Here is a 42,087-nt window from a genome sequence, read left to right on the forward strand (position 1 = left end):
CAACGGTGCAAAGAAAGTGCAAACGAGCGCAGAGTCAAGCTTGCTTGAACTATGCCGAGTGCAGCCTTTCTTCTAATGACAATGCAAAGATACGAAGATTTTCTGTATCTACCAAATTTTTGCATGTGATAAGGAGCGATTTTCAGCAACTTACGATTTGAAACTTAGTTAAAGAAATCAAACTCTATGTTTTGTGGGGCGCATCTCTATGTTTTGTGGCACAGAAAACTATGTTTTACCATATAAATCAGCATATTACAAAGTAATACCCGTTTTCGGGAAACGTATTCAGTATTCAGTTATTCAGTTTTTTCGCTGTTGTTACAATTCTCTGTATAGATAGTATATTATATATATATATAAATATATATATATAATATAAAATAATTACTTACAATTTATAACTACAAAAAGGGTTACTATCGCGAAAAAAACTGAATAACTGAATACTGAATAACCTTTTAGGTACCATACGCCCTGGGTATCATGGCAGCATAAGGGGAAAGTATAATAGAGGAATGGAGCAGAAGATGACGAGAAAATTCCTGGATGAAATATCCCCTTTACTGAAGGTAGTACTAGTACGCGTACGTAGTACGTACTAGGTAAATATAAAAATATATTCGTATCTTTGCACCCGTAGTCAGACAACTAAAGTCTGGTTGCGGGCGTTTTTTGTTTATAGGAATCCGGTGCCGTTCCTGAAAACAGAAATTTGGCGAATATCTCGCAGTCCAACCCTTTAACATTAAGAAAAATCGTGAGCGTAAGTTGTTTTGCAAGTGGGTCAAGGATTTTATCCAGCCTGTGATGGAGGACAAGGACAGCTCACCTATACCCAGGCTGAGATGGTGCGTCTGCAGGACGAAAATGTCGACGGAGCTGACGGAAAGCAAGGTGGAAAGGTGTTCAGTATTCAGTTATTCAGTTTTAAGAAGCTGTTATTTCGTTCCGACGGACTCGACCTGAGAGTTTTTAGCGTTTAATGGTTTGGAAACACTTAACATTCAGACTAATGGAAATAGTATTAAAGCGTATAGCTAAAAAAGAACTTATACATAGGCAGACTCTATCTGTTGGGCGTGCCGAATTTCGAGGGCATGGTGGTGGACTCCCGCATCTGACAGCATCAACTCATCAACGTCATGGAAGCGGCTCGCGACAGAGGCGAAAGTATCTGGATCACGATAATCTAGAAAAGATTATCTGGTTATAGCAAACAAAAGGAAGGTGTGCCATTCAGAATGACACACCCTCAACATTTATACTTATCTGTTTGTTATCTCAAAGAAAATTACTTCTTGTTGATAGCGAGGTCGATAGCTACAGCGATAGCTACTGTAGCACCTACCATAGGGTTGTTACCCATACCGAGGAAGCCCATCATCTCTACGTGAGCAGGAACTGAAGAAGAACCTGCGAACTGAGCGTCTGAGTGCATACGACCCATTGTATCAGTCATACCGTAAGAAGCAGGACCAGCAGCCATGTTATCTGGGTGCAATGTACGACCTGTACCACCACCAGAAGCTACTGAGAAGTATGGCTTACCAGCAGCCACACGCTCCTTCTTGTATGTACCAGCTACTGGGTGCTGGAAACGTGTAGGATTGGTAGAGTTACCAGTGATAGATACGTCTACATCCTCGCTCCAGTTGATAGCAACACCCTCGCGAACGTCGTCAGCGCCGTAGCAGTTAACCTTAGCACGTGGACCGTCGCTGTAAGCGATGCGGTTAACAACCTTCAACTCACCTGTGTAGTAATCAAACTTTGTCTGAACGTATGTGAAACCGTTGATGCGGCTGATGATCTGAGCAGCATCCTTACCAAGACCGTTCAAGATAACGCGCAATGGGTTCTTGCGAACCTTGTTAGCCATCTCAGCAATCTTGATGGCACCCTCAGCAGCAGCGAAAGACTCGTGACCAGCCAAGAAAGCGAAGCACTGAGTCTCCTCACGGAGCAAACGAGCAGCCAAGTTACCGTGACCGAGACCAACCTTGCGGTCGTCAGCTACAGAACCAGGGATGCAGAAAGCCTGCAAACCGATACCGATAGCCTCTGCTGCATCAGCAGCAGTCTTAACACCTTTCTTGATAGCGATAGCAGCACCAGCTACATACGCCCACTTAGCGTTCTCGAAGCAGATACGCTGAGTATCTTCACACATCTGATAAGGGTCAACACCTGCGTCCTCGCAGATTTGATTAGCCTCTTCCAAGCTCTGAATACCGTTAGCATTAAGAGCAGCAAGAACCTGCTTCTCGCGACGTTCCTGACTTTCGTAACTTACTTTTCTAATCATATCTGTATCTCCTTATTATTCTTTACGTGGATCAATAGCTTTAACAACACCCTGCTCAGCAGTCGTACGACCGTAGCTACCTGTGAACTTCTTGACAGCCTCGTTAGCGTCCATACCGTTCTTGATAGCTTCCATCATCTTGCCGAGGTGAACATACTCGTAACCACAAACCTGGCTGTCCTTGTCGAGGAACTGCTTTGTGATGTAACCCTCTGTCAACTCGAGGTAACGTGTACCCTTAGCTACAGTACCATAGAGAGTACCTGTCTGTGAACGAAGACCCTTACCCAAGTCCTCAAGACCTGCACCGATAACGAGACCGCCCTCAGAGAAAGCGCTCTGGCTACGACCGTAAACAATCTGGAGGAAGAGCTCGCGCATAGCTGTATTGATAGCATCGCAAACGAGGTCAGTGTTCAAAGCCTCAAGAATAGTCTTGCCTGGGAGAATCTCAGAAGCCATAGCAGCTGAGTGAGTCATACCAGTACAACCGATGGTCTCAACAAGAGCTTCCTGGATAACGCCTTCCTTGATGTTCAAAGAGAGCTTGCAAGCACCCTGCTGAGGAGCACACCAACCCACACCGTGAGTATAACCAGAGATGTCTTTGATCTCTTTTGCCTGAATCCATTTTCCCTCTTCAGGAATTGGAGCTGGTCCGTGGTTAGGACCCTTAGCGACAACGCACATGTTGTCTACTTCTTTAGAATAGATCATATTCGCTAAATTTTATATTAATGAATATATATAAGTATAAATCCTTATAGTAATTTCACTTTGTTTGCTGAAACATCTGTCTTACGACATGATTTCCGACCACAAAAGTACAAAAAAAATCCGGAAAATACCTAAAAATGAGTATTCTTTTTAACTCTTTAACCTAATATTTAGATTTTTTCTTGGGTTTATGCACAATTTCATGTATCTTTGCAAACTAAAAATAGCAATTTTTGTAGATTATGATCGAAGTTAAGATAAAGGATGCCGTGCTTCAGCAGGCTGCCGAAGCGGGCATGGACGATTTTGTGAAGGCGTTTGTAGATGCCATCCGGGAGGCGATAGGCGGGGAGCTTACTGCCCAGAACATGGCTGAGCTGAACAGCGACCAGATTACGCTCCTGGCGTGGGACACCCTGCACGAGGAGATGATGGATGGGGGCATGATACAGCTCATCCACAACGGCTATGGCGCCTTCCTATGGAAGAATCCTACGGACAAGGCGTTCCGCAACTGGGGGCTGGTGGAGCTGTCGAAGCTCATCAAGAAGAGCCATTTCCTATATAAGAGCCATCATGAGGACATCGAGGGCGAGATGAGCGATGAGGAATTCATGGCGCTCTACGAGAAGTTTCCGGAATTTGATGATTTCGACGATGAATTCGTTGAAAATGAGGAGGAATGGACCAGCAGGGTGGCGTTCTACATCGATGAGCATATCGAGAACTTCGGAACGATAGTTTGATTGTTTAGTGTTTAATGATTACTTTTTAATTATTCATTATTCATTATAAATTATACATTATTATATATATATGAACAAGCAAGAACAGGAACTCCGAAAGAAGAGTCCGATACAGATACGCAACAAGAAGGCTTCGTTCGAATACTTCTTCGTTGACACCTATACCGCGGGCATCGTGCTCACGGGTACTGAGATTAAGTCTATCCGCGGTGGTAAGGCATCGCTGGTAGACTGTTACTGCGATTTCTATCAGGGCGAGCTCTGGGTGAAGGGAATGAACATCTCTCCCTACTTCTACGGCTCGTTCGGCAACCACGAGGCGCGCAGAGACCGCAAGCTGCTCCTTACCAAGCGCGAACTGCGCCGACTGGAAGAGGACAGCAAGCAGCCGGGCTTCACCATCGTCCCTACGCTCATCTTCATCGATGACAAGGGCCGTGCCAAGGTGGATATCGCCCTCTGTAAGGGTAAGAAGGAGTATGACAAGCGTCAGACTCTGAAGGAGAAAGAGGACAGAAGAGAAATGGATAGAGCCATTAAGCACTTTTAAGACTTTGAACGTTGAGATTTGAACGTTGAACTTTATGAAATGCATCTTTTAATGATGTTAGTCATTTCGGGCGGTTCTTTTCTCGATGTTTAAATACTCTTCATTATTTAAGTTTTTAGGATAATATGACAAATCATAAAGTTCAAAGTTCAAAGTTCAAAGCTCAATGTGAAAAGAAGATTCTGATTCTTGACGGTGCCATGGGTACGGAGATTCAGAAATATAATCTGACCGAGGATGACTTCCGAGGTGAGCGGTTCCGTGATGTACCGGGAATGATGAAGGGCAACAACGACATGCTCAACATCACCCGACCTGATGTCATCTCGGACATCTACCGACGCTACCTGGAGGCTGGCGCCGATATCATCACAGCCAATACCTTCTCGTGCCAGCGCATCTCGCAGGCGGATTATCACCTGGAAGACTGCGCCCGCGAGATGGCGTTCGAGGGCGCACGACTGGCGCGCATCGAATGTGATAAGTTTTCTACACCCGACAAGCCACGCTTCGTTGCCGGAGACGTGGGACCAACCAACAAGACTTGCTCCATGAGTCCGGACGTCAGCAACCCTGCCGCCCGCGAGATTACATACGATGAACTCTTCACCGATGTCTGCGAACAGGTGGATGGTCTCATAGAGGGTGGCGCGGACGTGATTCTCATCGAAACCATCTTTGATACGCTCAACTGCAAGGCGATGATTGATGCTGCCATCACCATGATGAAGAAGCATGGGGTGGAGCTGCCTATCATGATCAGTCTGACGGTGAGCGACCTGGCAGGAAGAACCCTGAGCGGTCAGACGGTGGATGCTTTCCTAGCCTCGCTCTCGCCTTATCCTATCTTCTCCGTGGGCATGAACTGCGCCTTCGGTGCGCCTCAGATGAAGCCGTTTATCGAGCATCTTGCCAAGGTGGCACCTTATTATATCAGTGCCCATCCTAATGCCGGCCTGCCTAACGAAATGGGCGAATATGACGAGACGGCTGAGTCGATGGCTCCGAAAATCGCCGAATTCATCGATGAAGGCATCGTGAACATCATCGGCGGCTGCTGTGGCACAAGTCCCGAATTCATCGCTCATTATGCCCGATTGGCTGAAGGAAAGAAGCCGCATCAGGTGGTGGAGAAGCCTAAGTATATGTGGCTCTCGGGACTGGACCTCCTGCAGGTGGATGACTCCGTTCATCTGCCGGTGGACGCCAGCAGGTTCGTGAACGTGGGTGAGCGCTGTAACGTGGCTGGTAGCAGGAAGTTCCTGCGTCTGATTAATGAAAAAGGTTATGAGGAAGCCATCGGTATCGCACGCAAGCAGGTGGCTGACGGAGCTGCCGTGGTAGACGTCAATATGGACGACGGACTGCTGGATGCGAAGGCTGAGATGGTGAACTTCCTCAATATGATAGCGGCTGAGCCGGAGATAGCCAAGGTTCCGGTGATGATAGACTCCTCTAAATGGGAGGTGATCCTGGCTGGACTGAAATGCTGCCAGGGCAAGTGCATCGTCAATTCCATCTCGCTGAAGGAGGGTGAGGAGGTATTTCTCTCGCATGCCAGGGACGTGATGCGATATGGCGCTGCCGTGGTGGTGATGTGCTTCGATGAAGTGGGTCAGGCTACTACCTTTGAGCGCCGCATCGAGATAGCCGAGCGTGCTTACCGACTGCTGGTGGACAAGCTGGGCATGAATCCGCTCGACATCATCTTTGACCCTAACGTACTCGCCATCGCTACGGGTATGGAGGAACACGACAACTATGCCGTGGAATTCATCCGTGCCACCGAGTGGATTCATCAGAATCTGCCTGGGGCCCACGTGAGCGGTGGAGTCAGCAACCTCTCGTTCTCGTTCCGTGGCAATACCTATATCCGTGAAGCCATCCATTGCGTCTTCCTGCATCACGCCCAGAAAGTGGGCATGGATTTCGGTATCGTAAATACAAAAGCCAGAATGGATTATGACAAGATACCTAAAGAACAGCTTGAACTCATCGAGGACGTGGTGCTGAACCGCAGAAAGGGTGCTGCCGATGACCTTATCGAGCTGGCTGCCGAAATCAAGGCGAAGGCAGATGCAGCCAAGGCAGCTGCCAAGGCTGGCGGTGCTCCGGTGAAGAAACCGGCGGCTCCGGAATGGAGAAAACAGCCTGTAGAAGAGCGGTTGAAGTATGCGCTGCAGAAGGGCATCACCGAGTTCCTGCAGCCGGATATCGACGAGGCTCTGCAGAAATATCCCCATGCCGTGAACGTTATCGAGGGTCCGCTGATGGACGGTATGAACCTTGTTGGCGAACTCTTCGGCAGGGGCGAAATGTTCCTGCCTCAGGTTGTGAAGACCGCACGTACGATGAAATCGGCGGTTTCTATCCTCCAGCCTCATATCGAGGCAGAGAAACAGGGTGGCAGTACCTCGGCTGGCAAGATACTGATGGCTACGGTGAAGGGCGACGTCCACGACATCGGCAAGAACATCGTATGCGTGGTGATGTCGTGCAACAACTTCGAAATCATCGACCTGGGCGTCATGGTTCCTGCAGAACAGATCGTGAAGAAGGCGATAGAGGAAAAGGTGGATGCCATAGGACTGAGCGGCCTGATTACGCCATCGCTCGAGGAGATGGTTCATGTGGCGAAGGAAATGCAGAAGGCGGGGCTCCGTATCCCTATCATGGTGGGTGGAGCCACGACGAGCGAGCTTCATGTGGCGCTGAAGATAGCCCCGGTTTACGACGGTCCGGTTATCTGGGTGAAGGATGCTTCGCTCAATGCCGGCATCTGCACCCGTTTCCTCAACGAGACCGAATGCCCTAAGTTCGTGGCAGAGCTGGATGAGCGCTATGAGCGCCTCCGCAACGAATATCACGAGCAGCAGGCCAAGATAGCATCGCTTGAAGAAGCAAGAAAGAACAAGCTGGAGCTGTTCTAAAAGATAAGAATACAAATGTTTTTAGGATAATTATGATCAAGACAGTTATTTTTGATATGGGTGGCGTTATCATCACCCTCGACGAGAATAAGGCAGGCAAACGTTTTGTTGAGTTGGGAATGAAGGAGTTTGCCGAGAAGATGGACCCCTACAAGCAGGTGGGCTTGAACGGCCAGCTGGAAGAGGGAAAAATCTCTGAAGAAGAATATCGCCGGATGGTGAGCGAAAAGCTGGGCAGAGAGGTGAGCTTCGAAGAGCTGCAGCACTGCTGGCTGGGCTATATGAAAGAGGTGCCAGCCCGCAATCTCATGGCGCTCAGAAAACTGAAGGAGCAGGGCTATCGCGTGGTGCTCCTCAGCAATACTAATCCCTACGTATCGGCTTGGGTAGACAGTGAGGCGTTCTCCGGCGACGGTCATCCTATCGGTGACTATTTTGATGCGATGTATCGCAGCTATGAGGTGAAATACATGAAGCCGGACGAGAACTTCTTCCGCTATGTGCTGGGGCAGGAGAAGACGATGCCCGAGGAATGTCTCTTCATCGATGACGGTCCACGCAACTGCTGCGCTGCCTCGGAACTGGGCTTGTTCACCTATTGTCCGCAGAACGGGGAAGACTGGTGCGACAAGATCTACGATTATCTGAAGTAACGTTTTGGGTATCGAATTGATGTAACAGTTTATGGTGATTATTTGCAGTCCGATTGCAAATAATTACCATTTTATTTTGCATTCTGCAATAAATGATGTACTTTTGCATTCGCAAATATTAAAATAACAAGACAATGGTTAAGAAAAAGAGATGGCATTGCTTGCCTGGACAGCCTCTTACTGAGCTCGACAAGCAGGTGATGTTTTGGGAAAATAAGGGTAAGCTGGTTCCTACCCGCGACTTGATTAAGACTCCTGAGCAGATTGAGGGCATCCGCAAGAGCGGCGTCGTCAATACCGGTTGTCTCGACGCTGTAGCCGAGATAATCCGTCCAGGTATCAATACACAGGAAATCGATGACCTTTGCATGCAGTACTGCAAGGATCATGATGCGATTCCTGCCTGCCTCAACTATGAAGGCTATCCTAAGAGCGTATGTACTTCTATCAACGAGGTGGTTTGCCATGGTATTCCTAAGGAAGAGGATGTGCTCGAAGAGGGCGACATCATCAATGTGGACATGACTACCATCGTGGACGGTTACTATGCTGATGCCAGCCGTATGTTTATCGTAGGCGGCAAGACTACTCCTGAGAAGGAGCAGCTGGTACGCGTGGCTAAGGAGTGTCTGGAGATTGGTATGGAGGCTGCCAAGCCTTACAGCTTCGTAGGCGACATCGGCCATGCCATCGAGAAGCATTGCAGGAAGTATGGTTATGGCGTGGTTCGTGATCTTTGCGGTCACGGTGTAGGTTGCAAGTTCCATGAGGAACCTGAAGTGCTCCACTATGGTCATCGCGGTACCGGCATGCTGCTTGTTCCAGGTATGGTATTCACTATTGAGCCAATGATCAATATGGGAACCTGGCAGGTGTTCATCGATGCTGACGATCCATACGGATGGGAGGTTATCACCGGTGACGAGAAACCATCTGCACAGTGGGAGCATACCCTCGTGATGACAGAGACCGGTGTGGAGATTCTTACACATTAAAACAAGGGGCATGAGCCCGATAGAATTATGGAAGAAAAAAAGGATATATATATATTAGGTATAGAGAGCAGCTGCGACGATACCTCTGCCGCAGTGCTCAAGAACGGAGTATTGCTGAGCAATGTGACCGCTTCCCAGGAAGTTCACAGAGCTTACGGCGGTGTGGTACCTGAGCTGGCTTCACGCGCTCATCAGCAGAATGTGGTTCCTGTCGTAGACCAGGCCATCGCCCGTGCCGGCATCACGAAGGAAGATCTTTCTGCCGTAGCCTTCACCCGTGGTCCGGGATTGATGGGTTCGCTCCTCGTGGGTGTGAGCTTTGCCAAGGGTTTCGCCCGTTCGCTCAATATTCCAATGATTGACGTGAACCACCTGCAGGGTCATGTGATGGCGCATTTCATCAAGGAGAGCGATGACGACCAGAGTGCTCCTCCATTCCCATTCATCTGCCTCCTAGTGAGCGGTGGAAATTCGCAGATTGTGAAGGTGAACGCCTACAACGACATGGAAGTGCTCGGACAGACCATCGATGATGCGGCTGGCGAGGCTATCGACAAGTGTGCCAAGGTGCTGGAGTGGGGCTATCCGGGTGGTCCTATCGTAGACAAGTATGCCCGCCAGGGTAATCCGAAGGCTTTCTGCTTCTCTGAACCTCACATCCCTGGCTTGAACTACAGTTTCTCCGGCTTCAAGACCAGTTTCCTCTACAGTCTGCGCAAGTGGGTGGCTGCGGATCCTGACTTCGTAGAGAAGAACAAGTTCGACCTGGCTGCAAGCATCGAGTTTACCATCGTGGATATCCTGATGAAGAAGCTCCGCATGGCTGTGAAGCAGACGGGCATCAAGCATGTGGCTGTGGCTGGTGGCGTAAGTGCCAACAACGGTCTCCGCAATGCCTTCCGCGATCATGCCAAGCGCTTTGGCTGGACCATCTATATCCCTAAGTTCAGCTATACCACCGATAATGCGGCGATGATTGGCTGCGTGGGCACTTTCAAGTATCGTGACGGAGAGTTCGCTACCATCGATTTGCCGGCTTATTCAAAAGTAACGTTTAAGTAAGTTATACATTATATATTTGTATTTAGAATGGAATTTGAAACAAAGATATTGAGTAAGGGCATTCAGGAGATGCTCTACAACAGTGACAAGACAGTGGGTACAGCAGAGAGCTGCACAGGTGGTCGTATCGCCGAGGCAATCATCTCAGTACCAGGTGCCAGCAATTACTTCAAGGGTGGCGTAGTAAGCTATACCAACGAGGTGAAGGAGAATCTCCTGGGCGTGAGCCATGAGGTGCTGGAGGAGCAGACTGCCGTTTGCGAGGAAGTGGCTAGAGAGATGGTGCTGGGTACCATCAAGACCCTGAATGTAGACTTCGCCATTTCAGCCACAGGTTGCGCTGGTCCTACAGGTGGCACTCCAGCCATTCCAGTGGGAACTATCTATGTAGGTTATGGCAACAAGGATGACGTTCGCGTGGTAAAACTCACCGAAGATTTCGGACGAGACATCAACCTTGCAATTGCCACAAATACAGCGCTTAAGGGCATGCTGGATTTCCTCAAGGAACATGCAGAAGAACCGGAAAAAGAGGCATAAATTGCTAATTTTGGCAGGTAAAGTATTAATAATCCTTAAAAGACACCGTTCTTTTAGGGATTATTTTGTTATTACCGAATTATTTTGTAATTTTGCACTCTGTTTGGAATAGGTAATAATTAACGAATTAGAAAATTAAAGATAGAAATGTCTAAGATTTGTCAAATTACAGGTAAGAAGGCACAGTTAGGTTGTAATGTGTCTCACTCAAAGCACCGTACAAAGAGAAGCTTTGACGTTAACCTCTTCAGCAAGAAATTCTACTATGTAGAGGAGGGTTGCTGGATTAGCCTCAAGATCAGTGCTGCTGGTCTTCGTCTTATTAACAAAGTAGGTCTTGACGCTGCACTTAATCAGGCAGTGAAGAAGGGCTATGTAGATTGGAAGGACATTAAAGTTATAGGAGAATAAATATCATGGCAAAGAAAGCAAAAGGTAATAGAGTACAGGTTATCCTCGAGTGCACTGAACATAAGAACAGTGGTATGCCAGGTACAAGTCGTTACGTGACTACTAAGAATCGTAAGAACACTCCTGAGCGTCTTGAGTTGATGAAGTACAACCCAATCCTTAAGAAGATGACTCTTCACAAGGAGATTAAGTAAGCTAGCTTACAAGTTTATAAACAATTTTATCAATTTTAATAGACTATGGCAAAGAAAGCGGTCGCTACCCTCCACGAAGGTAACATGGATGGTCGCGCATATACAAAGGTTATCAAGATGGTTAAGAGCCCTAAGACTGGTGCTTATGTTTTCGATGAGAAGATGGTACCTAACGAGGCTGTTAAGGATTTCTTCAAGGACTAATCTCAAGCTATTGAGTATTCAGTTCATCTGAAGAAGATATAAAATTTAAAAAGGATTGCATTCTTCATCATGAAGTTTGCAATCCTTTTTTTGTTTCCTATATTCTTGTTTCTATTTCTTCTTTACTCCTCTTACAGCTTCGCTTTCCAGCGGGTTCTCAGGCCAGAAATGCTTCGGATATCGGCGCTTGAGCTCCTTGCGCACTTCGAAGTAGGTTCCTTCCCAGAAACTGTGGAGATCCTGAGTCAACTGCACCGGCTTGAATCCAGGTGAAAGCAACTCCATCAGCAGCGGCTGCTTGCCATCATTCACCGTCGGCGTCTCTGTCATTCCGAAGCATTCCTGCAGACGCACACTCAGAACAGGGGCTTCTGCGCCCTGGCGGTAGTCGATGCGGATGTTGCTGCCCGAAGGAACACGGAGGTGGGTAGGGGCGAGGCGCTCTATCTCCTGCTGAACATCGTATGGGATGAGTGCCCACAAGGCTTCCTCAAGATTGATTTTCTTCATCTCGCTGATGCTGGTCCTCACGCGCCCTGCATCCTCCAGATAGAAAGGGAGCCAGTCGGCAGCGGTCGATAGGACCTTTTCTGTTGAAAGGTCGGGTATCTCCAATTCGGGATGCCATTCGCTCACCTTCGCTACACGTCGCTGCAGGCGCTGTACGCTTTCGTTCCAGTCGAACATGCTGAGTCCGTCTTTTCTGGCTGCGGTACAGATGATATCGATGATCTGCTGCTTATCCGCATTCTGAATCGGCTTGCTATCAATCACCAGCTTGCCTATGCGTTGTTCCATCTGCATCTTCACCATTCCTGCTTTACTGTCCCAGGAGATGTTTTCAACCTCCGTAAATGGCAGGTCTCTGACAGCGACGGGAGCGCAGAGGAAAACTTTTCCTTTGCCACCGGCATCGTTACCGGAAGAAGATTTAGCGGAAACAGATTTGCCGGATGCAGATTCGTTGCAGCTGGCAGAATTGAGCGAAGCGATGGCTATCCATTCCTGTGCAGACATCTCATCAGACTTGTCGATGAAGACCGTATTGCCGTTTGCCATGCGAAAATTGCCAATATTATCCACCGCCCTGGCGATGCGCTCCGGATAAGCCTGGGCTATCAGACTGCCCACTTCCTCAGCATCTATCTCTCCATTATCTTCCTTGATTCTGAGCATTCTGCGGTATTCCTGCGCAATCTGTACGATGCGGTTCCATCTTCCCAGATTCGATTTCCTGCGCTGCGAACGAAGGATGGAGATTCTTAAGGCGATATCCGTATCAGAAGATTCGCTCATCGGGTCTTTCTCTTCCAATAGCGCTGCAATATCGCAGGCCAAAGCTGCAGAATTTCTGTTCAGCATCATGCGGGCAATGCGTGGATGACAGGGTAGGGATACCATTTCCTTGCCCAGAGCTGTGATGCTTCCATCTTCCCGAATGGCTCTGAGAGAAACGAGTAAACTCTTTGCTGACAGCAGATTAGCGGTAGGTGGCTGAGTGAACCAGGGTAGGGATTCAGGGTTGTTTTCTCCAAAGGCAGCAATATCCAGAACCATTGAAGCGAGATCTGCATCTTCTATTTCCGGACGGCGCTGATCTTCCATCAGATGTTCTGAGGTCTGCGTCCAGAGACGGTAGCAGATACCTTCAGCTACTCGTCCGGCACGACCTCTTCGCTGGGTAGCCATATCCTTGCTGATTCGTACAGTCTTCAGCTGGCAGAGTCCGGTTCGGTTATCATAGACCAGCTTTCTGCAGAGTCCGGAATCAACCACGATTCTCACGCCCTCAATAGTAAGCGAAGTTTCGGCGATAGGGGTTGCAAGAACGATTTTTCGGCTTCCTTCCTGTGAGGGAGCAATGGCGCTTCGCTGCTTCTCCGGCGAGAGATTGCCGTAAAGCGGATAGACGGTTGTGGCTGCCCACATATTATCAGCAGAAGAATCATCAGCCTTGGCTATTATCCCGTTTAACATTTCTTCGCATTTCAGGATTTCTCCCTGGCCAGGAAAAAACGCCAGAATATCGCCTTGATGATCGTGATGGGCCCTGACAATCGTGGCAACCATCTCCTGAACCATATCGTATGTGTTGACATCATCGGCTGCATAGACGGTTTCTACCGGAAACATCTTACCTTGGCTTTCTATGAGTGGTGCCCGGAGCGTTTGGCAAATGGCGGTTGTATCAATCGTTGCAGACATGATAACCATCTTTAAATCCGGTCGGATAATCTCCTGAGCTTGTCGGGTCAAGGCAAGCGTCAGATCTGAATTGATACTTCGCTCATGAAATTCGTCAAAGATGACGATGCTGACGCCATCCAACGTGGGATCATTCACCAGCATACGCGTGAGGATTCCTTCAGTGAGAACTTCGATGCGAGTATCTTTAGACGTCTTATTTTCGAAGCGTACGCGATAGCCAACCGTCTTGCCAACAGATTCGCCCAAAATACTGGCCATTCGTTCAGCTATCTGACGAGCAGCCAGCCGGCGCGGTTCCAACATGAGAATCTTGCCATTGCATGCGTTGAGAATGGTAAGTGGCAGCAAGGTTGATTTGCCGGCACCAGGTGGTGCAGTAATGACGAGATTGGATGATTCCGCCAATTTCTGATTGACTGCATCGGCAATCTGGTATGCAGGCAAATTTCCTGCCTGACTGAAAAGTCTATCAGTGTTCATATCGTTTATACTAATCTAAAATTACATTCTGCAAAGGTACAAAGAAATCCGTAAATAACATATTGGTTTTGTTTTTTTTATTACTTTATATTATCTCTATCTTAAAATATTAACGTGTATTATGATAAATAGACGTTTTCGGAAAGTATAATTTGCATAAAATAATTTGGTCAATACAAAATAATATTGTACTTTTGCGTTCGTAATAAACATATAAGCGTTGACAATAAAAATAAAGAGAATAAGATTATGAAATTCATAGGAATTATACCAGCAAGATACGCCTCTACGCGTTTCCCTGGCAAGCCGCTCGCCATGTTGGGTGGCAAGCCAGTTATACAGCATGTTTATGAAAAAGTGGCTGCAGTACTGGAAGAAGCATACGTTGCCACTGACGACGAACGCATCTTCAAGGCTGTTGAAGCATTTGGCGGCAAGGCTGTCATGACCCGCACCGACCATAAGAGCGGTACCGACCGCATCGAAGAAGCTATCGAGAAGATTGGCGGCGACTGGGACGTTATCGTAAACGTTCAAGGAGATGAACCTTTTGTTGCTAAGAGTCAGCTGGATACCATCTGTCATTGCTTCGACGACCCAACCACTCAGATTGCTACATTGGGCAAGGCTTTCACCTCGATGGAAGCTGTTGAGAATCCAAATAGTCCAAAGATTGCTGTCAGCAATCAGGGCTTTGCTCTCTACTTCTCGCGCAGTGTAATTCCTTACGTTCGTGGCAAGGAACGCAAGGATTGGCTTAGCCATTTCCCTTATCTCAAGCACCTGGGCATCTATGCCTATCGCAAGGAAGTGCTCAGAGAAGTGACCCAGTTGCCACAGAGTTCGCTGGAGATTGCGGAGAGTCTGGAGCAGCTCAGATGGTTGCAGAACGGCTATAAGATTAAGGTGGGAACTACAGACGTAGAGACCGTAGGTATCGATACCCCGGAAGACTTGCAGAGAGCTGAGGAATTTCTCAAGGAGCAGGCGGAATAAAACAATATTACCTATTATATAATAGGTTAAGTATCAAGTATATAAATAATCAGGTAAAGTATCAAGACAATGAACAAGATAGAGTCTATCGTCAGGAAATTCATCATCCACCACAATCTTTTTAAAAGTCGTGGCAGATATATAGTTGCCCTATCAGGTGGAGCCGACAGCGTGGCGTTGCTCTTTATCTTGCAACAACTGGGAGTGAGCGTAAGCGCTGCCCATTGCAATTTTCATCTGCGTGGTGAAGAGAGCGAGCGCGATGAACAATTCTGCGTCAATCTTTGCGAAAGGCTCGGAATAACGTTGCATCGCATTCATTTTGATACTCAGTTTTACGCCTGTCAGCACAAAGTGAGCATCGAGATGGCTGCCCGCGACCTGCGTTATCGATATTTTGCCCAACTGGCTAAGGATATTGAAGCCGATGGCATCTGTGTGGCTCATCACCGGGATGACAACGTAGAAACAGTTATTCTTAACCTGCTCAGAGGCAGTGGCGTGGACGGACTGGCTGGCATTGCTCCCAAGAATGGAAACATCCTGCGCCCCCTACTCTGCATCAGCCGTCAGGATATTCTAGACTATCTCCAGTTGCAAGGGCAGGATTATGTAACCGATTCTACCAATCTGGAGGATGATGCTCTGCGCAACAGAATCCGCCATCACGTGATTCCATTACTCGAAACAATCAATCCGGCTGCCAAGGAGAACATCGACCAGACTGCAAAATATCTGAGGCAGGCGAAAACGATGCTGGAGGGATTGATGAATCATGATAGAGCTGATGCTGGTGTTGTCAAGGACTCTTGCAATGAAGGATCGGCAGATGAGCATGTGATTTGCCTGCAGAAGCAACCTATTATGAAAGCTCCTTCCCCTGAATTCATGCTTCATAGCGAACTGGGAAAATATGGTTTTCATGGTGATGTGATTGATGATATTTATGAGAGTCTGGTTGCCAAGGACGGTGGCGTGGGAAAGCTCTGGAAGAATGGCAGTTATATGGTTGCCATCGATAGAAATCAATTGTTGGTTACGGCTTTGGCTGATTTGGATACCATTCAGAGTGAACGCCCGTTCCGCTTGCCGGAAGAAGGTAATTACAACTTAGGAAAAAGCTTGAAGATAAAACTTCATTGCTATCCACGGACTGCTGACTTCACTCCAAGCAAGAGCAGTCATCTGATAACGCTTGATGCAGATAAAGTAAGCTTTCCACTTACCTATCGCCTATGCGAAAAGGGTGACCGGTTCTACCCTTTCGGTATGAAAGGAAGTAAATTGGTAAGCGATTATCTTACCGACCGCAAACGGAATGTGGTACAGAAGATGGGGCAACATGTCATTACCAACAGCCAGGGCGAAATCATATGGCTGGTAGGTGAAAGAACTTCTGACAGGAGCAAGATAACAGATCAAACCCAAATAATTTTGGAAATAGAACTTGTGCAGAATAATGAAAAACAATAGAATCAAGGGCTTCAGCATTGCTGGAGTCCTGTTGGTAGTCATATTAGCAGCGCTGGGATATTGGATATATTATTGTCTCAATCCCAGCAGAGAGAGAGTAATGGCGGCAAGAGCCACTATCAAGGCTTATTCGCATTACGAACTGAGACAAGACGGCAAGCTGGTCTTATGCTTTGATGAGGATACGGTAAGCCTGGCAGCCAACTTTATGAACCGATGGACTCTCATACCTTCGTGTGGGGGCAGACTGGCTGCTGCATACAATAGCAGCATCAGTAAAAGCTGCTATCAGAAGGTGGATGCAGATACTCTCCTGAAAGAAAAAGTTGATTCGCTTGATAGCGTATATATTGACTCAAAATGGAAGGTTGGAGAGTTGAATTATTATTTACATTCTCACTCCGTTCAAGACCTCGGATATAACCCAATAAGCGGCTATACTCAGCGGGAAATCATCTTACGAGATTCTGCAAGAAAAATGCTTGATTCACTGAAACAAATCCGAAAGAAAGGACATGTGAAACTGGTGCGCTGCATAAGTTACAAGGCGTTTTTCAGGCAGGCTGACGGCAAGTGGGCAAGCGAATCTTGTGAACTTTTGAAAGCCATGGACGGCAGGAATACGGCTGGTCTTCATCTCTTCCGGTTAACTTCAGAAACGACTCCGGATGGTGTTGCCGCACTCTCTCCTCGCCTTGCCTCATCGCTTGCCAAGACACATGGAACAACCCTTCTCCGTTCTATCAACTATAAGCTGAAACCGGATTCGCTCGGCTACTATGAAGGGGCGTTTGACAGTCTTTATCAAGCAAACGGATATGGCAGATGGCAGGCGTATGACGGAACTTATTATGAAGGTGAATGGCAGAATGGAGTCCGACAAGGCTGGGGATTCAGCATCGCTCCAAGAAAGCCACTTCGTGTAGGTGAATGGAAAAATGACAGATATAAAGGAGAGCGACTGGTCTATACTTCCGAGCGTATCTATGGTATCGACATCTCCAAATATCAACATGGAAAAGGAAGAAAGAAATATCCAATCAACTGGGACCGTCTGCGCATCACGCATCTGGGCAGACTGAGTAAGAAAACGGTATCAGGAGCAGTCAACTTCCCTATCCGTTACATCTATATCAAGAGTACGGAAGGTGCCTCGCTATTGAATCCCTATTACAGGAAGGACTACCTGGCAGCCAAGGCTCATGGATTCAAGGTTGGCAGTTATCACTTCTTCAGTACAATTTCGCCAGCAGCCCAGCAGGCGCATTATTTTCTGAAGCACAGCTATATACGCAAAGGCGACTTTCCACCAGTGCTGGATGTGGAGCCTCTGCCCAGCCAGATCAGAAAAATGGGTGGTGCAGGTGTGCTCTTCAGCCGGGTAAGAACATGGCTAAGAATCGTGGAGAGAGCTACGGGTACCAAGCCGATACTCTACATCAGTCAGATATTCGTAAACCGCTATCTATCAATGGCTCCGGACCTTAAACATAACTATCTGGTATGGATAGCAAGGTATGGAGAATATAAGCCAGACATTCATCTTGTTTACTGGCAACTCTGTCCAGATGGACGTGTGGCTGGCATCAGAGGCGAGGTAGATATCAATGTTTTTAATGGCTATAAAGACGCCTTTATGAAATTCTCTCAGAATGAGACAGTTAAATAATTATGTTAAAGTAAGTTATCAAAAGTAACAACGTATCGATTTTTTTGCTATATTCGCACATAAATGGGTGTAACTAAAAGAAAATATAGCAGATATGAGACAACTTAAGATACAGAAAAGTATAACAAATCGTAATAGTGAGGCGCTCGACAAGTATCTTGTTGAGATAGGTCGTGCGCCCATGATTTCTATCGATGAGGAAATAGAACTGGCTCAGATTATCCGTAAGGGAGGTAGAGCTGGCGAAAGAGCTAAGAATAGATTGGTAGAAGCCAACCTGCGCTTTGTGGTGTCTGTAGCTAAACAATACCAGCATCAGGGATTGACACTTACCGACCTGATTGATGAAGGAAACATCGGACTTATCAAGGCGGCTGAACGATTTGATGAAACGAGAGGTTTTAAGTTTATATCCTATGCGGTATGGTGGGTTCGTCAGAGTATTTTGCAGGCTATAGCTGAACAGAGTCGTATCGTCAGACTGCCTCTCAACCAGGTAGGTTCACTGAATAAGGTAAATCAGGAAATCAACAAGTTCGAACAGGAGAATCTGCGTAAGCCAAGCGTGCAGGAAATTTCAGATAGAACGGGTGTTGACGAAGACAAGATAGCCCAGAGCATGATGGCGAGTGGTCATCATGTAAGTATTGATGCCCCATTCGGATCTGATGATGACGATAATGCCATGGTTGACGTGATGTCGAGTGGTGATGATAGCCGTACAGACAAAGGCGTTGATCATGAAAGTATGGCTCAGGAATTGAGAGCTGTTCTTGATAAGGTCTTGAAGGAAAGAGAACGCAAAATCCTGTGTGCATGCTATGGCATCGGAGAAACCGAAAAGGGTTTGGAAGAGATTGGCGACAAGATGGGATTAACGCGTGAACGTGTTCGCCAAATACGCGAAAAAAGCATTACAAAGTTGCGTGAATCCGGAAATATAAAAATTCTTGCAAAATATCTAGGTTAAAATTTGGATATTTGCGCAGATATAGTTAACTTTGCAATCGGGTACAGACTGTTCTGTTCCCGATTTTTTATTTGTATGAAGAAATATCTATTATGCCTCTTGTTCTTCACGCTGCTGCCTTGTTGGGCTTGTGCCAGAAGATCGTCACCGAAAGACGCCTATGCTGATTCGGTGATGCATTTGATATTTCGATATGCCCAGACGGTGGATACTACAGGTAGAGCAGCTCATACCTCTTGCGCATATACAAAATTCCAACTTCGTACAAATCGGCGTAATGCCCTGCTCATGCTCGTTCCAACCATGTATGCTGTGGCTCACGGAGGTGGAAGAAAGTTCATCAGCGAGTATTACAACCGGATGAGTCATGATGCTAATGGTCAGTTGATAAACAAGCGCATTCTTGGCATCAGTACCATTCCGCACAGGAGTCGAACGATGGAACAGGCGTTGAGATACATGACTCCAAATGTGTATGAAGAAAATCTCTTTCAGGAGAACATCCTCTCCCCTTTCCATCGGTCCAATCGGATATATTACAAGTATTCGGTCACTCCTCTCCCCTTTGGCATGGCTCAGGTTTACGCTTATCCAAGAATCAGGAATACGCAGACGGTACTTACCAGGGCGATTGTTGACAGCAAGAACGGAAAAATCAGTATGGTTGATTTTGAAGGTGAATATGATATGACCCGCTTCTTCATCTCTGTGAAGATGGGAGCGGAAGGCTTTAAGTCGCTGGTTCCAAAAAGATGTGATATGAGAGCAAATTTCCGGTTCCTTGGCAATAAGATTGTTGGAAGGTATGTTACGGTATATGATTTGCCCGATTTACAGGCTGATTCGCTCAAGCAATTATCTGATACGGCTATCATGGCAAGAGTGAGACCGGAGGAATTAAACCTGGACGAAGAGAGTCTTTATCAATCTTACTACAAGAATAAGAACATCAAGAATACTTTAGCTCATAAGGAAAATGATTTTGTAAAAAATGTGCTTTGGGATATGGTAGGCGATAATATGCTGAACCGTATTTCTCAAGATTTCGGTAAGGAAAATCAGGGCTATTTCAAGCTGAGTCCTATCTTTAATCCGCTCTATATGGGTTACTCTGAACGCAAGGGATTGGTATATAAGTTTGACCTGAGAACGCAATATGCTTTCGACCACAACTTTCTGCTCAGTTTGCAATTCAAGGGCGGATATAGTATGCGACAGCATCGTTTCTATTTCCGTTTGCCTTTTATCTTTAGATATAACAACCTTCATGAAGGTTATCTCAAGGCAGAAATGGGTAATGGTAACCATATCACAACCAATCTGGTGGCACGGAAGTTTGTTGATATGGATACACCGACAGATACCATCAGCAATTATGAGTTCAAGAACGATTATCTGAAGATAACCAACCATTGGCGTTTCAACCAGCATCTGGCATTTGAGGTGGGTCTGGTTAACCATAAGCGTCTGGCTGTAAATCCGACGTTTTATACATCCCACGGCTATCCTTCATGCTATAAGTCGTCCGCCCCAGCCATTGGCATACAATGGTCGCCTAAAGGGAAGCGTGGCCCCGTTCTCACTCTGGACTATGAACGTGGAATCAAGGGTCTGTTTGGCTCCAATATCGAATATGAACGGGTAGAAATGGATGCTCAGAGTATTTTCTATTCCTCCCGTCGCCGCTCCTACTCGCTTAGAGTGGGTACGGGCTTCTATACCAAAAAAGGCGATCATTGGGATTTTGTAGACTACACAAATTTCCATGACAATAACATACCAGGAGGCTGGAATGATGACTGGAGCGGAGAGTTCGAACTGCTCAGTTCTCAATGGTATAATGCCAGCGATTATTACGCCCGCACCAATTTTACATACGAAGCGCCGATGCTGGCAGTGGCATGGGTTCCGCTGATAGGAAGATTCATAGAGAAGGAAAGGCTATACATCAGTTCCCTTGTTGTCCGTCATCTGCATCCTTATTCGGAATTAGGATATGGAGTTACTACCCGACTGATGACTTTGGGTGTCTTTGCAGCATTCCATAATACTTCATTTGATGGTATCGGTTGCCGATTCGGCTTCGAACTGTTCAGAAATTGGTAAACTGTTTAAAACTTAAAATAAGATAAAATTCAAAGTTATATATGAATTCACAATTAACTGTATATAAGGCAAGTGCAGGATCGGGCAAGACCTTCACTCTCGCCAAAGAATACATGACTCTCGTGATAGAGAATCCGATGGCTTATCGCACCATTCTCGCTGTGACCTTTACCAACAAGGCAACAGAAGAGATGAAGATGCGTATATTGAGTCAGCTCTATGGTATTGCGCAGGGACTGGAAGAATCGAATGGCTATCTTGAGCAAATCAAGATTGCCTTGCCCCATCTTTCAGAAGGAATAATAAGAAAGAATGCAGCAGAAGCCCTGAGACTCCTCTTGCATAACTACAATTACTTCCGCGTACAGACCATTGATACTTTTTTTCAGGGGGTATTGCGTAATCTGGCTCGAGAACTGGATCTCACAGCTAATCTGCGTATTGGTTTGAACGATTATCAGGTAGAACAGCAGGCTGTGGATGAACTGATAGAAAGTTTAACCAGTACTGACCGTCTACTCTTCTGGATCTTGGATTACATTCAGGAAAGTATTGACGATGATAGAAGTTGGAATGTAATAGGTCCCATCAAGAAATTTGGTGAGAATATCTTCAAGGATTACTATAAGGAAAATTCTGATGCTCTGAATCAGTGCATGTCAAAGGAAGGATTCTTCAAGGAATTTACTGCCAAGATGAAAGAAATCAGAAGCCAGACAAGAGAGAAGCTGCAGGAGATTGCCGCAACTTTCTTTGATAGTCTTGAAGAAGGTGGATATACTGCTGATGATCTGGCTGGAAAAACCAGGGGAATCTGGAGCTATTTCAATAAGTTGAAGAATGGCAAATATGATGAAGATGACTTGATAAACGCCACCTTCCATAAATGTTATGAAAGTCCGGAGGCTTGGGTCAAGAAAAGCGATGTAAAGGAACAGTCACCTCTGTTTATGTTTGTATCTGATAAGCTTTATCCTATCTTGAAATTCTCGGAAGAGAAAAGACCGGAATGGGTGAAGGACTACAAGAGCGCTACCCTTACGATGAAGCATCTCAACCAGTTGCGCCTGCTGGGTAGCATCGACCAGAAAGTGAGAGAACTGAACCAGATAGCCAACCGTTTCCTGTTGAGTGATACTCAGACTCTGCTTCATGCTTTGGTTGAAGACAGTGACTCGCCTTTTATCTTTGAAAAGATAGGAACTCAACTTGATCATGTGATGATAGATGAGTTCCAGGACACCAGTACCATACAATGGCAGAATTTCAAGGTTCTGCTGGAGGAAACCATGAGCAGGGAAAATGCGGGAAATCTCATCGTGGGAGACGTAAAGCAGAGTATCTATAGATGGAGATCGGGTGATTGGCGATTACTCAATAATATCGAGAATGAGTTTGGTGGAACCAAGTCGCTCGAAATGAAAACTCTTGATACCAATTATCGCTCAGACCGCAACATCATCGCCTTCAATAATGCTTTCTTTGTAGAAGCAGCCAAGCAGGAGTGTGAGTTGCTGAAAGGCTCTGACCAGGAACAGGTAAAACAATTGGTAAATGCTTATGCTGATGTTTGTCAGAAAGTACCAGAGAAGAAGGGCAAAAAGGGATATGTAGAAGTGCAGTTGCTTGGAGGAGAAGACATCACGGAAAGCATGATGAAGCAGTCGCTGGAAATAGCAACTGAGCTCACGGCTATGGGTGTTCCAGCTAATAAGATTGCCATTCTGGTGCGCAGCAATAAAGCCATTCAGGATATTGCTGCCTATTTTATGGAGAATTCAGATTTTCTGATGGTCTCAGATGAGGCTTTCCGACTGGATGCTTCCCAAGCTGTTTCTACCCTCATTGTGGCATTGCGCCTCATGGCTTGTCCGGATGATGCCATTGCAAAGGCTACCCTCGCCAAATATGCAATCAAGTATCTGAGGAATCCTCATTTGGTTGAAACATTATTGGAACAGAATTCTACCTTGCTGGAAAAACCGCTCTTTGAGCTTACGGAGATTCTTTATGCTACCTTGGGGATGAATAAGGTAAAGGATATGAAGAAACAAAGCGCTTATGTCTGTGCTTTCTATGACAAGATGAACGAATATCTGGTAGACAATAGCAGCGATATAGATGCCTTTCTCAAGGAATGGGACAATACCATTCATGAGAAAAGTATTCATTGTGATGGAATTAACGGAATCAGACTTATCACTATCCATAAGAGTAAAGGATTGGAATTTGATTATGTAATAATGCCTTTCTGCGACTGGAAACTGGAAAAAATGAATACTATCTGGTGTGAGCCACAGGAGGAACCATTCAATGAACTGCCCCTCGTACCGGTAGACTTCAATGCAAAAGCCATGATGCAATCCATCTATGAGGGGGATTATCATCATGAGCATCTCCAGAATGTTGTTGACAATCTAAATCTGCTTTATGTTGCCTTTACCCGTGCCAGCCATAGTCTGTTTGTATTGGGTAAGCGAGGCAATCAGAACAGTCGCGCATACTTGATAGAATCGGTTCTTCAGAATGTAGCCAGGAATTTGGAGAGTACTGGGGTTCCTGTAGAATTATCGGGAATAGGATCTGAGTCTTCTGAAGATATCAACTTCTCTTACGGTGAACTCATCGTAGAAGAAGAAAATCACGAAGAGAAGAAAGAATCGGAGAACGTCTTCATGAAAGATGAGAAACCGACAGATATCGTACTTTGTGCTAATCCGGATTTGCCGGAATTCAAGCAGAGTAATAAGAGTCGCGACTTTGTAGAGGGTGATGAAGCTGAAGAACAGCAGAAGTTCTACATCAAAATGGGTACGGTATTGCATAGCATTTTTTCTACTATCAAGACTTCAGCCGATGTAGAAAGTGCCCTCAAACAATTGGAAATAGATGGTATTCTCTACGATGACAACGTATCCAATGAAAGATTGGAAAAGATGATTAAGCAGCGCCTTGCCTCTCCTCAGGTAAAAGACTGGTTCTCTGACCGCTGGAGAGTATTGAACGAATGCTCTATCGTGAAATATGTGGATGGAAAAGCTGTTAAGTTCCGACCAGACCGAGTGATGAGAGACGAGAATGAAACGATAGTTGTTGACTTCAAGTTTGGTAAACCAAAGGAAGAACATCAGGAACAGGTTCGTGGATATATGAACTTGTTGCGTGAAATGGGATACCAGAATATCACCGGTTATCTTTGGTATGTTTATCCCAACAAGGTCGTTGAAGTAAGATAATAATTTTGACAAAATAAGTTTTTGATACTCAAAACTAGAAATAAAAGTAAAGCTATGGTACCATTTCTTAAATCAGTAGCAAGAGATTTGAGAGAGAAATATGGCAGGGACATGAGCGACATCGTTGTCGTCTTCCCTAACAAACGTGCCTCTCTCTTTCTGGATACCTATCTTGCAGAAATTGAACATGAGGCTATATGGTCTCCTTCATATATAACTGTCAGTGAATTGTTCCGACAGAACAGTCCACTGAAGGTTGCTGACCCTATCAAGCTGGTATGCGATTTGCATAAATCATTTGTGAAATGTACTGAGATTGATGAAACTCTTGACCATTTTTACGGTTGGGGTCAGATGCTCATTACCGATTTTGACGATATTGATAAAAACATGGCAGATGCGCAACTGGTGTTCTCCAACTTAAAAGATATTCATGAGCTTGATGATATCTCCTATCTGACTGATGATCAGAAAAAGATGATTCAGAGGTTCTTCAGTAATTTTTCGGAAGACCATAATTCGGAATTGAAAAAGCGATTCCTCCAATTATGGAGTCATTTCCTCGATATCTACAACGATTTCAACAGTCGTCTCGCTCAGCAGGGGCTTGCCTATGAAGGTGCGCTTTATCGCCAGGTAGTGACTGATGAAAATCTCAAATTTGAACACAAGAAGTATGTTTTCGTCGGCTTTAATATGTTGCAGAAGGTAGAGATGCAATTATGCGACAGGTTGATGAAAGAAGAAAAGGCTGTCTTCTATTGGGATTATGACAAGGCTTATATGGATAACAACCATGAAGCGGGTCATTATATTCGCCAGAATCTGAAGTATTTTCCGAACGAACTTGACGCCGATTCTTACAAAAGCAAGCTGGAAGCAAATGAAAACGGAAACGAGTCTGGTCAATCTGCGGAGAACATATATGATAATTTATCCAGGAAGAAGAGAATCAACTATTTTTCTGCTCCAACAGAGAATGTTCAGGCTAGATTCGTACATACCTGGCTAAAAGAGAACGGGTTGTGCAAGGAGACTGGCAATGTGGCTATTGTTCTTGCTGACGAAAGCTTACTCCCTACTGTTTTACATTCTCTCCCAAAGGAGGTAGAACATGTGAATATAACAATCGGATATCCTTTGCAGCAGACGCCTTTCTACAGTCTGATTCAGCAACTTATCCAATTGCAGGGCATCGGGCATCCTAAGGCTAGCAATACTTATCGCCTGCATCAGGTTCTTGCCACCCTGCGCCATCCTTATGCCCGTTATATTTCGCAGCTCAACCTACAGGTTATCGAGCAGTTGGAATCAAAGAAGACGTTCTATCCAGATAGAAGTACACTCATCATGAATGAGGATGAAGGACTCGCCATATTGTTCAGAGATATAGATAAGGTTGAGAATCTTGATGAGTATAATATGGGATTGCTAAACTATCTGATAGACATCCTCAAACAGATTGGCTATAACACGAAGCAGCAGAATGTGGACCAGCTTTTCCAGGAGTCTCTTTTCCGTTCTTATACTGTAATCAATCGTCTGAGAGGACTTGTAGAAAGTGGCGATTTAAAGGTTGATACAATAACCTTGGAGCGCTTGATTCTGCAATTGTTCCAGACAACCAGTATCCCATTTCATGGCGAACCTGCTGTAGGTATTCAGATTATGGGAGTCTTGGAAACCCGAAATCTCGATTTCGATTATATGCTAGTCTTATCATGTAATGAAGGAAAGTGGCCAAAGGGTGTCAACGATGCTTCGTTTATACCTTATTCTATAAGAAAAGCTTACGGGTTGACGACCATTGACAATAAAGTAGCTATCTCTGCATACTATTTCTATCGCATGATACAGCGTTGCCAACATTTGGCATTCACCTATAATAATGCTACAGAAGAAGGACAGACTGGCGAAATGAGTCGCTTTATGTTGCAGTTGATGATAGAAGGAAAGAATACTGTACACCGTCATTCATTCAAACTCGGTCAGACTCCTTGTCGCGATGAATATAAAGAAGTAGATAAGACAGAAACAATATGGGAAAAACTGAATGAACATTGGAAAATATCTCCTACTTTCATCAATACTTACATGAGATGCGAAAAGCGTTTCTACTATAGATATATAGAGAAACTGGAAGAGCCAGATCTCATTGATGAAGACGAGATAGACAACCGGATATTCGGAAATATATTCCATCGTGCCGCCCAACTTATATACCTGCAGTTTGCCCCAAAATCTGCAGTCAAGCTGGATAAGGATGGTAAGGAACAGCTCATCCACCCTATCATCATCACAAAGGCCGATTTTGAGAATGCCATTAAAAACGAAGCCTTGATTTATCGTATAGTAGATCAGGCTTTCCGTGAAGAGCTGTTCAAGGTTAGCAGTAATGGTTATCAGCCAAAGTATAATGGACTGCAACTTATCAACAGAGAGGTGATAGCTAATTATCTGAAGCAGTTATTGGTTATAGATAGTCGTCAGGCACCATTTACTGTTATCGGTTTGGAGATACCGATAGAAACAAGGTTTGTCCTGCCTACTTCCTGTGGTGATAAGAATATTACCCTATCAGGATTTATCGACAGGTTGGATTCTGTTGCAGCAAATGGCAAACCAGGATTGGAAAATATGGCAGAGAAGATTCGTGTCATCGACTATAAAACAGGTAGAGCACCCGTTTCTCATCCTGCTGAAATTGCAGAGGTGTTCAATCCGGAGATGCTGCGCAAGCATACTGACTACTATCTGCAGACCATCCTCTATGCCTTGATTGTAAGTCAGTCCACTTCTCTCAATCCAGCTAAGGACCCGGTATCGCCAGGACTTCTTTTTATTCAGAATGCAAGAGCAGAAGATTACGATCCGACGCTGAAACTTGGCAGAGGTAGTTATATAGAGAATGTAGCAGATTATAAGGATGAATTTTGGGAGGGTATCATGAAAATTCTCTCGGATATATTCAATAAAGAATTGCCTTTCCGCCCAACCGCTGATAAAGAAAGATGTGCTGCATGTCCTTATGCTGGTCTTTGTAAGTAAGAATATGGAAAAAGGATACTTTTTGAATAAAAAACGGAGAAAAATTTGTAAGATTCAATTTTTCTCTGTATTTTTGCAGAAAAGAAACCTTCTTTTGAAGAGAAGGACTTGTTGTTACTAAAAAATGAATATATTATGACAGAAAAAGAATGCAATATATTGGTTAGTGAAAACCAGAACTACGTAAAGGCTGTCGCCAATCAGTTCCGTGGTAAGGGAATGGAATTTGATGATTTGGTGAGCGAAGGAACGCTTGCCATGATTACCGCAGCACAGAAGTTTGATGCTTCCCGTGGTACCAGATTTGTTTCATATGCAGCTCCTTTCATCCGACAAGCCATGCAGGAGGCTGTTGATAAGCAGTCGGCACTTTATCGGATACCAAAAGATCAGAAGAAGTATGCACCTCGCAATGCCAGCAAGGCTGTGTCTATCGACCAGCCAATAAGCGAGGGAAATCCATACACACTTCTTGATATATTGGTGAATCAGGATGTGAATATGGCTGATGATAATGTAGCTTTCCAGCAAATGCTGAAAGATTTGGATAATTGTGTGGATTTGCTTGATGAGCGTGAAAAAGAAGTGGTTCGCAAGTTCTATGGACTTGGAATTCATCATGAGACATTAGCTGAAATTGCTGATGATATGAGTTTGAAACGAGAACGGGTTCGTCAAATCAGAGACAAGGCCATACGTAAGATTTCTAAAAATGCAAGCAGCAAGGTGCTGAAACATTTCTTGAGAAAATAATGGATACAAAAAACTCCTAGCCTTTCCGGGTTATACCCAGGGGCTAGGAGTTTTCTGTTTCTATTGCTTTGCTTTCTCGTATTTCGCTTTCTGGTTCAATCGATACTGACGAGGAGTTATGCCCATGCGCTTGTAGAAGTTTGCATAGAAACTCTGACGGGTACTGAAACCAGCCATTTCTGCAATGTCTTCTACACTCATTTTGGCATATCGCTTGTCAGTAAGCAATGACATTGCATCGTTTACACGATAGTCGTTTACAAGTTCAGAATAGTTCTTGTGGAATCTTGTTGCACAAACAGCAGAAATGTAGCGGGAATTTGTTCCCAAATCCTCTGCAAGTCTGCGTGAATTGTATGCAGGATCCTTGTACTTTTGTTCTGAAACCAACATACGCAAGATGTCATCGTGGAGGCGGTCTTTAGTCTCCTCGCTCAACAAGGTTTGATACCTTGCCATCTTTTCTTTTTTAGGTTGAATGTTATATTTAGCCATATCTGTAATAAATTTGATACAACAAAGTTAGTAAATATATTTTGATTTACCAAATTTTTTTCCATTTTTTTTAAAAAAGAAGAGAAAATTATTGTTTATGTGAAATAAAATGGCTAATTTTGCATTCGTATACATCTTTTATATAGAAAATGTTACGCAAGTTAATATACAAATAAATGAAATTTAGGATATGAAACAGATATTGTCATTCATAAAAACATACGTTATTCTGGTGATATTGTTCGTGGTGCAGAAGCCTCTTTTTCTTCTTTTGGAAAAGTCTTCTACAGCTCCTCAAACAATAAATATTTGGGACTATATGCCTCAGGTAATCTGGCATGGGTTGTCGCTTGATTTAGGAATGGCAGGTTATCTCTCTGTTATTCCCGGTTTATTGCTTCTGGTGTCTATCTGGATTCGGAAGAAACTGGTTTACCCTATCCTGAATATTTATTTCGGTATTGTCGCCTTCATGGGGGCATTCCTTTTTGCACTGAACTTAGGACTTTATCCGTATTGGAATTTCCCTCTGGACAGTACACCGCTTTTCTATTTTTTCACTTCGCCTAAAGACGCCTTGGCTAGTGTTAGTTTCCTTTACATCATCCTGGCATTTTTAGCAATTCTTATTTCTGCTATAGGTGTATGGTTTATACTTCGTGTTACCATTAAGAAGAAAACTTATCGCAGCAGATATACGAGTTATGGATTCGGTGATTGCCGTGGTGGACACCGTTCCTCTTATGATAGCGATATAGAGCGTCATCGCCTTCGTTCATCGCTCATTCTGTTAGTGCTCACAGCATTGCTTTTCCTTCCTATCCGTGGTGGAGTTACAGTGTCGACGAATAATACAGGCAAGGCTTATTTTTGTCAGGATGCATTTCTTAATCATGCAGCTGTCAATCCTATGTTCAGCCTGTTTGAGTCGCTTTCGCATCAGGAAGATTTTGCAGCTCAATATCGCTATATGGATAATGCTGAGGCTGACAAGCTTTTCAAAGAGCTGGTCAGTTCCAGTGATGTTAATACCTACCCTCTTCTCAATGAAGAGGCAAGAAAGACGGGAAATCCCGACATTTTGATTGTCATCATGGAGAGTTTTGCCAACGACATCATGCCGTCTATGGGCAAGGTGAAGAATGTAGCAGTCCAGCTCGATTCAATTGCGCAGAAGAGCATCCTCTTTACGCGTTTCTATGCCAACAGCTTCCGAACAGACAGAGGATTGGTTTCTATTCTGAGTGGTTATCCGGCACAGCCAACAATGAGCATCATGCGCTACCCTGCCAAGACTGCCCAGCTTCCTTCTATAGCCCGTTCTTTAGCTGAGGCTAAGAATTATCAGAATGCTTATTATTATGGTGGTGATGTTGATTTTGCCAACCAGCGTTCTTATCTTGTTTCGCAAGGATATCAGAAGATAATATCTGATGCTGATTTCCCGATTGAAGATAAGCTGAGCAAATGGGGAGTGCACGATCATATTGTGGCTGAAAAATTGCTGTCTGATTTGAAAAAGGAACAGCATGTAAAGCATCCTATGTTGCGCATCTTCCAGACATCCAGCAGTCATGAGCCGTTTGACGTGCCCTATAGCCGGTTGAAGGACAAGCGTCTGAATGCTTTTGCCTATACAGACAGCGTGATAGGTCATCTTATGAGAGAATATAGCAAACTTCCTAGATGGAAGAATACATTGGTAGTATTGGTTCCTGATCATGTGGGTGGTTATAAAGAACATCTTGATAATTTTGACAGATCACGTTATCAGATACCGCTTATCCTGACAGGTGGTGCTATTGCCCGCCCTATGAAGGTGGCACTTGTAGGCTCACAGAACGATATTGCAGCAACTCTTCTCGGACAGCTGGGTGTGAAGCATCAGGATTTCCTGTTCAGCAAGAACATGATGAGTGATGCAACGCCTAAGTTTGCCTTCTTTGATGTGCCGGATGCATTTGGTATGGTTTCTGAAGACAATTCAATCATCTATGACAACAAGACACAGAAGATTGTGTATGATCAAGGTAGAAAAGGATATAATTTAAAGCGCGGACAGGCTTATTTGCAGAAGCTGTATGATGATATAGCAAGCAAAAAATAGAATAAAATCAGTAAGATAAAGAAAGAAAAATGATAGAATTCATTCAACAATTAGAACACATTGATATGCAGATTTTTCTGTTTTTCAATGGCTTTCATAGTGACTTTTGGGATTATTTCATGTTGATTTTTTCCGATCGTTTCGTGTGGGTTCCGTTTTATGCAAGCTTTCTCTTTGTCATGGTCAGAAGCTTTCCTGTCAAGGTTGTGCTTACCACTCTAATAGTAATAACACTCATCATTGCGCTCTGTGATCAGACAGCCTCAGGTCTGTTGAAGCCTATGATAGGAAGAATGCGCCCGAGCAATCCCGACAATCCGATTTCCCCGATGGTTCATATTGTTCAGGGGTATCGTGGTGGAGCCTATGGATTTCCCTCATCCCATGCAGCCAATGCATGGGGAATGGCCTTTTTTGCGAGGCATCTTGTACGGAGAAGTAAACTGACTCTGTTTCTCTGTCTTTGGGCGCTGATAACCTGCTACTCCAGAATGTATCTGGGAGTGCATTATTTTGGCGATGTGTTGGTAGGAACAGTCATCGGTTTCATCTATGCTACACTCTGCTATTATGTCTTCCAGCATTTCCTCAGGAAATATACGGATAGCTTCAAGCCAACGAATTACCTGCGCTTTTCCTATGTACCAATCTTGACTGGGCTGGTATCTATATGGATTATCATCTGTGCGAGTGGGATACTGATGATGTACGGTATAAACATAAGATAAGTCTATGACTCTGTCTGGGAACGACAAAATTTATTTATAAACATATAATTAATATAAGGATTATGAAAAAAATGACATTTATGGCCATTGCCATGGGACTGTTTGCATTCACAGCATGCCAGCAGACAAAGAAGGAAGCTCCAGCAGCTGAACCTGTTGTAGAAGTAATCACAGATTCTGCTACTCAGCAGAAGGTTGCCGGTGAATACAAGAGCGCTGATGGTAAGCGTATCATTACTATCAATAGCGACTTTACCGTAAAGACAACCGGTCTTGACAAGGACTTTTTCAAGTGGGAGCTCATGGTTAAGCCAGAGAATTCTACAGTCAATATCAATCTTGTCCGTAAAGGTTTGGATGCAGAGGTTAAGGATCAGGCTGTTATTGATGCAGAAGAGGGCTCTCTTTTGTTGAAGAATGAGACTTTCCGTAAGGCAGCTGAGACCAAGTAAAGCGATAGAATTCACTTTACAGAATGATATAAAAAGCAAAGCACCTCCACTTCACAGTGGGGGTGCTTCTATTTAAAGTATTAGCATTCTTTAAGGTAAAAAGATTGTATTCAGGATAACGGTTGCAAAGGTAGCTGTTTTACACGAGAAAAACAAATATTTTTATATGTTTAAGAACATGTTTTAGAATATTCCATACTGATATTATAAATAATGTTTAGATAATTTCCGTACTTGCAATTAAATTTGTATCTTTGCACCAAAAATAACAATATAATAAATAAGATATATGGCAATTAATGAGGAAAAGAAGCTTGAAGAGAAGAAAAGTCTTTCTTTCGTCGAGCAATTAGTTGAGGAAGATCTCAAGGAAGGTAAGAATGGTGGAAGAATACAAACCCGTTTCCCGCCAGAACCAAATGGCTATCTTCATATTGGTCATGCCAAGGCCATCTGTATGGACTTTGGTGTTGCAGAGAAATATAATGGAGTATGTAATCTCCGTTTCGATGACACCAATCCTAGTAAGGAGAACAATGAATATGTAGAAAATATTCTTCAGGATATTCAGTGGCTTGGCTTTAAGTGGGGTAATATATATTATGCTTCCGATTACTTTGAGAAGTTGTGGGAGTTTGCTGTCTGGATGATCAAGAAAGGTCATGCTTATATCGACGAGCAGACTGCTGAGCAGATTGCTGAGCAGAAGGGTACTCCTACTTCTCCTGGTACTGCCAGTCCTTACCGTGACCGTCCTATCGAAGAGAACCTTGCTCTTTTTGAGAAGATGAATACACCTGAGGCTGCGGAAGGAAGTATGGTGCTGCGTGCCAAGCTCGATATGGCTAACCCTAACATGCACTTCCGTGACCCTATCATGTATCGTATCATTCATACTCCTCATCATCGCACAGGCACTAAGTGGAATGCTTATCCAATGTACGATTTTGCTCATGGACAGAGTGACTACTTTGAGGGTGTAACCCACTCTATCTGTACTTTGGAGTTTGTTCCTCACCGTCCTCTCTACGATAAGTTTATAGACTTCTTGAAGGAAAAGGATGGCACAGACAATGTTTTGAATGATAACCGTCCACGTCAGATTGAGTTCAACAGATTGAACCTTACCTATACTGTAATGAGTAAGCGTAAGCTTCATACATTGGTGGATGAGCATCTGGTAAACGGTTGGGATGATCCTCGTATGCCTACACTTTGCGGAATGCGCCGTCGTGGTTATTCTCCTGAGAGCATCCGCATGTTCATCGACAGTATCGGTTATACCAAGTTTGACGCCCTTAATGATATGGCTCTCCTGGAGGCTTCTGTACGTGAGGACTTGAACAAGAAAGCTTGTCGTGTAAGTGCTGTGCTTGACCCGGTTAAGCTTGTCATCACCAACTATCCTGAGGGTGAGAGCGAGGAGATGGAGGCTATCAATAATCCTGAGAATGAGGCTGATGGCTCACATACCATTACTTTCTCAAAGAATCTCTGGATTGAGCGTGCTGACTTTATGGAAGATGCTCCAAAGAAGTTCTTCCGTATGACTCCTGGTAAGGAAGTTCGTTTGAAGAACGCTTACATCGTGAAGTGTACAGGCTGTACCAAGGATGAGAATGGCGTTATCACTGAGATTCAGGCTGAGTACGATCCTATCAGCAAGAGCGGTATGGAAGGTGCTAACCGCAAGGTGAAGGGTACACTCCATTGGGTATCTGCTGACCATTGCGTAAAGGCTGAGGTTCGTGAATATGACCGACTCTTTGCCATCGAGAATCCTTCTGCTGATGAGCGCGACTTCCGTGAGCTGCTCAATCCGGAAAGTTTCCACGATTACAAGAACTGCTATGTTGAGGAGTATGCTGCCGGCAAGAAGCCTGGTGAATATCTCCAGTTCCAGCGCATCGGTTACTTCATGGCTGATCTTGACAGCACAGCAGAAAAACCTGTATTTAACAAGACTGTTGGCTTAAAGGACACTTGGGCTAAGCAGAATAAATAACAGAACTTTCGCATGTGGGGAAGTTAGGGAAGTTAGGGAAGTTAGGGAAGTTAAGGGACAAATGTCCTACGTTTTACGCAAGATAACTATTGTCTCTTAACTTCCCGAACGACCGAAGGGAGTGATAACTTCTTTAACTTCTGAACTTGCGAAACAAGAATAGATTATATTAGGATAATGAATACAGCAGATCTTTTTCTTTGGATTCTAGATAATTTGAGCTATTGGGTGGTTGCACTGTTCATGGCTATCGAAAGTTCGTTCATTCCTTTTCCTTCTGAGGTTGTTGTTCCGCCAGCAGCGTGGAAGGCGATGGATCCAAACAGTGGAATGTCATTCCTTCTGGTTATTGTTTTTGCAACTGTCGGTGCAGACCTCGGTGCGTTGATTAATTACTATTTGGCAAAATGGGTGGGTCGCCCTATCATCTATCGTTTTGCAGATAGCCGCCTGGGACACATGTGCCTGATTGACCGCAAGAAGGTTGAAGTGGCAGAAGAGTATTTCCGCAAGCATGGTGCTGCCTCTACCATATTTGGTCGTTTAGTGCCTGCTGTCCGTCAGCTTATCAGTATTCCTGCCGGTCTGGCAGGTATGCATGTAGGCAAATTCCTGCTCTATACCACAATAGGTGCAGGTGTATGGAATACGGTTCTGGCTACCATCGGATGGGGTATTTATAAGTATACTGATTATAAGACCACACAGGATGTTTATCAGCAGGCCTTGAAATACAGCCATGAGTTGGGCTATATCATCCTGGGCTTGGCTGTGATAGTAGTAGCTTTCCTTGTCTATAAAGGAATGAAGAAAAAATAATTTCAATATACTGAAACGAAGAAGCGGGAGCGCCATATATCCATGACGCCCCCGCTTTTTTTATGATTTAAAGCTTGCAACAAGCTTCTTACCAGGAATACTGATAGTCTTGCCGGTTTTAAAACGGTCGAATCCTTCACCGTACACACCAATAACGGCACTTTGACTGACGAATGCTGCAGGGTCTATTTCATCGATGAGACGGAATATTTTCTGCGATTCACGCTGTCGGGCCAACACAAAGAGCATGTGTACATCCTTGCCGCTATAGCATCCATGACCATCCATGATAGTACATCCTCTATCGGCTGCAGTATTGATGGCTGCACTCAGTTCCAGATATTTATCTGAAATGATGAAGAACTGTACCGAGCGGCGAAGTGTGTTGACAATATGGTCTACACAAATCGATACCACAAAAAGACAGACATAGCCATAGATGACCTGTTCCCAAGATTGAAGAACAAAATAAGAACTGGTAATGATGCAGAGGTCACAAATCATGATAGCATGCCCCAATGAAATGTTCCAGTACTTGTTGATCATGGCGGCTACCGTATCACTACCTCCCGTAGAACCATTGGCTGAAAGTCCAAGTCCTGCACTGCTTCCCATGAAGAATGCACCGATAACCGTTGCCATGAAGGGTTGGTCGTGCAGTAGAGGAGTCATTCCCACGGTCTGGGTCTCAATAATGCGCGAGGTAATGGCAAAGATAGCCACTCCATAAATGGTTTTAAGGCAGAATTTATAGCCTAAGATACGAAAGGCAATAATCAGCAGGAAAACATTGAGTGCGAAGTAGGATACAGATACCGGAATGCCGAATCCCCAGCACAGGATGGAAGCGATACCTCCTACTCCACCCATCGTAATATGGTTTGGAAGCAGGAAAATGTTAAGACCGATACTTCCCTCAATCATTGCCAATGCAATAATCATGTAATCACGGATTTCGTGAATTTTACTTTTTCTTGTCATATATAATTATGTATATTTTGATTTCGTGTGCAAAGTTACTGCTTTTTAGAGACAACACAAAATAAAAAAAACAAAAAAATCGATAAAAAGCATGGCTATATCAATATATTTTTATAATTTTGCAGAAGGTAGCTATCAGTCGCTATCAACAGAACATATACTAGTAATTAGAAAAATCAATCTTGTCTATGGCAGTTATTTCAGAAAACATCAGTCAATGGCCATGTCTTAGTGATGGTCTTCACTACAATTGGTTGGTCGATTATGCGGCTTTCAGTGCCTTTGGTACCTTTGAACTTTCGCCAGAGGAATGGGAGAAGCGTGAACTTATAGTCAATTTTAAAGGAAACTCTGAGTTGACGACAGAAATAGATCATCAGCAAGCTTTAAAAAAGGCTATTGATATGGTTGTATCCTTTCTTAAAGATGTTTTGGGCAATGAAAGTTCATCCATTACGCTTGTCTGTATTCCTGCCTCATTGAAAAAGCACACAGAGCGTCGTTTCCATAGCTTCAGTGAACAGGTTTGCGCACAGACCGGACTTCAGAATGCTTACGATGCCTTTAGCTATACGACAGAGAAAGATGAGGATGGCGATGAAACAGATACGCTTCATATTGATGAGTCTTTCTTTAAAGGGAAAAAGGTTTTGCTGTTTGATGACATGATAGCCACAGGTGGTTCCATTTCCCGATTTGCAGAAAAGCTCAAGGCAATGGGTGCTTCCGTGATAGGCGCATTGGCTTTAGGTAAAAAGATTTCTGATGGTTATGATCAGAAAATATAAATCATTCACGATGTCAAAGCTAGCCTCAGGTCACCCCGTCAAAGAGTACATTGAAGAAAATTAGGATAAAGAATCAGGGATGGATACACCTTAATAACAGGTGAAATCCATCCCCTTTTCTTTCTATAAGATAATCATACTTAGATTATCGTGATCCATACGGCTTCTCCCTGCTCCTGCGCCTCAGTGATGCGCTTCATCAGGCGGCCCAGCCAGATGCGGGAGTCTACCACCATGCCCTCGAACTTGTTCTCCCCAACGAGGATACAGCCTTGCGTGTCGTCAGGATAATTGCCGGCATGGATCCGGATTCCCTCGAAATTCGGCACGCTCAACAGTAATGGCAGCCAACGCTTGAATCTTGGCGAATACGATATGACCACGGGATATGAGCCCTCAGGAATGGCCGTATGACCAGGTATCTTACGTGCCTTCTTGCCACTCTTGCGGCCATAGCGGACATCCACTTCCTCTGGCTTCAGCTTGATACCCAACAGATTGCGCCATGTTGGCTCCATGGTATCGCAGAGATACGTATCCTTTGACAGCAACTGGCTGTCAAAGGTATGAACCAATGTACTCTTATCGCCTATCTTCTTGCCGGGCAGCGAGATACGCTTTACACTATCATCGGCCAAAAGATAGAGTCTGCCGATGGTATAATTTCTTTTTTTAGCTATTCTCTTTAATACTATTTCCATTTTGTCTGAATGTTAAGTGTTAAGTTTTTTGTAAAACTATTAAACGTTGAAGCCTCTCAGGTCGAGTCCGTCAGAACGATATAATAGCTTCTTAAAACTGAATAACTGAATACTGAATACCTTTCCACCCTGCTTTCCGTCAGCTCCGTCGGTATTTGCTCCCTTCGGAGGAATTTTCTCGATGTAATGGCGGTTCACCCAGTTTCTCAGCATTATCGCCGTACCCTTCTTGCCAAAGTCGTTCTGCAGACGCACCATCTCAGCCTGGGTGTAGGTAAAGGTATCAGGCAATAGCTGCAGCAGGTTGGTAGGTCCTCGCTTGCTCGATTTCTCTCCTACCTCATTAGCCTTGGCTATGCCTGTGCCAAAGAAAATCATCTTGCACCACAGGTCGTAACTCTCGCTCCATCTGATGAACTCGTCTATTTCGGGTTCCCATTTGCAGCCGTTTGCCACGTATAGCACACAAGCCTTGAGGAAGGCAATCACGTTGCCACGGAAGGAGAGATTCTCGAACACTCTGTTTTGCGACATGCGCGAAAAGTCTGCGTTCTCCTCCTTCAACTTTTCTGCCAGGGCGAAGGCCTCAGCGCAGTCTATCCTACCCGATGCCTTGCACAGATTCTCTATGTAAGGTCTGAGCGCCTCTCTGAAGGCATCGTCATATTCGCCGTATACTGGCATTTCGGCTCCGATTTCCCGCTCCGGGATGGTACAGAAGTTGATGCGGCTGATAGGTCCGTCGGTGAGCACTTTTGAGAAATATCGCTGCCCCAGCTGGACGGTGGTCGATGCATTCCAGTTGAACCGGATGGTGATACGCTCGGTGATACTCGATGTACCCACGCGCGTCTGACCGTACTGGTTGCCCGGGTCGAAGGCAAGGCACATGATCTTGAACTGCTGGTTGCCCTGCCCCTTGAGGGCATCAAACTGGTCTATCTCGTTGAGCGTTGTATAGAGGAAATGTTCCTGAGCCTCAGCCGTGCGCATCACGAAGGCCGGGTTGGTCATATCTGCATCTATCTCCTGGATGATGAGGTTTTCCGGGCGCTTGCGCTTGTCCTTGTTGGCGCCCTTGCGTGTCACCTCCTCTTTCCATTCCTTTTCCCGTTTCAGGTTCTCACGGTCGCGCTGTCTGATGTCCTCCATAATCATGTTGATGGGCATCTGCACACAGTTCTTGCCTGCGCCCGTGCCCGCCAGCAGACAGCACATCAGGGTAGCCTCATGCTCCACATTGTCAATATACTTGAAGGTGGTCTTGCAGAGGTGTGTAGCAAGTGGCGGGAAGATGGCATGTGCCACGGCAGGCTTATAGACGTCCGGGGTCTTCGACAGCAGAAGCTCCACGAGTTTTGGGAGATGTTCGGGCATAGGAGGCGGAGCCATTTTATCATCTTCCGCATTGGAATCCGTGCCATCTTCGGAACTCATGGTCTTGAACGACACGGCATCCTTCTGGGATGACTTCTCTGCCTGGGCATTGATGCGGATCACGGCTTGTGACATCGGTTTCGAACTGTCACCATATTTCGCATAGAAGTCGTGGATGAGCTGCTGGCAGTCACGCTCCTGCGAGAAGGCGGGCATCTTCTGTGCCACCACCGCCTTCAGTTCCTCCTCGGGCATCACTCTCGATGCGCCTGCGCTCATGATAGCCAGGAGCGATGAGTGACGCGAGCCTGGGGTGTTGATGTCTACGTCCTTCAGGCCTGCAGCATTGCGGAAGAGGTCGAAGGCTGCGAGGTTCTTGCCGGTTGCCACAGCCCCAGCATCCTGATGAGCTCCAGCAGGGCTGAGATGAGCAGCATGAGCAGCATTGCTATCACAAGGTTGGGCAGGCTGAATAGCAGAGCCAGCAGAAACAGCGTGATGGCTGTCAGAGCCCGGAAGTCGATGGTCTTGAACATTTTGTTGAGTGTTGAGTTTTGAATGTTGAATGTTGAGTGGTTTGGGCTGGGTGCCCTGTTGCTGTCTTCCGTCAATGGTGAGGCCACGAGTCAGGTAGGCTTGTCTGCGCTTCTTCAGTTCTTCCTGTGGCAGCACCTCGTACCAGTGGGGCGAGCGATAGATTTCTGACGCCTTATCGGTGATGAAGAGCATGCGTTCTGGCGTGATGCAGCTCTCGTCGTAAGGCACGCCCAGTGCCTCGCAATAGGCTCGCTGCGTCTCCTCGATAGTCATGCCGATGGGCATGCGGATGTCGATGTGCAGCTTCTTGCGGGCTGAGTACTCCAGGTGCAACAGGGCTCCATTCCAGATGGTATCGCTACAGTTCAGCTCTCGTGCCTTCTCTATCGCCTTATCCACATATTCCTTGTCATCCACGTCGATGGTGGTCTGGAAGAGGAAGCTTTCGGGCACGGCGTTCTTCTGCGAGCGTCTGTTGTCTCGGAACTGGTAGTAGTGAGCGCAGCGGAAAGGCAGCTGCTTCTTCAGTCCGTCGTTACCCCCACGGATGGCAGCTACCAGGTCTGCCATCCAGGGATAAGCGATGGTCTTGTCGTAGACCGAGAGTGGCTGGGAGCTTACGCTCCCCATATTGCCATTCTTGTACGGATTATATGCTATAATATGTTCCATCGTTTAAATTTTGAATATTGAATGATTTCGCAAGTTCAGAAGTTAAAGAAGTTAAAGAAGTTATCACTCCCTACGGTCGTTCGGGAAGTGAAGAGACAATAGTTATTTTGCATAAAACGTAGGACATTTGTCCCTTAACTTCCCTCTAACTTCCCTAACTTCCCTTAACTTCCCCACATGTGAAAGTTCTGTAATTTATAATTTCTCCTTGAATCCGGCAATCAGTTCCTTGTGCTCTGCCTTGAGGTAGCGCAGCATATCCTGCTTGTCCAGGTCACGGCTGAAGGTATAGTTCACCTGCACCGTGCGCTTGGTGGTGCGCACCACGGCATGGTTGGTCTTGAAGATTTCCTCGAAGATCTTCTCACCCGTACGCTCGTAAGGCTTGAAGTCGAACTCGTCGCCTCTCTTCTCGCCAGAGCATACCATTCTGCCCGGTATCACCTTAGGCTGTTCGCAGATAACCTCGGTATCGTTCCATGGCGCCTTGCGGAAGGCGATGGTACCGTTTTCCTCACTGATGATGGCTCCGTCCACCTTCTGGGCGTTGAGGAGCTGCTTCTTTGCTGCTTGTTTCATGATTGTAATCACTTGTTTATAAGATGAATAATGTCAGTTGATTCTCATATCGTTGATATACAGGCCGTCGACATCATATCGAATGTTTATCGGTTTTTTCAGAGGGTCATAACAGATACTTTTCATCATGACACATTCATAACGCCAACAGCTGTCCTCGTCCTCCATCACAGGCTGGATAAAATCCTTGACCCACTTGTAGAACAACTTACGCTCAGGATCTTTCGAACAGCCTATGGTCATATCTCTCACCACCTGAGAGTCTACGAATATCATATCTCTCCAAGCTATTTTACCTTTTCGCTCCACCTTGTCAGCATTGCCAAAGAATTCACCGAAAAACAAACGATGTGTAAAATCCTTCGGCACCTTTTTTGTTTCCGCTTCCACATACATTTCTACCACTTTCCCCTCCGTGTCGGCTAATACAGGGAACAATGTCTCTCTGCCGATAGAAGTGATGGCAACCAGATCCTCGAGGCAAAAGAACAACCCTCCGTCGTAGTTCACCACTCTCAATCCACCATACTGCGGATGAAAAAATACATAAGCATTTTCTGCCATATCAATATATCATGTTAAAGGGTTGGGCTGCGAGATATTCGCCAAATTTCTGTTTCAGGAACGGTACCGGATTCCTATAAACAAAAAACGCCCGCAACCAGACTTTACTCGTCTGATTACGGGTGCAAAGATACGGATATATTTCCATACTTACCTAGTACGTACTATGTACGCGTACTAGTACCATCCTTCAGTGAAGGGGGTAGTTTTTCCAGGAATTTTCTCGTCTTCTTCTGATCCATTGCTCTATTATAAGCAGCTCTCAGGGCATTGGGGGAAACCTCCCAAAGAGTAGAGAATACTTTCCACACATCCTTTATATCCAGCGTTATAGCTATCTGATAGGCAAGGACAGCAGACTCTGAGTTTGATAACTCCAGAGGGCAGAAGTTCTCATCGAGTAACCCATACTCCTGCAGTTCCTTCAAGACTTCCTGACCCTCCTCTCCTTTCAGGTCATCCGACATGCGTTCCGCAGGATTGGCATTGTGCTTCTTTGTGGAGCTACCATTCATATACCAATTCTCCACATACTCTATATAACAGGCATTGCCCGTTACGTTTATAGTTCTTCCTTCTCCAAGCATGGCTTCTCCTCCTTAAATTCGTTGTTCATATACTCAATATACTTGCTGTTTCCATTCAATTGAATGACCACGCTAACAAGGCAGAATCGCCCATACTTCAACATCAAGCGCACGAGCTTGATAATAAATCTCCCCATAATTCTTAGGTTATATTTGTTAGAAATTTAGTTCTTTGTCGCTCGTTCCTTAGTAGAGGACGTCAGAGTCTGTTTGCGCTAACAATTTTGCTGGTACAAGCAAATTCCAGGAGAGCTATAAGGGCATACACCCTTAGGGGACAAGTAGTCTCCGATTTTATCAGATTTTACTTTCTTTTTTTGTATTTATTTTATAGACCTTAATTCCGCAACACTATAGTTTAACATTATTTATAAGTGCCTGAGCAACAAAAAGTTGCCCAGGATTTTGCCATGTCAGAATTTTCACTTACCTTAGTGTTGCGAAAA

Annotated in this window: 36 protein-coding genes; 25 read left to right on the top strand and 11 right to left on the bottom strand. The window is 45.1% G+C overall.

Annotated features, from left to right (window positions below):
- The first annotated feature begins 782 nt into the window (after positions 1-782).
- A complete protein-coding gene (locus ACTQ16_RS06310) occupies positions 783-986 on the top strand; it encodes a hypothetical protein (RefSeq protein ID WP_441932185.1) in 204 nt (67 codons plus the stop codon).
- A 308-nt stretch (positions 987-1,294) separates the two neighbouring features.
- On the opposite strand, the gene ACTQ16_RS06315 is transcribed toward ACTQ16_RS06310, so the two are convergent.
- Complete coding sequence (locus ACTQ16_RS06315; RefSeq protein ID WP_295023261.1) at positions 1,295-2,308, bottom strand: GGGtGRT protein; 1,014 nt, start codon at positions 2,306-2,308, stop codon at positions 1,295-1,297.
- A 15-nt stretch (positions 2,309-2,323) separates the two neighbouring features.
- Positions 2,324-3,025, bottom strand: a complete 702-nt coding sequence (locus ACTQ16_RS06320) for an iron-sulfur cluster assembly scaffold protein (protein WP_006849036.1) — start codon at positions 3,023-3,025, stop codon at positions 2,324-2,326.
- Positions 3,026-3,267: 242 nt separating this feature from the next.
- Between ACTQ16_RS06320 and ACTQ16_RS06325 the strand changes: the two genes are divergently transcribed.
- The 10 genes from ACTQ16_RS06325 to ACTQ16_RS06370 all read left to right on the top strand — a co-directional run bounded on the left by ACTQ16_RS06325 (position 3,268) and on the right by ACTQ16_RS06370 (position 11,310).
- Positions 3,268-3,771: a DMP19 family protein gene (locus ACTQ16_RS06325; protein WP_293628794.1), complete on the top strand. Its 504-nt coding sequence runs from the start codon at positions 3,268-3,270 to the stop codon at positions 3,769-3,771.
- A gap of 70 nt (positions 3,772-3,841) precedes the next feature.
- On the top strand, positions 3,842-4,321 hold the full coding sequence (smpB, locus tag ACTQ16_RS06330; RefSeq protein WP_153126182.1) for an SsrA-binding protein SmpB: 480 nt from the start codon (positions 3,842-3,844) through the stop codon (positions 4,319-4,321).
- Between the two features lie 125 nt (positions 4,322-4,446).
- On the top strand, positions 4,447-7,251 hold the full coding sequence (gene metH / locus ACTQ16_RS06335; RefSeq protein WP_441936660.1) for a methionine synthase: 2,805 nt from the start codon (positions 4,447-4,449) through the stop codon (positions 7,249-7,251).
- A 32-nt stretch (positions 7,252-7,283) separates the two neighbouring features.
- The gene (locus ACTQ16_RS06340; RefSeq protein ID WP_217761486.1) at positions 7,284-7,904 is read left to right on the top strand and encodes an HAD family hydrolase; all 621 of its coding nucleotides are present in this window, start codon (positions 7,284-7,286) and stop codon (positions 7,902-7,904) included.
- A 134-nt stretch (positions 7,905-8,038) separates the two neighbouring features.
- Positions 8,039-8,899: a type I methionyl aminopeptidase gene (map, locus tag ACTQ16_RS06345; protein ID WP_441932189.1), complete on the top strand. Its 861-nt coding sequence runs from the start codon at positions 8,039-8,041 to the stop codon at positions 8,897-8,899.
- Positions 8,900-8,926: 27 nt separating this feature from the next.
- The gene (tsaD, locus tag ACTQ16_RS06350) at positions 8,927-9,961 is read left to right on the top strand and encodes a tRNA (adenosine(37)-N6)-threonylcarbamoyltransferase complex transferase subunit TsaD (protein WP_441936662.1); all 1,035 of its coding nucleotides are present in this window, start codon (positions 8,927-8,929) and stop codon (positions 9,959-9,961) included.
- A gap of 27 nt (positions 9,962-9,988) precedes the next feature.
- Positions 9,989-10,501: a CinA family protein gene (locus ACTQ16_RS06355; protein WP_441936664.1), complete on the top strand. Its 513-nt coding sequence runs from the start codon at positions 9,989-9,991 to the stop codon at positions 10,499-10,501.
- A gap of 147 nt (positions 10,502-10,648) precedes the next feature.
- Positions 10,649-10,912 carry a 50S ribosomal protein L28 gene (rpmB, locus tag ACTQ16_RS06360; protein WP_006849044.1) on the top strand — a complete coding sequence of 88 codons (264 nt, stop codon included), beginning with the start codon at positions 10,649-10,651 and terminating at the stop codon, positions 10,910-10,912.
- A gap of 5 nt (positions 10,913-10,917) precedes the next feature.
- Entirely contained in the window at positions 10,918-11,106 is a 189-nt protein-coding gene (gene rpmG, locus ACTQ16_RS06365) for a 50S ribosomal protein L33 (RefSeq protein WP_006849045.1), read from the top strand.
- A gap of 45 nt (positions 11,107-11,151) precedes the next feature.
- A complete protein-coding gene (locus tag ACTQ16_RS06370) occupies positions 11,152-11,310 on the top strand; it encodes a DUF4295 domain-containing protein (RefSeq protein WP_006849046.1) in 159 nt (52 codons plus the stop codon).
- 111 nt (positions 11,311-11,421) lie between these two features.
- Here the strand turns inward: ACTQ16_RS06370 and hrpB are convergent, their stop codons facing one another.
- Positions 11,422-13,998 (bottom strand): ATP-dependent helicase HrpB, encoded by a 2,577-nt coding sequence (gene hrpB / locus ACTQ16_RS06375; RefSeq protein ID WP_441936666.1) that lies wholly within the window; start codon positions 13,996-13,998, stop codon positions 11,422-11,424.
- A 249-nt stretch (positions 13,999-14,247) separates the two neighbouring features.
- On the opposite strand from hrpB, the gene kdsB reads away from it, so the two are divergent.
- The 8 genes from kdsB to ACTQ16_RS06415 all read left to right on the top strand — a co-directional run bounded on the left by kdsB (position 14,248) and on the right by ACTQ16_RS06415 (position 28,249).
- A complete protein-coding gene (gene kdsB, locus ACTQ16_RS06380; RefSeq protein WP_153126168.1) occupies positions 14,248-14,994 on the top strand; it encodes a 3-deoxy-manno-octulosonate cytidylyltransferase in 747 nt (248 codons plus the stop codon).
- A 69-nt stretch (positions 14,995-15,063) separates the two neighbouring features.
- Complete coding sequence (gene tilS, locus ACTQ16_RS06385; protein ID WP_441936667.1) at positions 15,064-16,467, top strand: tRNA lysidine(34) synthetase TilS; 1,404 nt, start codon at positions 15,064-15,066, stop codon at positions 16,465-16,467.
- Positions 16,454-18,136, top strand: a complete 1,683-nt coding sequence (locus ACTQ16_RS06390) for a GH25 family lysozyme (protein WP_441936668.1) — start codon at positions 16,454-16,456, stop codon at positions 18,134-18,136. The genes tilS and ACTQ16_RS06390 overlap by 14 nt, the downstream gene beginning before the upstream one ends.
- A gap of 94 nt (positions 18,137-18,230) precedes the next feature.
- Positions 18,231-19,106, top strand: coding sequence for a sigma-70 family RNA polymerase sigma factor (locus tag ACTQ16_RS06395; protein WP_217761489.1), 876 nt, complete (start codon positions 18,231-18,233; stop codon positions 19,104-19,106).
- Positions 19,107-19,280: 174 nt separating this feature from the next.
- Positions 19,281-21,212 carry a DUF5686 family protein gene (locus tag ACTQ16_RS06400; protein WP_441936669.1) on the top strand — a complete coding sequence of 644 codons (1,932 nt, stop codon included), beginning with the start codon at positions 19,281-19,283 and terminating at the stop codon, positions 21,210-21,212.
- 41 nt (positions 21,213-21,253) lie between these two features.
- Complete coding sequence (locus ACTQ16_RS06405; RefSeq protein WP_441936671.1) at positions 21,254-24,448, top strand: UvrD-helicase domain-containing protein; 3,195 nt, start codon at positions 21,254-21,256, stop codon at positions 24,446-24,448.
- 54 nt (positions 24,449-24,502) lie between these two features.
- Positions 24,503-27,496 (top strand): PD-(D/E)XK nuclease family protein, encoded by a 2,994-nt coding sequence (locus ACTQ16_RS06410; protein WP_441936672.1) that lies wholly within the window; start codon positions 24,503-24,505, stop codon positions 27,494-27,496.
- A gap of 135 nt (positions 27,497-27,631) precedes the next feature.
- Positions 27,632-28,249 (top strand): sigma-70 family RNA polymerase sigma factor, encoded by a 618-nt coding sequence (locus tag ACTQ16_RS06415; RefSeq protein WP_294971992.1) that lies wholly within the window; start codon positions 27,632-27,634, stop codon positions 28,247-28,249.
- 60 nt (positions 28,250-28,309) lie between these two features.
- Here ACTQ16_RS06415 and ACTQ16_RS06420 read toward each other — a convergent pair whose 3' ends face one another.
- Entirely contained in the window at positions 28,310-28,744 is a 435-nt protein-coding gene (locus ACTQ16_RS06420; protein ID WP_153126155.1) for a helix-turn-helix domain-containing protein, read from the bottom strand.
- 190 nt (positions 28,745-28,934) lie between these two features.
- Between ACTQ16_RS06420 and ACTQ16_RS06425 the strand changes: the two genes are divergently transcribed.
- The 5 genes from ACTQ16_RS06425 (at position 28,935) to ACTQ16_RS06445 (ending at position 34,855) form a co-directional block, all read left to right on the top strand.
- Positions 28,935-30,851, top strand: coding sequence for an LTA synthase family protein (locus ACTQ16_RS06425; RefSeq protein ID WP_441936673.1), 1,917 nt, complete (start codon positions 28,935-28,937; stop codon positions 30,849-30,851).
- Positions 30,852-30,880: 29 nt separating this feature from the next.
- Complete coding sequence (locus tag ACTQ16_RS06430) at positions 30,881-31,579, top strand: phosphatase PAP2 family protein (RefSeq protein ID WP_441936675.1); 699 nt, start codon at positions 30,881-30,883, stop codon at positions 31,577-31,579.
- Between the two features lie 62 nt (positions 31,580-31,641).
- On the top strand, positions 31,642-32,031 hold the full coding sequence (locus ACTQ16_RS06435; protein WP_441936677.1) for a hypothetical protein: 390 nt from the start codon (positions 31,642-31,644) through the stop codon (positions 32,029-32,031).
- A 289-nt stretch (positions 32,032-32,320) separates the two neighbouring features.
- Positions 32,321-34,036: a glutamine--tRNA ligase/YqeY domain fusion protein gene (locus tag ACTQ16_RS06440; RefSeq protein ID WP_295348259.1), complete on the top strand. Its 1,716-nt coding sequence runs from the start codon at positions 32,321-32,323 to the stop codon at positions 34,034-34,036.
- Between the two features lie 177 nt (positions 34,037-34,213).
- Complete coding sequence (locus ACTQ16_RS06445; RefSeq protein WP_441932201.1) at positions 34,214-34,855, top strand: DedA family protein; 642 nt, start codon at positions 34,214-34,216, stop codon at positions 34,853-34,855.
- Between the two features lie 60 nt (positions 34,856-34,915).
- Here ACTQ16_RS06445 and ACTQ16_RS06450 read toward each other — a convergent pair whose 3' ends face one another.
- Positions 34,916-35,836 carry a YitT family protein gene (locus ACTQ16_RS06450; RefSeq protein ID WP_294972478.1) on the bottom strand — a complete coding sequence of 307 codons (921 nt, stop codon included), beginning with the start codon at positions 35,834-35,836 and terminating at the stop codon, positions 34,916-34,918.
- Positions 35,837-36,024: 188 nt separating this feature from the next.
- Between ACTQ16_RS06450 and ACTQ16_RS06455 the strand changes: the two genes are divergently transcribed.
- Entirely contained in the window at positions 36,025-36,624 is a 600-nt protein-coding gene (locus ACTQ16_RS06455) for a phosphoribosyltransferase family protein (protein WP_294972480.1), read from the top strand.
- A gap of 140 nt (positions 36,625-36,764) precedes the next feature.
- Here the strand turns inward: ACTQ16_RS06455 and ACTQ16_RS06460 are convergent, their stop codons facing one another.
- The 6 genes from ACTQ16_RS06460 to ACTQ16_RS06485 all read right to left on the bottom strand — a co-directional run bounded on the left by ACTQ16_RS06460 (position 36,765) and on the right by ACTQ16_RS06485 (position 41,778).
- Positions 36,765-37,325 (bottom strand): DUF5675 family protein, encoded by a 561-nt coding sequence (locus ACTQ16_RS06460; RefSeq protein WP_441936679.1) that lies wholly within the window; start codon positions 37,323-37,325, stop codon positions 36,765-36,767.
- Positions 37,326-37,364: 39 nt separating this feature from the next.
- Positions 37,365-39,911, bottom strand: coding sequence for a hypothetical protein (locus tag ACTQ16_RS06465; protein WP_441936680.1), 2,547 nt, complete (start codon positions 39,909-39,911; stop codon positions 37,365-37,367).
- A 195-nt stretch (positions 39,912-40,106) separates the two neighbouring features.
- Entirely contained in the window at positions 40,107-40,490 is a 384-nt protein-coding gene (locus ACTQ16_RS06470; protein ID WP_441936682.1) for a hypothetical protein, read from the bottom strand.
- A 33-nt stretch (positions 40,491-40,523) separates the two neighbouring features.
- Positions 40,524-41,054, bottom strand: a complete 531-nt coding sequence (locus ACTQ16_RS06475; RefSeq protein WP_441936683.1) for a hypothetical protein — start codon at positions 41,052-41,054, stop codon at positions 40,524-40,526.
- A 164-nt stretch (positions 41,055-41,218) separates the two neighbouring features.
- Positions 41,219-41,641 carry a hypothetical protein gene (locus tag ACTQ16_RS06480; protein ID WP_441936685.1) on the bottom strand — a complete coding sequence of 141 codons (423 nt, stop codon included), beginning with the start codon at positions 41,639-41,641 and terminating at the stop codon, positions 41,219-41,221.
- On the bottom strand, positions 41,617-41,778 hold the full coding sequence (locus ACTQ16_RS06485) for a hypothetical protein (protein ID WP_294972616.1): 162 nt from the start codon (positions 41,776-41,778) through the stop codon (positions 41,617-41,619). Before ACTQ16_RS06485 ends, ACTQ16_RS06480 begins: the two co-directional genes overlap by 25 nt.
- Positions 41,779-42,087 lie beyond the last annotated feature (309 nt).

The organism is Prevotella sp. LCP21S3_D2, from assembly GCF_052118345.1.
Lineage (GTDB): Bacteria > Bacteroidota > Bacteroidia > Bacteroidales > Bacteroidaceae > Prevotella.

Coding starts and splice junctions, on each gene's coding strand:
- ACTQ16_RS06315 (WP_295023261.1), bottom strand. CDS start 2,308: ATGATTAGAAAAGTAAGTTACGAAAGTCAGGAACGTCGCGAGAAGCAG.
- ACTQ16_RS06320 (WP_006849036.1), bottom strand. CDS start 3,025: ATGATCTATTCTAAAGAAGTAGACAACATGTGCGTTGTCGCTAAGGGT.
- ACTQ16_RS06325 (WP_293628794.1), top strand. CDS start 3,268: ATGATCGAAGTTAAGATAAAGGATGCCGTGCTTCAGCAGGCTGCCGAA.
- smpB (WP_153126182.1), top strand. CDS start 3,842: ATGAACAAGCAAGAACAGGAACTCCGAAAGAAGAGTCCGATACAGATA.
- metH (WP_441936660.1), top strand. CDS start 4,447: ATGACAAATCATAAAGTTCAAAGTTCAAAGTTCAAAGCTCAATGTGAA.
- ACTQ16_RS06340 (WP_217761486.1), top strand. CDS start 7,284: ATGATCAAGACAGTTATTTTTGATATGGGTGGCGTTATCATCACCCTC.
- map (WP_441932189.1), top strand. CDS start 8,039: ATGGTTAAGAAAAAGAGATGGCATTGCTTGCCTGGACAGCCTCTTACT.
- tsaD (WP_441936662.1), top strand. CDS start 8,927: ATGGAAGAAAAAAAGGATATATATATATTAGGTATAGAGAGCAGCTGC.
- ACTQ16_RS06355 (WP_441936664.1), top strand. CDS start 9,989: ATGGAATTTGAAACAAAGATATTGAGTAAGGGCATTCAGGAGATGCTC.
- rpmB (WP_006849044.1), top strand. CDS start 10,649: ATGTCTAAGATTTGTCAAATTACAGGTAAGAAGGCACAGTTAGGTTGT.
- rpmG (WP_006849045.1), top strand. CDS start 10,918: ATGGCAAAGAAAGCAAAAGGTAATAGAGTACAGGTTATCCTCGAGTGC.
- ACTQ16_RS06370 (WP_006849046.1), top strand. CDS start 11,152: ATGGCAAAGAAAGCGGTCGCTACCCTCCACGAAGGTAACATGGATGGT.
- hrpB (WP_441936666.1), bottom strand. CDS start 13,998: ATGAACACTGATAGACTTTTCAGTCAGGCAGGAAATTTGCCTGCATAC.
- kdsB (WP_153126168.1), top strand. CDS start 14,248: ATGAAATTCATAGGAATTATACCAGCAAGATACGCCTCTACGCGTTTC.
- tilS (WP_441936667.1), top strand. CDS start 15,064: ATGAACAAGATAGAGTCTATCGTCAGGAAATTCATCATCCACCACAAT.
- ACTQ16_RS06390 (WP_441936668.1), top strand. CDS start 16,454: ATGAAAAACAATAGAATCAAGGGCTTCAGCATTGCTGGAGTCCTGTTG.
- ACTQ16_RS06395 (WP_217761489.1), top strand. CDS start 18,231: ATGAGACAACTTAAGATACAGAAAAGTATAACAAATCGTAATAGTGAG.
- ACTQ16_RS06400 (WP_441936669.1), top strand. CDS start 19,281: ATGCATTTGATATTTCGATATGCCCAGACGGTGGATACTACAGGTAGA.
- ACTQ16_RS06405 (WP_441936671.1), top strand. CDS start 21,254: ATGAATTCACAATTAACTGTATATAAGGCAAGTGCAGGATCGGGCAAG.
- ACTQ16_RS06410 (WP_441936672.1), top strand. CDS start 24,503: ATGGTACCATTTCTTAAATCAGTAGCAAGAGATTTGAGAGAGAAATAT.
- ACTQ16_RS06415 (WP_294971992.1), top strand. CDS start 27,632: ATGACAGAAAAAGAATGCAATATATTGGTTAGTGAAAACCAGAACTAC.
- ACTQ16_RS06420 (WP_153126155.1), bottom strand. CDS start 28,744: ATGGCTAAATATAACATTCAACCTAAAAAAGAAAAGATGGCAAGGTAT.
- ACTQ16_RS06425 (WP_441936673.1), top strand. CDS start 28,935: ATGAAACAGATATTGTCATTCATAAAAACATACGTTATTCTGGTGATA.
- ACTQ16_RS06430 (WP_441936675.1), top strand. CDS start 30,881: ATGATAGAATTCATTCAACAATTAGAACACATTGATATGCAGATTTTT.
- ACTQ16_RS06435 (WP_441936677.1), top strand. CDS start 31,642: ATGAAAAAAATGACATTTATGGCCATTGCCATGGGACTGTTTGCATTC.
- ACTQ16_RS06440 (WP_295348259.1), top strand. CDS start 32,321: ATGGCAATTAATGAGGAAAAGAAGCTTGAAGAGAAGAAAAGTCTTTCT.
- ACTQ16_RS06445 (WP_441932201.1), top strand. CDS start 34,214: ATGAATACAGCAGATCTTTTTCTTTGGATTCTAGATAATTTGAGCTAT.
- ACTQ16_RS06450 (WP_294972478.1), bottom strand. CDS start 35,836: ATGACAAGAAAAAGTAAAATTCACGAAATCCGTGATTACATGATTATT.
- ACTQ16_RS06455 (WP_294972480.1), top strand. CDS start 36,025: ATGGCAGTTATTTCAGAAAACATCAGTCAATGGCCATGTCTTAGTGAT.
- ACTQ16_RS06460 (WP_441936679.1), bottom strand. CDS start 37,325: ATGGAAATAGTATTAAAGAGAATAGCTAAAAAAAGAAATTATACCATC.
- ACTQ16_RS06465 (WP_441936680.1), bottom strand. CDS start 39,911: ATGGAACATATTATAGCATATAATCCGTACAAGAATGGCAATATGGGG.
- ACTQ16_RS06470 (WP_441936682.1), bottom strand. CDS start 40,490: ATGAAACAAGCAGCAAAGAAGCAGCTCCTCAACGCCCAGAAGGTGGAC.
- ACTQ16_RS06475 (WP_441936683.1), bottom strand. CDS start 41,054: ATGGCAGAAAATGCTTATGTATTTTTTCATCCGCAGTATGGTGGATTG.
- ACTQ16_RS06480 (WP_441936685.1), bottom strand. CDS start 41,641: ATGCTTGGAGAAGGAAGAACTATAAACGTAACGGGCAATGCCTGTTAT.
- ACTQ16_RS06485 (WP_294972616.1), bottom strand. CDS start 41,778: ATGGGGAGATTTATTATCAAGCTCGTGCGCTTGATGTTGAAGTATGGG.